Origin of the sequence: Nitrospira sp. (genome assembly GCA_005116745.1) — a bacterium.
In the GTDB taxonomy this organism is placed as follows: Bacteria; Nitrospirota; Nitrospiria; order Nitrospirales; family Nitrospiraceae; genus Nitrospira_D.
This window is the reverse complement of record SWDS01000006.1, coordinates 947930-993946: the sequence shown is the minus strand read 5'-3', so window position 1 is coordinate 993946 and position 46017 is coordinate 947930. Positions and strand designations below refer to the sequence as shown.

The 46017-nt window shown below is 54.6% G+C and carries 43 protein-coding genes and 1 pseudogene (1 of these 44 running past the window's edge); 22 read left to right on the top strand and 22 right to left on the bottom strand.

The features are described from left to right. Window positions 1-17: 17 nt before the first annotated feature. Window positions 18-659, bottom strand: coding sequence for an IS1595 family transposase (locus tag E8D52_10550; GenBank protein TKB69384.1), 642 nt, complete (start codon window positions 657-659; stop codon window positions 18-20). 762 nt (window positions 660-1421) lie between these two features. Between E8D52_10550 and E8D52_10545 the strand changes: the two genes are divergently transcribed. Beyond that, window positions 1422-2144 carry a hypothetical protein gene (locus E8D52_10545; protein TKB69383.1) on the top strand — a complete coding sequence of 241 codons (723 nt, stop codon included), beginning with the start codon at window positions 1422-1424 and terminating at the stop codon, window positions 2142-2144. Window positions 2145-2398: 254 nt separating this feature from the next. On the opposite strand, the gene E8D52_10540 is transcribed toward E8D52_10545, so the two are convergent. The 3 genes from E8D52_10540 to E8D52_10530 form a co-directional block, all read right to left on the bottom strand. Continuing rightward, window positions 2399-3538 (bottom strand): alpha/beta hydrolase, encoded by a 1140-nt coding sequence (locus tag E8D52_10540; GenBank protein ID TKB69382.1) that lies wholly within the window; start codon window positions 3536-3538, stop codon window positions 2399-2401. Window positions 3539-3658: 120 nt separating this feature from the next. Further along, window positions 3659-4603 carry a hypothetical protein gene (locus tag E8D52_10535; GenBank protein TKB69381.1) on the bottom strand — a complete coding sequence of 315 codons (945 nt, stop codon included), beginning with the start codon at window positions 4601-4603 and terminating at the stop codon, window positions 3659-3661. A gap of 241 nt (window positions 4604-4844) precedes the next feature. Further along, complete coding sequence (locus E8D52_10530) at window positions 4845-6212, bottom strand: sigma-70 family RNA polymerase sigma factor (GenBank protein ID TKB69380.1); 1368 nt, start codon at window positions 6210-6212, stop codon at window positions 4845-4847. Window positions 6213-6335: 123 nt separating this feature from the next. Between E8D52_10530 and E8D52_10525 the strand changes: the two genes are divergently transcribed. From E8D52_10525 to recN, 11 genes and pseudogenes are all read left to right on the top strand, one after another. Next, window positions 6336-6605 carry a hypothetical protein gene (locus E8D52_10525; protein TKB69379.1) on the top strand — a complete coding sequence of 90 codons (270 nt, stop codon included), beginning with the start codon at window positions 6336-6338 and terminating at the stop codon, window positions 6603-6605. Continuing rightward, window positions 6580-6783 (top strand): annotated as a pseudogene (locus E8D52_10520) (IS3 family transposase). The gene E8D52_10525 and the pseudogene E8D52_10520 overlap by 26 nt, the downstream one beginning before the upstream one ends. Before the next feature lie 165 nt (window positions 6784-6948). Then, window positions 6949-7443, top strand: a complete 495-nt coding sequence (gene moaC / locus E8D52_10515; protein ID TKB69378.1) for a cyclic pyranopterin monophosphate synthase MoaC — start codon at window positions 6949-6951, stop codon at window positions 7441-7443. Between the two features lie 18 nt (window positions 7444-7461). Then, entirely contained in the window at window positions 7462-8157 is a 696-nt protein-coding gene (locus E8D52_10510) for a hypothetical protein (protein TKB69377.1), read from the top strand. Window positions 8158-8226: 69 nt separating this feature from the next. Beyond that, window positions 8227-9291 carry a GTP 3',8-cyclase MoaA gene (moaA, locus tag E8D52_10505; protein ID TKB69376.1) on the top strand — a complete coding sequence of 355 codons (1065 nt, stop codon included), beginning with the start codon at window positions 8227-8229 and terminating at the stop codon, window positions 9289-9291. Window positions 9292-9398: 107 nt separating this feature from the next. After that, window positions 9399-10106: an urease accessory protein gene (locus E8D52_10500; GenBank protein ID TKB69375.1), complete on the top strand. Its 708-nt coding sequence runs from the start codon at window positions 9399-9401 to the stop codon at window positions 10104-10106. A gap of 122 nt (window positions 10107-10228) precedes the next feature. After that, window positions 10229-11065: an acetyl-CoA carboxylase carboxyltransferase subunit beta gene (locus E8D52_10495; GenBank protein ID TKB69374.1), complete on the top strand. Its 837-nt coding sequence runs from the start codon at window positions 10229-10231 to the stop codon at window positions 11063-11065. A 25-nt stretch (window positions 11066-11090) separates the two neighbouring features. Beyond that, window positions 11091-12389 (top strand): bifunctional folylpolyglutamate synthase/dihydrofolate synthase, encoded by a 1299-nt coding sequence (locus E8D52_10490; GenBank protein TKB69373.1) that lies wholly within the window; start codon window positions 11091-11093, stop codon window positions 12387-12389. Between the two features lies 1 nt (window position 12390). Continuing rightward, complete coding sequence (locus tag E8D52_10485) at window positions 12391-14859, top strand: LPS-assembly protein LptD (GenBank protein TKB69372.1); 2469 nt, start codon at window positions 12391-12393, stop codon at window positions 14857-14859. A gap of 87 nt (window positions 14860-14946) precedes the next feature. Next, window positions 14947-15294 carry a thioredoxin gene (gene trxA / locus E8D52_10480; protein TKB69371.1) on the top strand — a complete coding sequence of 116 codons (348 nt, stop codon included), beginning with the start codon at window positions 14947-14949 and terminating at the stop codon, window positions 15292-15294. Window positions 15295-15466: 172 nt separating this feature from the next. Further along, window positions 15467-17143 (top strand): DNA repair protein RecN, encoded by a 1677-nt coding sequence (gene recN / locus E8D52_10475; protein ID TKB69370.1) that lies wholly within the window; start codon window positions 15467-15469, stop codon window positions 17141-17143. A 5-nt stretch (window positions 17144-17148) separates the two neighbouring features. On the opposite strand, the gene E8D52_10470 is transcribed toward recN, so the two are convergent. The 8 genes from E8D52_10470 to E8D52_10435 form a co-directional block, all read right to left on the bottom strand. Beyond that, window positions 17149-18276 (bottom strand): response regulator, encoded by a 1128-nt coding sequence (locus E8D52_10470; GenBank protein TKB69369.1) that lies wholly within the window; start codon window positions 18274-18276, stop codon window positions 17149-17151. A gap of 180 nt (window positions 18277-18456) precedes the next feature. After that, window positions 18457-19815 carry a sigma-54-dependent Fis family transcriptional regulator gene (locus E8D52_10465; protein ID TKB69476.1) on the bottom strand — a complete coding sequence of 453 codons (1359 nt, stop codon included), beginning with the start codon at window positions 19813-19815 and terminating at the stop codon, window positions 18457-18459. Between the two features lie 88 nt (window positions 19816-19903). Beyond that, entirely contained in the window at window positions 19904-21181 is a 1278-nt protein-coding gene (locus E8D52_10460; GenBank protein ID TKB69368.1) for a hypothetical protein, read from the bottom strand. Window positions 21182-21282: 101 nt separating this feature from the next. Then, window positions 21283-25494: a PAS domain S-box protein gene (locus E8D52_10455; protein TKB69367.1), complete on the bottom strand. Its 4212-nt coding sequence runs from the start codon at window positions 25492-25494 to the stop codon at window positions 21283-21285. Between the two features lie 300 nt (window positions 25495-25794). Beyond that, a complete protein-coding gene (locus E8D52_10450; protein TKB69366.1) occupies window positions 25795-26799 on the bottom strand; it encodes a hypothetical protein in 1005 nt (334 codons plus the stop codon). An 80-nt stretch (window positions 26800-26879) separates the two neighbouring features. Next, complete coding sequence (locus E8D52_10445) at window positions 26880-27758, bottom strand: DUF4440 domain-containing protein (GenBank protein TKB69365.1); 879 nt, start codon at window positions 27756-27758, stop codon at window positions 26880-26882. A gap of 78 nt (window positions 27759-27836) precedes the next feature. After that, complete coding sequence (locus E8D52_10440; protein TKB69364.1) at window positions 27837-28592, bottom strand: Stp1/IreP family PP2C-type Ser/Thr phosphatase; 756 nt, start codon at window positions 28590-28592, stop codon at window positions 27837-27839. Beyond that, window positions 28589-29380, bottom strand: a complete 792-nt coding sequence (locus tag E8D52_10435; protein ID TKB69363.1) for an exonuclease — start codon at window positions 29378-29380, stop codon at window positions 28589-28591. Before E8D52_10435 ends, E8D52_10440 begins: the two co-directional genes overlap by 4 nt. Window positions 29381-29476: 96 nt before the next feature. Here E8D52_10435 and E8D52_10430 point away from each other — a divergent pair, with 96 nt between their 5' ends. The 7 genes from E8D52_10430 to E8D52_10400 all read left to right on the top strand — a co-directional run bounded on the left by E8D52_10430 (window position 29477) and on the right by E8D52_10400 (window position 33734). Beyond that, window positions 29477-29860 (top strand): hypothetical protein, encoded by a 384-nt coding sequence (locus E8D52_10430; GenBank protein TKB69362.1) that lies wholly within the window; start codon window positions 29477-29479, stop codon window positions 29858-29860. Window positions 29861-29865: 5 nt separating this feature from the next. Beyond that, window positions 29866-30147, top strand: coding sequence for a DUF507 family protein (locus E8D52_10425; GenBank protein TKB69361.1), 282 nt, complete (start codon window positions 29866-29868; stop codon window positions 30145-30147). Window positions 30148-30246: 99 nt separating this feature from the next. Next, a complete protein-coding gene (locus tag E8D52_10420) occupies window positions 30247-30522 on the top strand; it encodes a DUF507 family protein (GenBank protein ID TKB69360.1) in 276 nt (91 codons plus the stop codon). Beyond that, entirely contained in the window at window positions 30431-30991 is a 561-nt protein-coding gene (locus E8D52_10415; GenBank protein TKB69359.1) for a tetratricopeptide repeat protein, read from the top strand. The genes E8D52_10420 and E8D52_10415 overlap by 92 nt, the downstream gene beginning before the upstream one ends. Window positions 30992-31004: 13 nt before the next feature. Then, the gene (locus tag E8D52_10410; GenBank protein TKB69358.1) at window positions 31005-31472 is read left to right on the top strand and encodes a thioredoxin-dependent thiol peroxidase; all 468 of its coding nucleotides are present in this window, start codon (window positions 31005-31007) and stop codon (window positions 31470-31472) included. Window positions 31473-31528: 56 nt separating this feature from the next. Next, window positions 31529-32386, top strand: a complete 858-nt coding sequence (locus E8D52_10405; protein ID TKB69357.1) for a hypothetical protein — start codon at window positions 31529-31531, stop codon at window positions 32384-32386. A gap of 244 nt (window positions 32387-32630) precedes the next feature. Continuing rightward, window positions 32631-33734, top strand: a complete 1104-nt coding sequence (locus tag E8D52_10400; GenBank protein ID TKB69356.1) for a hypothetical protein — start codon at window positions 32631-32633, stop codon at window positions 33732-33734. 882 nt (window positions 33735-34616) lie between these two features. Here E8D52_10400 and E8D52_10395 read toward each other — a convergent pair. The 6 genes from E8D52_10395 to queG all read right to left on the bottom strand — a co-directional run bounded on the left by E8D52_10395 (window position 34617) and on the right by queG (window position 41509). After that, window positions 34617-35837: an HD-GYP domain-containing protein gene (locus E8D52_10395; protein TKB69355.1), complete on the bottom strand. Its 1221-nt coding sequence runs from the start codon at window positions 35835-35837 to the stop codon at window positions 34617-34619. 153 nt (window positions 35838-35990) lie between these two features. Next, window positions 35991-37328, bottom strand: coding sequence for a sigma-54-dependent Fis family transcriptional regulator (locus E8D52_10390; protein ID TKB69354.1), 1338 nt, complete (start codon window positions 37326-37328; stop codon window positions 35991-35993). 310 nt (window positions 37329-37638) lie between these two features. Beyond that, window positions 37639-38097 carry a cytochrome c gene (locus tag E8D52_10385; protein ID TKB69353.1) on the bottom strand — a complete coding sequence of 153 codons (459 nt, stop codon included), beginning with the start codon at window positions 38095-38097 and terminating at the stop codon, window positions 37639-37641. A gap of 255 nt (window positions 38098-38352) precedes the next feature. Continuing rightward, the gene (locus E8D52_10380) at window positions 38353-38769 is read right to left on the bottom strand and encodes a group 1 truncated hemoglobin (GenBank protein ID TKB69475.1); all 417 of its coding nucleotides are present in this window, start codon (window positions 38767-38769) and stop codon (window positions 38353-38355) included. 90 nt (window positions 38770-38859) lie between these two features. Then, a complete protein-coding gene (locus E8D52_10375) occupies window positions 38860-39813 on the bottom strand; it encodes a nitrite reductase (protein TKB69352.1) in 954 nt (317 codons plus the stop codon). A gap of 439 nt (window positions 39814-40252) precedes the next feature. Further along, window positions 40253-41509: a tRNA epoxyqueuosine(34) reductase QueG gene (gene queG, locus E8D52_10370; protein ID TKB69351.1), complete on the bottom strand. Its 1257-nt coding sequence runs from the start codon at window positions 41507-41509 to the stop codon at window positions 40253-40255. A 402-nt stretch (window positions 41510-41911) separates the two neighbouring features. Here queG and E8D52_10365 point away from each other — a divergent pair, with 402 nt between their 5' ends. Further along, window positions 41912-42583, top strand: a complete 672-nt coding sequence (locus tag E8D52_10365) for a hypothetical protein (GenBank protein ID TKB69350.1) — start codon at window positions 41912-41914, stop codon at window positions 42581-42583. A gap of 65 nt (window positions 42584-42648) precedes the next feature. Beyond that, entirely contained in the window at window positions 42649-43263 is a 615-nt protein-coding gene (gene thiE / locus E8D52_10360) for a thiamine phosphate synthase (protein ID TKB69474.1), read from the top strand. On the opposite strand, the gene bioD is transcribed toward thiE, so the two are convergent. The 4 genes from bioD to E8D52_10340 form a co-directional block, all read right to left on the bottom strand. After that, window positions 43214-44068 carry a dethiobiotin synthase gene (bioD, locus tag E8D52_10355; GenBank protein ID TKB69349.1) on the bottom strand — a complete coding sequence of 285 codons (855 nt, stop codon included), beginning with the start codon at window positions 44066-44068 and terminating at the stop codon, window positions 43214-43216. The two genes, thiE and bioD, sit on opposite strands and share 50 nt — an antisense overlap. Continuing rightward, on the bottom strand, window positions 43956-44693 hold the full coding sequence (locus tag E8D52_10350; protein ID TKB69348.1) for an SDR family oxidoreductase: 738 nt from the start codon (window positions 44691-44693) through the stop codon (window positions 43956-43958). Before E8D52_10350 ends, bioD begins: the two co-directional genes overlap by 113 nt. A 119-nt stretch (window positions 44694-44812) precedes the next feature. Continuing rightward, window positions 44813-45139, bottom strand: a complete 327-nt coding sequence (locus tag E8D52_10345) for a type II toxin-antitoxin system PemK/MazF family toxin (protein ID TKB69347.1) — start codon at window positions 45137-45139, stop codon at window positions 44813-44815. After that, window positions 45139-45402, bottom strand: coding sequence for an AbrB/MazE/SpoVT family DNA-binding domain-containing protein (locus tag E8D52_10340; GenBank protein ID TKB69346.1), 264 nt, complete (start codon window positions 45400-45402; stop codon window positions 45139-45141). Before E8D52_10340 ends, E8D52_10345 begins: the two co-directional genes overlap by 1 nt. A gap of 392 nt (window positions 45403-45794) precedes the next feature. On the opposite strand from E8D52_10340, the gene E8D52_10335 reads away from it, so the two are divergent. After that, window positions 45795-46017, top strand: the start of a protein-coding gene (locus tag E8D52_10335) for a DUF1353 domain-containing protein (protein ID TKB69473.1). 233 nt of this gene lie beyond the right edge of the window; 223 of the gene's 456 nt are visible here — the first part of the coding sequence; it begins with the start codon at window positions 45795-45797; the stop codon falls past the right edge of the window.

Here is a 46017-nt window from a genome sequence, read left to right as displayed (position 1 = left end):
AGATGGGGCTGATGTAGCTACGACTTGTTAATTTCGGATTGATACCAGGATTTCAGCTGATTTAACAGCGCGCGATGACCGGATCCGTTGAAGCGCCACTCGCATTCTTTCAAGAACCAATAGAAGCTGTTTTTCGGGATGCCGTTGAAGCGTCGCAAATGCCGCTTCGCTTGGTTCCAAAAGTTCTCAATGCCATTGATCTGGTGACCACGTTTTGACACGAAGGTCTTGCTGTGATTGACACGCTTGTGATGGAACTCCGAGACAGCCAGCACGTCGTACACCCGAAAGCTATCGGTGTAGACGATGCTGTCCGGTGTCACGTTCTCTCGAATGATGGGGATCAATGTCTTGGCGTTGGCATCCGGGATGATCGCCGTGTACACCGTGCCGCCTCGTGTTAACAACCCAAAGACAGGCACTTTTCCTGCCGCACCCCGCCCGCGCCGTCCTTTCCGCACCCCACCCAAATAGCTTTCATCGGCTTCGATCTCACCGGACAGAAGAAAGCTCTCTTGTGTAGTGGCAATTACCTGACGGAGCCGCTGGAAAAATACGACGACCCTCCGTCCCTGCACCCCGACCAACTGGGCAGTGGCTCGTGCCGTGGTGCCCGCGACAAAATGTTCCAGCAACCGCTGCCGTACCCGGACGGGCATCCGGCTCTTTCTTGGGAAGATCAGTCGCTAAACGTAACCCTCTCTGGGCTCGCTTAGCTACATCAGCCCCTTAATCAGACGTTCCCTAAGAATGTGCTGGGTCTGCAGTCACTCAGATTCAGTTCCAATGCTCTGCCAATTTCTTCTAAACGGATAGAGATTGGTATGTCTGCGTGTTGCGACGCCACCCGCGGCGGCCGTGGTCTGGTACCGCTCAACAGCGAGACCAGTGAAGCCCTCAGGCTGCCTGAACATGGCCGGTCGCAACACGTTCACAGTACGTACGTCCTTACAGCAAACTCGATCCCGAGCTGGGTCCAGCACACCGAAGACATCGGGCGGTGTTCCGATTGTACGTACTTTCAACAAGATAAGATCTGACCATCGAGTTGTACGTAGACCAACACTCGTGCTAATCACCGATGGGTGTATCTGAATAGATTCAGTGGAGAGAGTTCGTGGAGGCATCCCATTCACGAGGCAGGCCATCCTATTCGTCGTCTGGTGGTACAACGAACGCGAGGTCGAACAGAGTCTGTATTTACCGAGATTGCAGCCTCCTCCATTTTTGTCGTGGGCCATAAGTCCACATGGTGTGTAGGAGCTTTCGGTGACGCAGACAGGCCATGCACGGTAGCGCGGGCGAGGAAGGGGAGCGGTCTCGGGAGGTGTGTGAAATCACTATTCGCATCTGCCTCTGTATTGAACTCTAGGTATTGACAGGACTCACTTCTGTACGTAGCCTCGCGTCAACGAGGCGTTGTGAGCATCTTTCTTCAGATCGTTGTCGGGCTGATGCTTGGGTATGCCGTGGTGTCACTCCTGGAATCTCTCATTCACCGAGTGATCTACCATGCGGGACCTCGAACCCGTCGGCTCTGGGCACACCATCCACGGATCAGTGGACCCTTCCGGCACGCTTACTTCTCCCATGGCATCGTCCATCATCGATGGACCTTTCGCCGAGATTTCGTGACGCAATTTACTAGTGCACACGAGAGAGAACGGCTTGATCAGAGCTTGCAGGGTCCTCGGGGCTTATTGATTCGGCGAGAGCACTACGGCATGTCGCTGCGTGGCGTGGGGATTGTCTGGTTCAATCTGCCGATGGTCCCCGTTCTGCTGCTGATCGGATTGGTGTGTGGCCCATGGGTGCTGGTGGGGGCGCTTCCGGCCTTGGCGGGCTATTCCTGCTTGGCCATGTTCGTGCATCCCTATTTACATCGACCGCATGATGCGGTTGTTGGGGCGTCCCCTGTCTTACGGTGGATGCTCACGACAGGCTATATCCGGTTTCTGAGGCAACATCACTATCTTCACCATCGATACGTGGACTGCAATTTCAATTTACTGTTGGGCGGTGATTTCATACTTGGTCGATGTCGAGCGCCGACTGCACAGGATTGGGAAGAGATGCGCGGGCTTGGGCTGGTCGTGAATGAAAGTGGGAAACCAGCGTACTCTCACCCTAGTCATAGCGCATGAGAAGTCCAAGAGCTAACAGACTCTTAAAATTCCCGCTGAGCATGGACGTCACGAGCGAAGAGGGGAGTCGTATTCTGGCCGTATGGTGAGTTTCTGAGCGATGCGAGAACGCCGCTGGATAGCCTTTTTGCGTGTCCTGTCAGGTAGGCGCGAGGAACGATCATGCTGACAGGCGTCGGGAATGGTGGATCGCAAGATACAACAACTCTACGTTTTGAAGTGCCACGCCACACACGAACTCGATTCCCTGTCCCTTATGTGGATCGCATTTCCCACTGATTGCCCATCATGCCGAGCCGGTTGCGGTGTCGGCTTGGGTCGTCATGGGGAACCCCATCGATACTCATGCGGATGTCGGCATTGACGTGTCCCACGAGATAGTAACTGTGTTCGACCAGACCCTTGACGATCGGGGTGCAGTCGACCTGGTGTACCTTGTTATGCACGTGAGCTGGTCGCGCCGGGCCGTTTGACCCCAGTCGATCCGGATTGCCTTTCGTGAAATCAGATATGACGAGGGCGGCATCGCCGCGATTGTGGTAGACGCTCACGCTTCTGGCCAATTCGTGTACTCTGGCCAACGGGTGCCCCTGTTCTAGTGCAGTATCGTCCACGTCGGGTGAACAGAGAAAGATGTGTTCGAAGATGCGGGGTAGCGCATTACCAGGGGTGAAGGCATCGCACCGTTCGAGGGCGTTCTCTAAGAGGTAGTTGCCCATCGAGTGACAGAGGAGATGGAGATCTTGTTTGCAGAGCGCTTCTTCTGCTCGACGCAGGCTGGCGAGAAAGTCCCGTACCTTTAGAATGCCACGGCCGATGGCGTTGCCGGACCCGGCCGCTTCCGACCGATCTGATTTGTAGGAGACGAAGGGGAGTGCCATTCCGTCGGAGGGCCAGGTGAAGAGTACGACCTGCACCTGCTGTTCCGGGTCTCTCTCCGGACTGGAATTCAGCATGGTCTGCAGCGAGAGAGCCGTGCCGACGGCGTCGGTCCAGGAGACGTTGTAGCCATGGATAAGCAGCAGCACGTCCGAATTCTTCCGCATGATGGTTTGCAGATCTGAGAACGCTGCCTGCGAGCCTAGCTTAATATTCTCTTGTTGGTCTTCGGCGACTGACCGGTTGATCTTTTCCCGATAGGCGACGATGTCGGCGGACTCGGCGCATTTGGCCAGGTACTTGATGAGCCCCTCGCCGTCACCCTGTCCCATGTTGCCACAGTCCTTCTCGAGAAATTTGGCCATCTTGGATTCATCAACCTTGACGAGGAGTCGGCCGAAACGAAGATTCTCGACACCGTCGTCGCTGAATTTTTTGCCATAGCCATCCGGGTGCCAGCGATCGTTGCCGAGGTGGTTGCGGTTGGTCGCGTAGAAGAGTTGTAAGTCAGTCATGGTCAGACTCCTTCTGTCACGAACGTGAGGTCCTGTGGCGGTGTCGGGCAGTGGATGCGTAGATCTGCTTATCGGCTTCGATGAGGAAAGTCAAGGATGGGTAGACGGTCCATGGGCGAATCAACGGGCTTGAAGACTCTCGAGTAATTCCGTCAGGAGAAACCGCCGAACTCGTGCGCGCGCGTCTCGGGAAGATTGTCCAGCCTCGTCCTGCTTCTTCCACGAACCAATCAAGGTGCTGTGGGCGTTGGTCGGTTTTCCCTCATGCTGGTATTCGTCAGCGGGGATTTCGCCGCTGAGAAACCGTTCGCCAAACTCTTTGCGTAGTGTGTGTTGTTTCGCGGGATCTGACATACAGTCTGCTTCAAATCTCAGTCCATAAATCTTCGCAGCACTCCCACGTGCGCCCTGAAGGTCGTCAGCGGAGAGACCGAGTGATTGTTTGTCCGCATCAGTGGACCACCAAAAGGACAGAGGCAACGCCGGTTGGGCGACCACCGCAGCGCCAACGTGCGGATTGTCCAGCAGTGCTACAGGGAGGGGGCCGGTCATGCAGTTCCCGATAACGCCCAGTCGCTGCGCTTGGTGGCGCTCTCCAGTCTTCCGCACGACACCGCGTAGCCATTCAACAAGGGGAGTGCTTCCATGAGAGGGAATGCCCCATTCGCCACCAGGAAAGAAATCAACCACACCTCGAAACCAATAGGCCAACAATCCGCTGGTAAGGGAGAACTTTCCTTTCTCGCCGAACAACAGTGGCACGTAGACGGTGAAATCTTTGGAGAGTTCTTCCGCATAGGCGAGTGTTCCTGGCGTCAGCCCCGTCAGCTCGTGGAGCAGGAGTACAGGCGGTTTCGAAGTGCCGTCATTGAGACAGAACACCGAATGCATTATTCCAGCATGTGTGAAGGGAGCCTCGAAGCATTCGGTCCAATTCAGTGTCGGAGTGCCTTCTTCTTTTGTATGTGGCGCACATGTTCCCAACTGCGCGGCTCCACAGCCGGCCTGCAGTAAGAGCAAGACTGCTGCAATTGCGCGAAAGAGAGAACGGCGAGGTGTTTTCATAGTTGTTGTACGCCACCAGGGATTACGATGTGTGCGGTCACAAGTCGCAGGTGACCCTGCCGAAGCTTGCCAGCCTTGACGCGCCAAGACAAGCCCGATGTTGGTGGGGCGTATGCAACAAGAGAGACTCGATGGCTCTCATAACTGCCAAGTAGGACGCACGTCAGTTGTACAGTGGCCCACAATAGGAACCGTGATGTAATCATCAGCAGCGAGGGCCTGTCGGCCAACGCACTGACTCTTACTGAATCGACCTCAGTACTTCTCGTGCGGCTGGCGTCTGTAGTTTGCGAAGTGCGTGAGCCTCGATCTGGCGAACCCGTTCCCGGCTTAAGTCCAACTGTTCGCCGACCTCGACCAAAGTCATCATCTTGTCGTACCCCAGGCCGAAGCGCATGCGAATCACGGCGTTTTCTCTCGGGCTGAGCGGTCTCAGGAGGCGTTCGAGTTCCTTTTCTCGTTCGAGCCGATGGATAGAGCTGTCCGGCGGGGCTGTCTGATGATCGGGGAGAAGGTCGCCTAAGACCGTCTGACCCTCACCGACCGGTGTCTCCAGTCCGAGTGGTTGTTGAATGGCGGCCAACGTGGTGCGTACTCGTTCTGGACGGAGTCCAAGGGTTCGAGCGATGTCCTCTATCCGAGGCGCTTCTCCGAGTTGCAGCTCCAATCGTCGCGTGGCGCGGGCGATGCGACTGGCGGCCTCGCATTGGTGAACGGGCACACGGATCACTCGGGATTGCTCGGCGAGCGCCCGCGTGATGCCTTGACGGATCCACCAGGTTGCGTAAGTGCTGAACTTGAATCCCTTGCGGTATTGAAAGCGTTCCGCCGCCTTCATCAAGCCAATATTTCCTTCCTGGACCAGATCGAGCAGCGTGAGGCCGTGTGTGATGTACCGTTTTGCGACATCGACTACCAGGCGCAAGTTGCGCCGGACGAGCTCCTCTTTCGCGTCTTCCAGCTGGCGGCCTGCCGTTCGTATCTCCGTCAGCATCGTGAGGAGTTGCTGACGGACCTGCGGTTCCACGAGGCTGCCATCTGCGGGTGATCCAGCCCACGCACTGAGAAGGGTGTCGGCTCGATCCAGGGCAATGGCAGAGAGACCGCTCAGACGCCGGATGGCACTGAGCTCTTGAATCGTCTCTTTACGGGAGGTTGGGGAGACAGCGTGAGCCAGTATGGCCGTGGCGTTCTTCAGGGACATCCTGATGCGGCGGGTTCCTTCGTCGATTCGTTTGGCAAGGTGGAGTTCCTCCTTCTTGGTCAACAGGGCTGTACCACGGAAGGAACGGAAATAGAGAGATTCGAGTAGAAAGGGATTCTGTTGGCTTCGACCCTCTGTGTCAGGCCTGACGGGTGGGTCAGAGTCTCCGTCGGGCTCTTGGTCCCATGCGATCTGGTTGATGAGTACTCCGGAAGTGGCCTCGTCTTGATCGATAACCTCCAGCTCAATTTTTTCCTCGAAGTGAATACTTTCAGAGATTCCTCTTAATCCGTCATCCTTCATCGCGAACCTCCCTTCAGCCATCAGACCTAAAGCGAAGGTCTGATGGCTCACCTGCATAGTGGTGGTGGGCAAAGGCTGATTGATGTGTATCATGATGTCCATTGTTTGTCAAATGAATTAGAGCTAAACAATAGACGAACTGAATAAGATGAAGTATCGAAAATTAAAATTAAGTATCATTAATTTAGCAAATAACGCTCTTGTATAAACATTCATAAATGTCCAATGTTATTGCTGATTGTTTCTGAATTGATACTGATGGTGTTTTGTCTCAGCAACGGGTCAAGCGGAGAAATATTCGCCAGCGAGAAACAGGTGCGTGCACGATCGCTGTCACCACTCGACAGCTTTCGTCTCCCCGATATTGATGGTCGTCCTGTTAATCTCAAGGCGTTCAACGCTAAGGAGTTGTTGATTGTAAACACGCCGAGTATGCCAGTCTTCGGGAAATGTACGGGCGATATCGTGACCGTCAGGCTTGCTCCACTACTCTGACCGTGGGGCCCAATATTGTGCCCAGGCCTATCAAGATCAGCTGCAGCAGTTCGGCATGACTGCGTCTATGCGTCGGAAGGGCAACTGCTATGACAACGCACCGATGGAGAGTGTCTGGGGAAGCCTGAAGAATGAGCTGGGGCACCACCAGCGTTACGGCACGCGCAAGCAGGCTCGGTGTGAGGCTGCTACTCATGGCGTCCACTACTGACAACCGAGGTCAGTGTACTTCGAGGCAGTATTCGGCAACAGACTGCCATCTCTCATCGGCTTGACCTTCGTTTCCATCGGCACCTATAATCCCGCAGCGTGCTGGTTATAAGTTGCTGATTCAAAGGGCAAAATGGACGAATTTACGCATTTCAATGAATCAGGTCGAGCTCGGATGGTCGACATCAGTGCCAAGGGCTCGACGGAGCGTCTCGCAACTGCGCAGGCCAAGGTCTTTCTACTTCCTGAAACCCTTCAAAAGATTCAACGAGGTAAGATCGCGAAGGGGGACGTGCTGGCTGTTGCTCAGATTGCAGGCGTGATGGGTGCGAAGAAGACACCGGACCTCATTCCCATGTGCCATCCGATTCTCCTGACGAGTGTCGATATCTCTTTCAAGGAGGAGTCTCAGCCGAGTTCAGAAGGCCGCTGCTCCATCACCATTACAGCGACTGCCAAGACAACAGGACCAACGGGGGTCGAAATGGAAGCCATGACGGCAGCGTCGGTCGCGGCGTTGACCATTTACGATATGTGCAAAGCTGTGGATCGTGGGATGAGTTTTGGCGAGGTCTGTCTGCTTTCCAAATCGGGCGGGAAGTCAGGGTTGTATACCAAGAATGGTTAAGGGTAGGGGCTAGGGACGATGATTACGGTGAAATTGTTCGGTATGACGAAGATGCTGGCTGGAAATCAGGGGTTCCTGTCGTTGAATGTGGCGAATGGCCGGCAGGTCAAGGATCTTGTCGGCGCAATCGTGGCTAGCCATCCCGCAATCGGGGAACTGATTCAGAAAAGGAAGGTGCTCGTGTCCGTGAATCAGGACGTTGCGCACGAAGAGACGATCATCAATGACGGTGATGAGATTGCGCTGTTACCTCCCTTCGCCGGAGGATCAGGGCAGGAACCGATAGACCTGGGGCAGTTCGCCCGTATCCAGCGAGAGAACTTCTCTCTCGATCTGGAGCTTGATCGGGTACGCAGTCGATCGAAACGGATCGGTGGAATCGCAACATTTTTGGGCATTGCACGTGACCGATCACGCGGGCGAGATGTGGATGGGATTACGTTCGAGCATTACGAAGGGATGGCAGAGAAGAAGCTGCGGGAGATTCGAGAACGGGCGTTGAAAGATTTCGCTATCCTAGAGTTGCTCATCATCCACCGGTATGGCGACATCACGATCGGTGAAAATATTGTGTTGATCATCGCCGGTGCAGAGCACCGAGCCGACGCGTTCAATGCCTGTCGGTGGGCGATTGATGAGCTGAAACAGATCACTCCGATTTGGAAGCTGGAACATACTCCTGAAGGGGAAGTCTGGGTGGAGGAGCATCCCTAAATTCGTGAAGCGTGAAACGTAAGAGAACCTGAGTGTTGAAGCATTGAAAGTAATGGTCGGCTGCAAGTGATGGATGAATTCACGGAAAATATAGCGCCTGTGGCAGCACAGGACATGTTCGGGCGGTCGTTGAAGAGTGTGCGGCTGTCCGTGACCGATCGCTGCAATCTTCGTTGCCGGTACTGCATGCCCGAGCCGGAGTATGTCTGGCTGCCGCGAGAAGACCTCCTGAGCTTCGAAGAAATGTCGACGCTCGTCGGCTATTTTGCCGACTTGGGGGTGGATAAGGTCAGGCTGACAGGGGGAGAGCCCCTGTTGCGTCGGGATCTGGCGCGGCTGGTTCGGCTGCTTCGACAGGACCGACGCATTACCGAAGTGGCCCTGACGACGAATGGTGTGCTACTGGCCGAGTCTGTCCAGGACCTCTACTATGCTGGACTCGACCGCATCACCGTCAGTCTCGATACCCTGAAGCCTGAGCGGTTTCGTCAACTGACGGGGCGTGATGAATTTTCGCGCGTTCTAGAGGGCATTGAATCGGTCGGGAAGGCGGGCTTTACCAATCTGAAGCTCGACACGGTCGCGATTCGAGGGTTCAATGATGATGAACTGAACGAGTTGATCGAATGGGGCAAGCGTTATCAGGCCGAGGTGCGTTTTATCGAATACATGGATGTTGGTGGGGCCAACGAGTGGAAGATGGACAAGGTCCTGTCTCAGGACATGATCCTCGATACCCTCGCGCGACGGTACGGTCGAATCACGGCGCTTCCAGAACGGGGAGCCGCTCCCGCCCAACGATTTTGCTTGCCGGACGGCACGATCTTTGGGATTATCCCCTCGACGACCACACCATTTTGCGCGCAGTGTGATCGCAGTCGTGTCACCGCTGATGGGATGTGGTACCTGTGCTTGTACGCGGGATCTGGAGTTGACCTCCGCAAGCCTCTCCGCATGAACATGCATCCAGCGCACATGCGGGAAATCCTTCGGTCGGGATGGGCGGCTCGTCGCGATCGTGGTGCTGAGGAGCGGAAGGCGCTGGAACGGGTAGGGCTTCGAGACGGAGGGTTGATCGAGATCGATCGTCTCCGGGAAGATCCCCATCTGGAAATGCATGCCCGTGGTGGGTGAGCAAGGCATCTGCTCTCATCGAGTCCGTGTTGGCCTCTTTCCATAGCTCGTGTTGGTACGGAGTGTGATGGACGCAGTCACCCCACTAGTGGATTTCTGGATGCACGATGCCTGATACCGATTTATTGACGTTGCTCGGGATTGGTTTTGTGCTGGGACTGCGGCACGCTCTGGATACAGACCATCTTGCAGCGGTCTCGACTGTTCTTGCTGAGCGGCCCTCATTTTTGGCGTCCGGCGCTATCGGATTGTGGTGGGGGACCGGCCACACGCTGACGCTGTTGCTGGTTGGATCGATCGTGCTTGCCTGGGGATTCCATATTCCTGCTGAATTTGAGGTCTTGGCCGAGTCCGGAGTCGGACTGCTCCTGATTGTACTTGGAGGGAGTCTTGCGCTGAAACTGTACCGTGAGCGTTGGCATGTCCATCGCCACGACCACGACGGTCAGCCGCATGTCCACCTGCACAGCCACCAGCAACAACGCGATCATTGCCATCGGCATTGGATGACGGACGCAATTCGTCCGTTGTGTATTGGCATGGCGCATGGGCTTGCCGGATCAGCTGCGTTGATGTTGATGATTTTGGCGGCAACGACCACCATGGTCAGCGGGCTTGTGGCGATCCTTGTCTTTGGCGTTGGATCGATCATTGGGATGATGGCGATCGGTTTGACCTTAAGTGTGCCGGTCATCTATTCGCGTTCGATGAGTCAGCGACTCTTTGTGGGGGTTCAGGGATTTGCCAGCCTTGCCAGTATCGTGGTTGGGGTATGGATGTTGGTGGAGTTGACCCCCTCAGTTCTCGGGCATTGATGCGGTCTGGTGTATCAGGTGCGATACGCAGGAAGGTGCATCAAGAGTAGCCCTGTGCTATTCTCTGCGAATTGATGGAGCGTAATGGGTCGAGAGGGTAGGACTGCATTAAGGCAACAATCATGACGTGGTTCAAGAAAGAAAAACCTGCAGAATCCGCCCCGCCGCCACGGTCAAAAGGCAGCGAGGGGATGTGGCTTAAGTGTAATCATTGCCGGGAGATCGTCTACCGCAAGGAGGTTGACCGGAACAACAAGGTGTGCCCAAAATGCGAGTATCATTTCCCGATCTCGGTCACTGAGCGGATTGGTTTGCTCCTTGATCTCGGTACCTTCAAAGAATGGGATGCGGGTTTAGAAGCGCAGGATCCGTTGAGGTTCCACGATACCAAGCCGTATCAAGATCGGGTCAAGGCTCACCAAGAAAAGACGGGCCGGAAGGATGCGCTTGTTATCGGTGAAGGCCTGCTCAACGGGCGTCGGGTGGTGTTCTGTGTCTTCGATTTCAGTTTTATGGGCGGGAGTATGGGGTCTGTGGTCGGGGAAAAGCTCTGCCGCGCGATTGATCGGGCGTTGGAGCTCAAGCTGCCGGTCATCCTCGTCACCACTTCTGGGGGTGCGCGGATGCAGGAAGGCATCCTTTCGTTGATGCAGATGGCCAAGACCTCGACTGCGGTCGCGAAGCTGGGTGAGGCCAAATTGCCGTTTATCTCGATTCTTGCCGATCCGACGTTCGGCGGCGTCACCGCCAGTGTGGCGATGTTGGGAGATGTCATCATTGCTGAGCCGAAAGCGTTGATTGGGTTTGCGGGACCTCGTGTCATCGAACAAACGATCAAGCAGCAGTTGCCGGATCAGTTCCAACGAGCCGAGTTTCTTCTCGAACACGGCATGATCGATATGATTGTCGAGCGCAAGCGTCTCAAGGAGACGGTTGGCACCCTCGTGAATCATTTTTAGCCTTCTGCGTCCTCCCGGCTTGTCGATGAGCTACTCCTCCATGATTGAGTACCTGTACGCGCTTCAGAAGCACGGCATTAAGCTGGGCCTGGAGACCATGCAGATTCTGTTGGACCGGGTCGGTAATCCTCATCGCTCACTTCGCGTCCTTCATATTGGAGGAACCAACGGCAAGGGTTCAACGGCGGCGATGGTTGCGGCCGTCCTTCAGCATGCAGGCCGACGGGTTGGGCTCTATACCTCTCCTCACCTCATCGAATTTCGGGAGAGGATTCGTGTCAACGGATGCATGATCCCGGAGCCTCACGCTGAGGCATTGATCGCGCGTTCGCGGGCCGTGCTCGAAGACAATCTGGAACCGACGTTTTTTGAGATGACGACGGCGCTGGCATTCCTCTATTTCGCAGAGTCGGAAGTCGATGTCGCTGTATTGGAAGTTGGGTTAGGAGGGCGCTTCGATGCAACCAACGTGGTAGAGCAACCACTGGCCAGTGTGATCACAACGATCGGCTTGGATCATCAAGAATATTTGGGGCACACAGAGGAGGCGATCGCATTTGAAAAGGGTGGAATCATTAAGCCATTTGTCCCGGTTGTGATCGGACGGATGGGAGAGGAGGCTGAACAGGTTCTACGCCGGATCGCGCAGGATCGTGCAGCTCCCCTGTGGCAGCTTGGCCGCGACTTTGCTATTGATCAAAATCGTTTCGAGCGATTGACGTATCGGGGTGTGACTCGTGTGTGGGAGGATCTCACTTGTGGTTTGGCAGGGCGTCACCAGTGGGACAATGCCGCGTGTGCATTGGCACTACTTGAATCGGCGGAGCGAGCTGGGATGGCTGTGGATGCGGCAGCCGTTCGCAATGGCTTGCGTACGGTCTCATGGGAAGGTCGGTTAGAGGCGATCAGCGAGTATCCCACGGTCGTGCTCGACGGCGCCCATAACCCTGCTGCTGCGCATGTGCTCGCGGAGTATCTCAAGGACTTTGCCGGCAGTCACCCCACATCTCGGATTATCCTCGTCTGGGGCATGATGCGAGATAAAGATCGGCGGGGATTTATTGATCCGCTGTTACCGTGTGTGTCAGAAGTCGTGCTGACGCAGGCAACCCTCGCACGGTCTGCTACAGTCCAAGAACTTCGTGCAACTCTGGGTGAATGGCAAGGGCCGGTGTTCGAAGCCGTCCTTCCCATGGACGCATTGGCAGTCGCTAGGAACCGAGCCATGCCCCATGATCTCATCTGTATTGCCGGATCGTTGATGCTCCTGGGGGATATCAAAGCGGCAGTGCGTGGCTGCGGGTTGTCACCGATTCGTGGCTAGCATGGCGGGTCCTCTCGCGTGGGTCCGCTGGCAGCGCATTCTCATCGTCGCCATCCTCACGCTCATTCCCTTTCCTGGATCAGCGGCAGACACCCACGTGGGTGCTGGAGCGTCGCCCGCTGGATCCGCGCCTCTCGATATCACGGCAGAGCGGATCGACTATCGACAAGATCAAGACGTCTACGAGGCAAACGGATCGGTGGTGATTCAACAGGGGGCGATTACGCTCACAGCGGACCACGCTACCATTCAAGTCTTGTCGGGTATTCTCACTGCCGTCGGCCATGTTCACTTAACGGACCCGCAGGCCGATGTGACGGCTGAGCGGATGGAGATCAATGTCAATACAGAGGCTGGCGTGGCAACACATGCCCAGCTCTATGCTCCGACAACCAACTCATCGATATCCGGCCGCCTCCTGCGGAGATTTTCTGAATATCACTATCGAGTGAAAGATGGCAGTTTCACGAACTGTGATGCGCAAGACGGAGAAGTACCGGCGTGGCGCTTTCGGTTTAAGGATCTGGATCTGACTATGGGAGACACATTGGGATCCAAAGGCGGGTGGTTCTGTGTCTTGGACGTGCCCACGATTCCACTACCCACCTTCTCCTTTCCTATGACCAAGCGACAAACCGGTTTTCTGATTCCTAGCCCGAGTTATGACAATCGATTTGGATTCCACCTGAAGCAGAGCTTTTTTTGGGCGATTAATCCAAGTCAAGACTTGACGGTCACACCCTCCTATTACAGTGACCTCGGATATGGGTCTGATTTTGAGTATCGGTATGTCTTGGACCGGCGATCGCGGGGCAAGTGGTACGTGAGCTATCTGCAACAGACACAGCTCCCCAACGTCTCCGGCATCACTGACAACGGGGAAGATGTCAAGCAGGCACGCGCCGCACTCATCGGAACCCATACGCAATATCTCACCGATACGTTGCTGCTCCGCGCCAACGCCAATTTGGTCACCGACCCGAACTATTTCCAACAACTGAGCAATTCAGGGATACTCCGTGCTTCGCCGAGCAGCGAATCAAACCTCTTGCTGACCCAGCGCTTGCCCTACGGCAATCTGTACCTTCTTGGCCTCTATTTGCAACCGTTACAAGCCGGAGGAAAGGATACATTTCAACGGCTTCCAGAGGCCGGTTATAGCCTGCCCCACACCTCACTATTCAATTCTCCTATCTTGTTGGGCATGGAAGGGAACTATGTCAACTTCTATCGCGATCAAGGATTTACGCTGAATCGGATCAATGTCGTTCCTAGTATTTCGACAGATGTACTGCAGCTCGGGCATGTGATCGGGATTCGACCTCAAGCGAAGTTCCGGGAGGTGTATTATACCAGAGGAGCCGCAACCGATGATGGACAACATCGAGAGACGTTTTGGTTGGGGGTGGATGCTACGTCAAAAGTGACGCGCCGATTCGCCCTTGCTGACGGGAATAGTCTGTTACATACCCTCGAGCCCACGGTCACCTACGAATATGTGCCATCAACTGATCAATCGAAGTTGACGCAAATCGACCAAGTTGATGATCTTCCGAAGAAGAATTTGCTGACGTATATGCTGCGTAGTCGGGTGTTGGAATCAGGGAAGACCAATGCCTTCAACTGGCTCGATCTCACGTTGGCGCAGAGTTATCATGTCGGCGATGTACAAACGCTGGCGCGTGAGTTTACGCCAGGAGTTGCCCCTTTCCTCGGATCATTCACCCAACCGCTCCAGCCGGCCACGGTGCCCATCCAAGGCAAGAAGTTTTCTGATATCTGGATGCGGGCTGTGATCGGTAATAACCTACCGACGCTGCTGTCGACGGCGTGGTTGGATACCCCAGTAATTGGGCGTGCGGCACAGGCGTGGGCTCTTCGGCCACCGATCAACCGGTACCTGACGGTCGACGCGTTCCTCGATCCCTATCAACCAGGGGTGAGTCAATTCAACGCGGATCTTCGATTTCAAGAGGGAACCAACTGGTATTTCGAAGTGGGACAACGGTACACGAGAGATGGGAATCGGGTTAGGCGAGGCGACGTCTGGAACCCGATCTCATTTAATGAGGTGTTTGCTCCGACAAAGGACATTCAGTTTGTGACGATGGGCGGGGCCTTCCGCACTCCGTGGGGGTGGACAGTCGGAGCCAAGGCCTACTACGATGTCAAAAATGGACGAAGTCCAGAATTGGACGCGGTCGCGTTGTATCAGAATCCATGCAGATGTTGGTCGGTGGGGCTGTATTACTTGAAGTTTCCGGACCGTGAGCAATACAGCTTTATGTTGAGCCTCACTGGAATTGGTTGGACTGAAAGTGCCGGAACTGCCGTCATGCGGACGCTTCTGAGCCCGCTGCTGTGGGGTGAACGGGGCCTCCCGTGGGCGACGCTGGGCGGGCCCTATGGTATTTCTCCGCAGACCTCCGAGACAGGTACTCCAGTGTCCGGAGTTCACACGGGACGGTGATCCCTGTTTGACACTAAAAACAGCGGTGGGGTACGATGCCTACGCAATCACGTATCAATGATCTCAACCCTAAAGGAGGGCGCAGACGTGGCTGGTGACGCCTTGAAAGTCGAAGATTCTACTTGGGATGCCGAAGTGATGAAGGCCTCCGAACTCGTCATGGTCGATTTTTGGGCGGTGTGGTGCGGCCCATGTCAAATGGTGGCTCCCATCGTGGAGGAATTGGCAAATGAATACGTCGGGAAGCTGAAGGTTCGAAAACTGAACACTGACGAGAATCCTGAGGTGGCGGGTCGTTATCAGGTGATGAGTATCCCCACGATTCTATTCTTTAAGAACGGCCAGCCCGTCGAAAAGCTGGTGGGTGCTAGACCAAAGCGACAGTTTAAAGAACTGATCGACTCACTGCTGGCTCAGCATGCCGGGACTGCCTAGCGTGATGCTAAAATAAGGGCCTTGGGTCTCGTCCAGGTGGCGCTCGGTGGCGTTCAGCGTACCAAGTGTAGGCTCACTCGCTGTTTCAGCAATGCGTTCTAGTCGGCGGGAGGGATATTCAGTGCCCCTAGGTGTTTTCTGCCGGTAGTTAGGCTTTCCCACTGTTGCAGCTATGCTCACTGAGCTGCGTATTACGAATTTCGCTGTGATTGAACGACTGAGTCTGAACATGGACTCAGGGTTTGCCGTGTTGACTGGAGAGACAGGGACCGGTAAGTCGTTATTAATCGATGCAGTGGCGCTTCTTGTCGGTGGGCGAGCCTCAAGCGAGCAAATTCGTTTTGGTGAAGACGAAGCCCAACTTGAAGCGTCGTTTGAGATTCCGCTCGCGCATCCTCTTCTTCAACGGCTGCGGGCCAAAGAAGTCCTTGGCCCACACGATTCTCAACTCATCATTCGACGCATCATTGCACGCTCAGGAAGAAACCGGGTGTATCTGAACGGAATCCTCAGCCCTGTCCATGTGCTGGAGGAGTTCGCCGGTACGCTTGTCGATATCCATGGCCAGCATGACCAGCAATCGCTTCTATCCAGCTCCGCTCAGCTTGAGGTTCTGGATGCCTTTGGTCGTCTGCTGGAACTGCGGTCCCAATATCAATCACTCCATCGTGAGTTAGTGAGTTTCCGTGAGCAACGTACTGCGCTTGCCATCTCGCTCCAACAGCGAGCCCAGCAAGAAGACCTGTTGAGTTTTCAGCAGGAGGAATTGGATGAGGCTGCCTGCCGTCTGGGGGAGGAAGAGCTGCTACAGGCTGAACGTCATCGGTTGGGGGCGTCTCGGCGTCTGACTGAATTGGCATCGGAAGCTCAGGAACAAATTCAGGGCGATGCGGCTGGTATCTTGACGAATCTGGTGTCGATGGAGCGTGTGTTAGGAGAACTCACTCAGATCGACCCTGCGATGGGGGGGACGGGTCGGCTCGCGTCCGAGGCCAAAGTGCTTCTAAAAGAGGTCGCCGATTCCCTTCGCGGCTATGCCGAGGGGCTAGACGCAGATCCTCAGCGACTCAGTACGATCGAAGATCGTTTGGCTGTCATCCAGAAGATGAAAAAGAAATACGGGGGGACGATTGAAGCCGTTCTCGAGACTCAGAGGCGAGTGAAAGAAGAACTAGGCCAACTTCGCGGGGTGGACAGCGAGATCAATCGATATGATCGTCTTATTGCGGAGCAACAACAGAACGTCTCGGTACTGGCCAGATCGCTCTCAGGGAAGCGAACGGAAGCAGCCAAGCGGTTGACGAAATTGGTGGACAAAGAACTTAGTGCGTTGAAAATGGGATCGGTACGGTTTCTGGTCCAAGTTATGCCTTCGTGGCCTGACGAAATGTACGGTTCTGATGGTGCCGATCGTGTCGAATTTCACCTGTCGACCAATGCAGGCGAGCCGTTGAAACCGATATCTCGTGTGGCATCGGGAGGTGAACTCTCGCGGGTGATGCTGGCGTTGAAATCCGTCCTTGCTGAGGTCGATCATGTGCCGGTCTTGATCTTCGATGAGATCGATACAGGGGTGGGAGGAGCGGTCGCAGCCACGATTGGGAAACGGCTACGGGAGTTGGGCCGCTACCATCAAGTGCTGTGCATCACGCATCTTCCGCAGGTCGCCTCTCAAGCCCAGCATCATTTCTCTGTCGAAAAATTGGAGGTCAAGGGGCGAACGGTAGCGACGGTGCGTTTGTTGACTGGCATAAGTCGCGAGGGTGAAATTGCGCGCATGCTTGGTGGAGAGCGAATCACTGCCAAGACTCGATCTGCAGCGGCAGAGTTGATTGATGGAACGCAATGAATAGATCAAGCGGCGGGAGCGATCTCCATGGCACGAGGAGAGACGGGGGAGTCCTTTACGACCTGAACGAAGAGTTCAAGTAACTGCGGGTCAAAATGCGTATCAGATTGAAGCGAGATCTGACGGATTGCGGCCTCCAGAGGAAGGGTGACGCGTCCAGGTGCGTCGGCGGTTAGATGATCAAATGTTTGGGCAATACCGACAATGCGGGCTAGTAAGGGAATATCCGTGCCTTGGAGTCCATGAGGGTAGCCCTGTCCATCCCATCGTTCGTGGTGGGATGTGATGATTTCTCTCGTCTCAATCGAGAAACCCAACGGGGCAATCATTCGTGCACCTCTGTCGATGTGTTCCCTACAGAGGGATGCTTCACCCGACGGGAGGATCTGGTCCTCTGAAAACTTATATGATGGCAGACTTGTTTTTCCTACATCATGCAGAAAGGCTCCCAAGGCCAACGCTTTTTGTTCCGATACGGTAAGGTTGAGTTGGCTAGCCATCAGCGTAACATAGAAACTGACTCGGCTCGAATGATTGAGTAATTGGCGGTCTGTGGCTTCCAAAAAATCGGATAGGAGGGGAAGTAAGGTCATCTCGTCTTGCTGCAAAACATCATGGTTCTGCGGGTGAATGGAAAGCAACGCATATTCCGTCTTAACTGTGTCCCATGCACGTCCACTCTCTTCCTCCGATCCCCACAGGTCTGGTAGCGTCCGAAGGCAGTAGCGAAGAAAGTCGAGTCGGCGCTTCTTGTCCATCGTCTGTTGAATGAGGGTGGTCAGTTCGTTCACGTTGAAAGGCTTCAGTAAGTAACCCGCAGCGCCCTGACGGATACCCTCCATGGCAGACGTCAGGCTCCCGTATCCCGTGACGATAATGACTTCCACGTCGGGGTGATGGTGCTTGATGTCTCTGAGAAGCTCGAGTCCATGACGATCCGGAAGCTTTTGATCGAGTGTGATCAGGTCAATGGGTCCCTGGCTGAGGACCTCGAGGGCCATCTTGGCGTTCTCTGCAGAACGAACGTTGCAGAAAGTACGAAGTATGATTTTAAGAGCATCGCGGGGCCCCGCTTCATCATCAACTACGAGGACTGTCGGTTGTGTTCCTGACTGACGAGAGGCCGTGATCATGTGCGACACCTACTCCAGGAGTAGGTTAACGATAAGCAATTCCCGTTCATTTTTATGAGGTTGCGAGAGATTTCAATATAGAGTGGTGGTGGCATAGTGGGCAACTATACGTAGATATCATCAATGCTAGGATACCTATGTTGATAACAGGGATGTGGGGATAATGTGTGTATAAGTGTGTCATTCTTGTATGGGCAGGTCGGGCTCTTGGGTCGAGGAATTGTCCGGACGACCGATGCTGAGGGTGTCCATTCGATATTTCAGCATCCGTCGGCTAATTCCAAGTAGGTTCGCGGCGTGGGTTTGTACGTAATTGGTCCGTTTCAACGCATCAAGGATAATCTCCCGTTCAAACTCCATCACGGCTTTTTCAAGCGACATGCGACCGGCGAGGGTATCGTCTCGAAGCGATGTTGAACGAGAGTCATTCTTGATTAGAGTCGGCAAATGCTCTGGAGTGATTTGTGTCGCATTTTGGGACCAGATGAACGCCTGCTCGACGAAGTTTTCCAACTCGCGAACATTGCCAGGCCAAGAATATCGAGTCAGAAGCTCCAATGCTTCTTTTCCGAATTCGATACGAGGTCGTCGTTCCTCGTCCAGCCGTTTCTCGAGGAAATGCTTGGCCAGGAGGGGAATATCCTCGCCGCGTTCACGGAGTGGGGGGAGAACGAGCGCAATGACATTGATGCGGTAGTAGAGGTCTTCTCGAAACTGCGATTTTCGAACAAGGTCATCAAGATTCTTGTTCGTCGCTGTCACGATGCGGACATCGACCTTGATTGGCTGAACTCCCCCGATTCTCGTAAATTCGCGCTCTTGGATGACACGCAGGAGCTTCGCTTGCGTGATCGGACTCAAGTCACCGATTTCGTCAAGGAACAGCGTTCCGGTGTTCGCCAATTCAAACTGTCCGACGCGTCGGGCTGTGGCATCCGTGAACGACCCTTTTTCATGGCCAAAGAGTTCGCTTTCTATGAGCGTTTCAGGCAACGCGGCGCAGTTCAGGGCAATGAAGGGGCGCTCGCGTCGGGAACTGTTGTAGTGCAAGGCTTTTGCGACTAATTCCTTTCCTGTGCCACTTTCTCCAGTAATGAGTACCGTGGTGCGGCTATCGGCGACCTGCTCGATTTTTGAGTAGATCTCCTGCATGACCTGGCTTTTGCCGATCAGATTATGGAAGGCATAGCGCTGGACGACTTGAGCCCGCAACTGCTTCACTTCTCGCTCTAATTCAGAAGAGTTCAGGACGCGATCGATGATGATACGGAGTTCATCGACGTCGAATGGTTTTGAGAGATAGTCAGCAGCGCCGAACTTCATGGCATCGACGGCTGTTTTGACAGATTTGGTACCTGTGAGCATGATGACAGGAGTCATCTTGCTCTCCATGCGGAGCGTTTGAAGCACTGTGAGGCCGTCGGTTCCCGGGAGAATGACATCAAGGAGGATGAGGTTGGGTTCATCTTTTCGAAACACATCGAGACCCTCTTGAGCATCACCGGCCTGGAGAATGTCATAGATTGGTTCGAGAACCATTTTGAGGGAGGCACGGACTCGGGGATCGTCATCGATCAGCAGAACCCGTTTCCTAACAGCCAAACTTTCCACATGCACTCCTTACGTTCTAACCTTGATGGGAGGGAAGATTGATGAGGAAGGTTGTTCCACTTCCTTCCGTACTCTGCACTTGAATCTCTCCTCGATGCTCCCGAACGATCTGATGAGCAATGGTCAGTCCCAAACCAGTTCCTTCGTTTAGGGTACTCGCATATTTCGTGGTAAAGAAAGGATCGAAGATGTGGTCAAGGTTTTCAGCGGAGATGCCGTGCCCTGTATCCTCGATCTGTATCTGCATCCACATCTCACCGCCCACTTTTGCGAGTCGAGTGGTTCGTACTCGAAGAGTTCCACTTTTGTCGCCGATGGCATCCATCGCATTCAAGAGCAGGTTTAAGAGAACCTGTTTGATTTGCTGCCGATCTAACATGCCACGAGGAAGCTCCGATGCCAAATCTTTTTCAATCTTGATCCCGCGGCTGTCTGCCTTCACTTGGATGAAGTACAGGCACGACGAGACGATTTCATTCAGATCTTCATCGGTCAACTGAGGTTCCATATATCGAGCGTAGTCGAGAATCTCCTGAATCAACCGCTCAATCCGATTGACGTCCTCGAGCACAATGCGGCTGAATTCTCCGATGAACTGACTGTCATCCTTCCGTTCTGGAGCCAGTTGGATGAACGTCTTGATCGACGTCAAGGGGTTTCTGATTTCATGCGCGAAGCCCCCTGCAATGGTTTCTAAAGAACGCAGTCGATCAGTTCGCCGCATGAGGACCTGAGATTGCCGAAGGTCTTCGTACAATAGGAAAGAGTCGAGCGCATTGGCGGCGCTCTGGGCCATCGCGGTCAGTAGTTCAAGGGTATCGGAAGGGATGATCGTGGATTCTTTTTGAGATTGGAGGACGACGAAAGCGATCAACCGACCTTGATTCAGCAGCGGGATGGCCAGATTAATGGGAGGTGTGGCGAACTGGGCATCTGCTGTGTTATCCAGCAATGTCGTGCGTAGGGAGTCGGCCAGCAGGGACGAGTTGAGGATGTCCTTGCGATCAGCCAGTTGTTGAACGAGGGGGTGCTTGAGAGGAACGACGAGAGGCGCGGCTATTAAAGAGGTCGGCGTGGGTACATTCACCAGGCGAAAACATTCTCGCTCACGATCAAGCAGATACAGTAGCCCTAGAGGGTGCCGGGATGCGTCAGAGAGGCCAGAAAGAATCCGTTCTGCGATGATGGGAAGGCTTGTCGGGTGCCCTATGTCCCGTGCGAACTTCGTAAGTCGTTGCAGTGAAGCTGTGCCTGGCTGATTAGGGTTCGATTGAGGAGCGGCATGATCTGTCATGAGTGTGGTGCGCGAAGTTGTATCCGTCCGCGTAGTTCGTTGTGGTGGAAACGAGTCTACGTATCATCACTAGGTTTGAAGTATACACCCGAAAGACTGTTTTACCCAGCAGATTTGGTCTTCCGTACAACGGCGAGTAGAAGTTGGTTGTCGAGGACAGTGAAAAACTGGACTGGGCCCGCACCTGCATGAGCCAGTAGACGGGACAACTCATCCCGCTCATAGACATGCAATAAGCCATGGCAAATGGCTTCACGCAGACGGCCGAGATAGTGAAGGACGATCTGAGCCGGAGACCCAAATTCATCGTGGTCTTTGGCGAGCAGGTGGCGGCGAAACAGTGTCGAGAGGTCAGTGTGCGGTTGAAGACAGGTCACGACGACCGTTCCGTCCAGATGCAAGACGCGGAGCATCTGTTTGAGGCAATGAAGGGGTGAGGACGTGAAGGAGAGCGAGAGATGGCAGAGAATGCGCTCAATCGATCCGTTGGTGAAAGGAAGCGGTGCATTCCAGTCTGTGCGCATCCAGCTTGTTGTTACCAATTGAGCAGTTGGGACGGCAGCCCTGAGCGTGCCGGGCAGTTCCTTAGCGAATGTATGGAACTGCTGTTCTGCAAGTCTAAGCGATTCATGCGATTGCTCCAACCCGACGTAGCGGAGAGGGACGGTCGTCCGTTTGCTGTGATGCGCCAACCGATAGGCCTGATTGGTCAACATGAGACGGGCGAAGTGTCGTTGGCCGCAGCCGATATCGAGGACAGTCTTGCCTGGTTCAAGGGGAAGAAGCTGTCGATACAGGTCATTCGTCATGCCCTCATAGTTCGGCAAGCGTTCGAGTTCAGGCAGGTGGGCCAAATGAGCCCCCCACAGGGCGCTACGTGTGGCCTGCGAGACGTGGTATCGAAGGCGGATGCGCTCATGCTCCAACTGCCGTTGCTGATGCACCTCGCGGTGGTTCGATTCCTGGCTCTGAGCCAAGGGAAGACTGTCGATCAGGGGAGTTGAGATCAACTGCAAGATTATCTCGAAGGCTTCGGTACGACGATCGTCGTCGCAGGATTCTCCAGACAGGTCGGCCGGCAGCGATACAACGGGTGGGGCGGCTTCCATGGCACGAACAGGCTCATGTTGAGGGCCGAAGATGTCTTCAATGGGACGGTTCTTTCGGGGAGAGGCGAGAATAATTGGCGGAGTCACGAGTTGAGCGAGGTTTGTCGGTAACGAGGATAAGTCGATATACCCTCCAGTGATTGCATCGCCGACAAACTTGTCGAAGTCGACATTGAGGCCCCAGAGATTGACCACGCCCCGACGATGGCCTTGTCGGTAGGTTTCAATGACATTGGTGCCAGTGATGGTAGACAGAGCGGTTTCTAGATCGAGGACAGGATTCAACAAGAAAAGCCGATCAGCCGCTGTGCTTTGTGCCGTAACTTTGATTGCCACTCGCGCAGTAATATCCTCGGCGAGGAGCGTGACTGGAGCGGCGGGCCATGTGGTGTGGACAAGGTCCAGAACGCTCTGGAGATCAGTCTGTAAGCTGCTTAGAGTGATGTGTAGGACACTGCCCTCGCTGTGGCCGACATGGTTCGAGTGGTCATAGCGAAGCACGCGCAGATAGTTGGCAGCGAGGTGAAACGAGAGTGGGACGTAATCAGTTTGGGTCGATCCGAATCCCGGAATCACGATCACGATCGGGGTGTCGGGTGATATGTGATGGCGAGCATGGTCGGCCGTCACTGCAATAGCTTGACCGTGTGTATTCCGGCATTCCCATCTGTCGCTGACGATCACTGGTTGGCTGTCCAGATTGGCAACGTCTAGGGAAGAGCCGATGTGTTGTGCAATCACGCGGTTGATTTCCCGTTCTGCAAACGGCGTCAGTTGGGAAAAACGGATGCCGATGCGCTGTCTCGGCTGTGATAGACCTGGTGTTAGCTCGGATGGAGCGGTCGCATCAGGCGCCAGATGGACAATGCGGCCGATCAGAATCGCGTCTGGTGTTTCTGGCTTCTGTTGCGTTGGTTGAGTACGAGTGCTGATCGAAGGAAAGTGAAGTGCAACTACCTCGTCAGTCATTTTCAGGAACGGCTCTGTGAGCAGGCATACACCACCTCTGCTAAAGTTGGTGACGAGGCCCAACAGACGTCCGGCTGCAACGTTAGAAGTTTCAATGTGGACCCGCAGCGCGACTTGAACTCTCACGGTCTCACGAGCTTCCGTGCCTGGTAGTCCCGTCACGGTAAAGGGTGCTGCAAGGTCACCAGCCCTATCCATTGATGGCAGCTGAGCTTCGACCGTTATGGTCAGTGCGCGTACATGCGCTGCGTCAATAAACGACGCGAGGATCTTTCGGTGGTTCTCATCGACTGCCTTGAACTCGAGTGCAAGACGGGACGCTTGCCGCTCGATGCCGGCTTGTCTGGGTGGGGCTCCTCGGTTATACGCGGTGGCATCTAGTTCCACCATGCTCACGACTGTTTTCAGGAGCAGGTAGACGGGCTGTTGCTCGAATGATGGAAGTGCACCGTTGACCTCCAACGAGGCTCCGCTTGGGCTCAGATCGACCATGATACCTTCATGTAGCCTATTACCAATGGTAACGCGTGCTGGCAGGGTGACGACCGTCCGAATGTATTTGCGGCGCTCAGGCAAAGGCTTCGTTGATTGGGTGAAGGAGAGGGGTGTGGGCGGCAAGGTGTGTGCTGCAGTCTGAAAAATCGCCTCGACATTCCGTTCGACTGCGCCGCCTGCCGAAGAAAACACGGAGGGTACAGGGACAGTGGGACTGTCCAGTAAGGGAGGTGGTTCCACCGGAATCCACACCTTGATCGACAAGAAACCGTTGATCGGGGCCTGAAAATCCAAACGGCCTCCGAGCTGTCTGATTACTGCATAGGCCGCAAAGAGATCACCGGTTGTTGCTTGCAGGGTCGGTTCCTCAACCTCAACCATGATGTCAGTTTCTTGGATGTGAATTTCGAATTCGGTGGCCGTCGCTTGTCGAATCGGGTCTGTTTCTTGATCTATAGGGGATCCGGATGGGCTGATCCTGGTACTGACTCGTAGTCGATGTGGGTTTCCCATAGCCGCCATATAGCGGTGGGCATGTGAGAGGAGCATGCCCACGAGATCCACTATGGAGTCGAGGCTTCCGGCGTAAGGCGGAAGATTCTGTCCATATGCCCGTTCAATCCAATCGGTGTTTGTGAGGGGAGGTTGAGCGGAGGTCAGGACGGCTTCGATGATGTCGTTGATGGTGTCTCGGCGGATAACGATGTCCGTCGCGGTCTGGATGAGTTCGCTTCCTAGATGAATGGCTTCAGCAGCGTACGTCGCAAGCGAATCGACTTGTTCTATCAGATGCGCATCACGGATGGTTTTGAGCAGGAGTTGAGATTGGGCTTGAATCGCACGGTGGGGGGCATGCAGAGTTTTTGATAAGGTTGACACGCGCAGTGCAATAGCGAGAAGTTGATCGGACTCACGAAGTTGATGCTCAAGCTGGTGGATGGTCTTGGTCTGCCGGTGGTGTTGTGAGATATCGCGCATCAGACCCAGCGTTCCAAGATACCGGTGATTCACATCGTACAGTCCCCTCGCGCTGATCTCGGCTCTGACTCGGGTGTGGGCTGGTGTGTCAGCGGAGGTCTTGCGGAGGAGGTCGATTTCCATGCGCTGGGCTGCTCGCGGCCCTGTTCTACGGTCATTGAAACGATGATGCGCGAGAGCTTGTTGATCAGACGGTACGACGGCGGTGTAGAGAATGCCGAGTAACTCGTCCTGCCTGTAGCCCAGCATGTCGGTGACGAGCGGGCTTAGAGATACGAATCGTCCATCCACATCGAGTTCGTATAATCCATCGCTGAGGATATCGATGAGACGGTCGTGACGTTCCTGTGTCTGTTTGAGCGTCATGCGGATGGCACGTGTTTCGAGCGCACCTCTTATGGACAAGACCAGTTCCTCGAGAAAACCTGGTGATTTCTTGTAGAGGATAATATCTGCACCCGACTGAAGCGCATTCAAGGCGGTGGTAGAGTCGCTATGATCCGTTTGCAGCACGAGCGTGGTATAGGGAACAAGCCGCTTCAGTTCCGAGAAAATGGGCCCAACGTGCTGGGCGATCACATCCTCATCGATTACGATGAGCTGCCATGATGCCCGAGGTCCCCACTGAAGCGCTTCCTCCACGGTGTAGACTGCGTCGACGCGGCAGTTTGGGAAGAATCTTCTGAGGGTGCGCGTGGCCAGTTTGATTTCCTCGGCGATCGCATTGACGAGGAGGATGGTAACAGGCTCACTCTGCGGCATGGCCGATTCCTGTGTTTGTGGGCAAGTCTGCGGTCAGGGAGGTCATCCAACGGGGCTGCTGCATGTTGCTGCCGCGTGCCAATCAAGCAACTCAGCTACAAAATACTGCTTGCTACGTTAGTACAGACAGAGTGATTGTGATATCACAAGTGGTGACGAGAAACCCAGGCTGGTGGCCGGTTCTTTCGTAGGGGAAGGGTGGTTACGGGCTGTTTGAATGGACAATTTTGGACGGTAGGGAAACTGCGGACCGCTTGCAGGCCTGCCGAATGTTCTTGTCGGCAGGCCTGCAAGGGGAGATCAATGCGCCGCGGCAGTCTTGCCCTTTTCCGAGCAGGCACCTGGCGTCATATACAGCAGATAATTGCCCATCCCATGTTGGGCTTCAGTTTTTTCTAGAGCATGGTGGTAGACCATCACCATCTCATAGTCCTCGTCTTTGGAGATGGGGAATCCCTGGCCGTCTTTATAGACTTGATGGGGTAGGAATTCCCGAAGTGTTCCATCGCGCTCGGCATCCGGAATAGTCCGGAGAAGGGTCTGTTTCTTGGTCTTATTTTCCAAAGCGATCAGGAGCAATTCATCGTGGCCGTGCGGATACGCGTATTTGACGCAGCCGTCCATGCTGAACTTCAGTGGAGCCGTGCGGACTTGGACACCCGGACCGATTTCAATTCCTTCGTCTGTCTGATCGGCAGGGCGATCACCGAACTTGGTAAAACAGACGATGTTGACGCCAACTTGATAGACATCCATTGCTTTGACCGGTTTGGCCTTCGGGGCGAAATACATCGTAAACGTTGCGATGACGTCCTTGGTGACTGGGGCGCCGTGATAGAACGCGACCACCGTCATGAGCTTATCGGTTGCCGAAAGTTGGACGCCGTATCCATCAGGGAATTGTGTCTCCGACATTTCGAGTCCAGCTCCACCGTAGAAGAGCGGCTCACCAGGGCAGGACACGCTAGGCTTGGTGTTGTTGATCATCAAAATATGGTGCAGATAGTTTCTCGGCAATTCTTTCCCATCGACTGTAGAAAGAGCCGACTTGAATCCGATCAAATACTTGTCTTCGGGCAACTGGAAGTTGAATCGCGGCATGGAATCGCCCATATCGCCTTCGCCGTGGCCTGTAGGAAGATCGATGGGGCCAAAGGTCAGGGTCGCCGTGTTTTCCCCGTAGGTAATCTTTGAGCCCACCTGCTTTTTGAGGGTGGGAATGGCGTGATGCTCATGGCCCCCATCAGCGTAGGCTGATGAGATCATGAAGAAGAGAGAGATAAAAAGAACGAGGGACCTGCGCATAAGACCTCCCAGAGGAAGTGAAGCGGTGATGATAAACCGGACTCCGATGTCTTGGTATGGCTCAGAGAAAATAAACGGGCTCATTGGGCGCTGGCCGGCGATGATGTTGCCTTTTTCCAGTGGTATGTGCCACCGTGTTCCTTTGGCGGTATATTCTTTCTCGTGTCGACTCGTGTGTACCACCAGATTCCTTTGGCTTGTGTGCCGTCTTCTGAAAGCAGAACCTCAAACCCGCCTTCGCGGTCGTTGCCGGGTTGGTGCCAGGTGCCGTGCCACAGTCGGTTCTCAATTTTTGTTGTGACGAACCGTCCACCCTGTTGTGTGTAGGGTCCGTTCCCATTCTTGTCTAACGTCGCTTTGTAGCGTTTATCATCCTCGACTTCGAGGATATCCCATTCCCCGCTCACATCAGGCAAGGCAGCAGCCGTCGTGCTGACGAGCTTTTGTGAGCCTGCTGCCGCTGACGGCGACGCAAGTGGGCCTCCAGGCTGAGCGGATCGGAAGGACTCGTGCCAGGACAGCAATTGCCAACGCCCGGCACGACGTTCCAGGACGCCGGTCTCACGGAGGGGAAGAACCATCCGTTTCACAGCAGACCCCTCGCCGGTATAGCGAGTGTAATCCATCTCCATGGTAAACCAGGCGAGATCGCCTTTCGTCCAGACCTTGAGTTCCGTAATGGGGGTTTCTATTTTCTGCGTGTTGGCAAACTCCTCGCGCATTTCCCGTTCGAACTCCGGCCAGCCGACATACTTGCGGCCACCTACGGTATAACTCACGATGTCGGCATCGTGGGCCATCAAGCGGGAAAGGGTTGGCAAGTCCTTCTCAGCGTTTGCGCGAACCAGTTGGCGAATGGTCGACTCCGGGTCAGAAGGTTCGGCTGCCAGTGCAGTCGTAGCCATACCTGCAGCGAGGAGGAGACTCCAGCACACTGCAGACCTCGATCGAATTATCATAGGACTCCGTACAAGTAATGGGTGAGATGTCGAGAAAAACTACACGGGCTGGTGAGCCTTGTCAATAACGAAGTAGAGTCAGGAGTAATGAGGCGCGACCACTACCACAGTGACGTTATCTTCACCTCCCCGATCGAGTGCTGCGGTGACGAGGCGGTTGCAGACATGAGTTGGGTCGAGCTCGCCCGCAGCGACCACGGTACGGATCTCTTCGTCCTCTAACATCTTGGTCAGCCCATCCGAGCAAAGCAGGACCAGGTCCTCAGGGAGTAGGGGAAGGGCCGTGACGGTAGGTTTCATCGTCGAGCCGACCCCCAAGGCACGTGTTAACACATGTCGTTCTGGATGAGTCTTCGCCGTTTCTACCGTGAGGATACCGCGTTCCAGGTATTTTTCGATCAACGTATGGTCTTTGGTTAGAGGGGTCAACGTGCCGGATCGAAACCGATAGGCACGACTGTCGCCGACATGGGCGAGATAGGCAAGCGGGGCGGGGCCGGAGACGATCGCCAGTAGCACGATGGTCGTGCCCATCCCTTTCAGCTTGGATTTTGATCGAACCTGATTGAGAATCGCGTCATGCGCTTGGCTGATTAGGTCTGTTAACACCTCCACAGCGGATGCTTGATCGTTATAAAGCAGAGTGCTTGTTGTTCGTGCTTCGGCTTGTACGGTTGCAATGGCCGTTTGAGCGGCGACTTCGCCGCCAACATGACCACCCATTCCATCCGCGACGGCCCAGACACCCACCTCATCGAGGACGGCGAACGCATCCTGGTTCAGGGTGCGCACGTGTCCGATCTCGCTCCGACCGACGCCGATCCAGCTGCTCATTGGGAATAGGCCGGTTGAAGGGTGATCGACAATGAGGAAGGGCCAAACCGTGACATCATGTCCTCATAGAAGCGATCGGCAAGGAGTACGAGGTTTTCGGTATCCGCCCGATTGTAGGTCAAGAGCGTATCACGAGCGATCATGTCCCCTCCTCGCCACAGGAACCATAGGCGGACCGCATCCAATCCGTCGAGACCGCTGATGGTCCGGTTGCGCTCGATGCCCAGTTCTTGTTCGATGTGTTTCAGTCCTCCACGTAACGCAAGCCGACGGGCGGCAAAACAGAGGTCGAAGTGCAGTGTGGGAAACCGGAGATCAGGAAACTTAGCACGGAGATAGGGGACATCAAAGACGGATCCGAAAAATGTCACAAGGAGGTCACAGTGATCAAGCTCCGTCTGCAACCGCTCGGTCGTCAGAGTTTCGCCACGAACCAAGCTTGTCGTGTTTCCTCCGTGATGAAGCCCAACGACAGTCACCTCTCCTGATTCCGGCGATGCGCCGGTTGTTTCGATGTCGAGAAAGCTTGTCCGAGGTCGGCAGGCTTTGTAGAGTCGCCAATGTTCTCGCCGTGGAAGGCGTGAGCCAAACAAATGAATCTGTCCCATTTCTGTCAGCGATTGCGCCTCTCGAAGCTCTTCATCGTACCAGGTCTTGCGCTGCTCGGAGAGACCGGCTACGGACGGACGATCCAGGAAACTTTGCCAATCGAGCAGGCCCTCTTGCCACCAACGCCTTTCCGTGACTGGTCCGACACCGGGGAGAAAGATGAAGCTAGAGGTCAGCATCCCGTGGATTGTAGCCTTGATTTCGTATAGGAGACAAGCTAGAGTTCTCAGTATCACGAAGAATGCAGTGAAAGAACGGGTGGAGCCATTGATCGTATGACTGCGCCAGCGAAGAGAATTCGTATTACCGTGGGCGGAGTTCAGCTGGAGGCAGAACTCAGAAAAACGAAGACGGCTGACGAAGTCTATGCTGCGCTTCCCGTCACGGCTGCCATGACCACGTGGGGAGAAGAATTCTACTTTCCAATTTCCGGAGTCCGCGACTATCGAGAAACCGCGACGACTCAGGTGAAAGTCGGAGACATCGCTTTCTGGGGAGCAGGGAAAGTCCTGGCAATCTTTTTTGGAAGAACCCCCATGAGTGTGGGGGCGGATCCCGTCCCGGCTGATCGCGTGAATATCATCGGGGCGATTATAGGGGATGCGACCCGACTTCGACAGGTGATGGAAGTCCCGACAATACATCTTGAACCGGGGTGAGGGCCATGCGGCTGTCCAAAGAGCGTGTACGACACATGGCTGAGAGCCTGACCGGTCGTCTCCAAGAGGAAGGCCACATTGAACTCATCGGAGAGCGGAAGGGATTTGTCGAGGGATTAGAGCAGGCCATCACCTCTGAGTTATCTGTTGAGGATTGTGTAAATGCGGAAGTGCGACAGTTGCTGAAGGCCTATGAAGAGCAAATTGATCGAGGGCAGGTGGATTACCAAAAGATGTTCCTGATGGTGAAGCAGAAGTTGGTCCGTGAACGAGGTATCATCCTATAGGACGTGATAACGTGAAGTGCAAAAGGTGAAAGAACAGCTGGGTGTTAGCCCGGCCTCTTCACCGCGCACTGCTCATGTTTCACGTAGTTCGTATTTCGTATGTTGAGCGAAGACAAGGCGAATCATCTGGCTCATGTCATTCTCACGGCTGTCAAGACATATACGGGAGTGAAAGTGACGGGCAATGATGGGCAGGTCTTAAAAGCGATTAAGCAGGTGGTGGCCGCTGAGTTGATGCAGGAACAGGGGATTGATCAAAGGGTGAAAGCCAAGTTGGCATCGTATGCTCGGGGGATTGTTGAAGGAAGCACGGAGTGGGATGTCTTGTATCGCAAGACGTTCGAAGAAGAGACGCGCAAACAGACGAGGGTCTGAAGACCGAGGTTGCAGTGCTATGAGAAAAACCATACACCAATTGGCCATCTTGGGTATCGTGCTGGTACTTGTCGGCATAACGGCGTGTTCGCAGAAACGTAAACCGCTTGTCCCGCTTGGCCTTGAAAATGAGGTAAAGGCTCAGGCCACGGCGCTGACAGAAGAGGGTACGCAAGCGTATCAGGCGAAACAGTACGAGGAGGCCAAACGGTATTTCGAACAAGCCATGGCAGCGGCTCCGCAATCCGGACCGGCCCATTACAACTATGCCTTGGCCTTGAATGCACTTGGCGATTCAGAAGTCGCCAGGCAGCATTTTTTGGAAGCGGCCAACCTGTCTCCTGGAGACAAGACCATCTGGGACTCACCGGCGCTTTCAGCGTACGGGAATCCTGAGAACAAGGGCCGCACGAAGGATCGTCCCTATGGGACCCACCGACCGAACTTCGGCGGGATGCCGAGATATTGAAAGGGATGAATCTATGAGCAAAGAACTCGCGGTAGGGGATCAGGCACCGGAACTCTCAATTCCGGACCAGCATGGGAAATCCATGACCTTGAAGAGTTTCAAGGGTAAACAAATCGTCCTCTATTTCTATCCGAAAGACGATACCCCTGGCTGCACGAAAGAGTCCTGTGATTTTCGTGATGTGGAGTCGCAGATCCTCCGAGCGGGAGGCGCCATCGTGGGAGTGAGTTTGGATGGAAAGGAATCACACCAGAAGTTCATCAAGAAATTCGGACTGCCGTTCCCCCTCCTCAGCGATGAAGATGCGGCGATCTCCAAGGCCTACGGCGTGTACAAAGAGAAGAATATGTACGGGAGAAAGTATTGGGGGATCGAGCGCAGCACGTTCGTTATCGATCTCGAAGGCAAGCTCAAGGCCATCTTTCGGAAGGTGAGCGTCGACGGTCACGCGGACGAGGTGCTGAAAGCGCTCAAGGCCTAGCGTTCACTCAGGATTTTGTGATCCGTCCTTTCTTGTCCAGTAAGGCGATGCGGCAGATGATGAGCCACACCCGCAGAGCCTGTTTCTCTCTCTTCCTTCTCATTGTTGCCTCGCCGGGTCTGCTGTTCGCTGCGGAGAAAAGTTCCGCCGCGATTCTCGTCAGAGACGCGCTGACTGCTCCGGGCCAGCCAGCTACCGTAGAGGCGAAACTCATCTCGAAACGGCTCATGCTCATTGCTGCATTGGGCGGGGAACCACTTGAACTCGTCGTGGATGGGAAGGTGGTCGCCACGGCGCTGACCGGCGGTGATGGCAGGGCGTTCTTCACCTATACTCCCAAGGCGCAAGGGCTCGCACCAGTCCACGTCCGCATTGGCAACAGTCCACGAGTCGACCAGGCAGAAGGTCAGGCCAATCTCGCGGTGTGGGAGAAACGGCAGGCAATCCTTGTGGTCGAACTGTCGTCCCTGATCGAGGATCCACTACCAAGTCGAGTCCCTCCCATCGGAATCGGGTTTGAATCGGAACGGAAACCGATAGCCGAGGCCGTGTATGAGCTTGGGAAGCTCACCCAGTTTTATTACAAGGTCGTTTATGTGATGCATGTCCCTGTGGGGATAGACGGATTTCAGCGGAGCGCAGAGGTCAGGGATTGGTTGAAGAGACACAAGTTTCCACCCGGCTATGTCTTGGTGCTGCCAGCTGACACCAACGCCTTGGGGGCAAAGATTGACGAGTTCCATGCAGCCGGTTGGAGGACGGTGAAGGTCGGCGTTGGCCGATCGAAAGCCTTCGTTGAGTCTTTTGTCCAGCGCCGCCTCGACGTGATCATGGTGCCGGAACCATCAAAAGGGGAGGTGCCGCGCAAGGCGAAGGTGGCGAAGGATTGGAAGGATGTGAGGAAGAAACTGTAGCAGGCAAGCCTGAGCCTTCCTCGGTCATATCTAAACCTCACGCTCGCAATAGTTGTATACCACTATGTAGGGCGCGACACGGTTCATGAATCTACTGAAAAGGCACCACGGTTCTTTCGATTTGTTGTCGACATTATATTTGTATTGTAAGCGGTGATGGTACGATGGCGTGGTATGCAATAGAAATCACGTCCCATTAAGCGCTTATCTGGGCAGCTGAAACATAACCAGAATAGTTCGAATTATGAAGACAGTTTTTATCCTTGGAGCTGGGGCGTCGGCGGAATCGGGTGCTCCGCTCATGTCGGACTTTGTTAAGCGAGCCAAGCAGCTTCAGGCAAAGGGCGCGTATGGCGATGAGGGCCACCATGTCCAGGCTGTTTTGGATGCGGCATACAAGGAGCTCCGATCCATACACTCTAAATCGACAATAGATTACGAGAATGTTGAGGAGCTGTTCAGTGCGATCGACATCGCTCAGGTGATACGACGGTTCGGATCGCGCCCTCCAGAGAGTATTGAAGCTCTCCGAAACTCAATAGTGATCTTCATCTATCGCACCATCGAGGAATCCATACGAATACCTTTTGACGGGACGATGATCAGAGCAACGAAAGGGTATGACAATCTTGCTCAACATGTCTACGAGAAGGTGAGTCGTAGTGCCCGTCTCGGCTTGAAAGATGTTTCCTTTATCACTTTCAATTATGACACCTGTCTAGAGTTGGCATTGGATAAGTATGGACTTGGGGTAGACTATGGTCTAAGTGAACCGTTCATTGACAGCTTCGCGAACCAGTTCCAAGTAAAGGTTCCGGTTCTTAAGCTTCATGGGTCCATCAACTGGACGACGTGTCAAAAATGCAATACCATAGTGGCGACTGAAATCAATCCATGGAAGCGCTCAGGGGTTTTCTCGATGATTGACCAGGGACGAGAACTACAACTACGCTTGGGAAGCCGCATTGCCGGTCAAAGCCACGCTTGTGGCTCCCCCTTACATCCCCTGCCGGTGATTGTGCCACCAACCTGGAATAAATCCTCGGGCTTGGACAGTCTTCGTAATGTTTGGAGGCAGGCTGCGTCGGAGCTTGCGACTGCTGACAACATTATGGTGATTGGTTATTCGTTCCCAGCAACAGATATGTTCTTCAAGTATCTGTTCGCTCTAGGTAGTGACAGCGACATCCATCTCGAAAAGTTTGTTGTTGTAAATGGGCCTGGTAGTGAAACAACACGCGAGAGGTTTGAGAATTTACTGGGACCGATGAGTGAAAAGGGATTCGTTTTTCATCCATTTGTATTCTCGGGAGTTAGCCACATTATTAAAGAGATGCTCCAACTTTAGAGCCTGGAAACAGATGGCCGAGGAGCTAAATCTAGGTATCCGTTCGTTTCAGCGATGCGGGGTTTTATGCGGCTTTCTTGTCGCGGTAGAGAGTCGGGTCAAGGCATGCTTGTTCAGAGGCTAGGACGGCTGTGATGCTTCGACGCGATGTCTCCGTTTGCCCGGAGAGATTTGCTCATGAAGACTTGAAAGTAGGGTATCTCCCGCGCTCTTGACCAGCAGTAGCACCGGCATCAGCGGCACGTGATGAAGGATCTATTTGACAATCCCTATCTCGTCTGTATTGAGCGCCACAACTAACCCAACCGTACAGATGGCTAGGACTTGGGGATACTCTAGCAAAGAATCCTTGTAATCAGCCTTGGCTGCCACTCGGTCCTTGCGGGCTCGGAATCCGAGCCCGTGCGGCAGAAACCTAACGCGTCGCAACGGCCTGAGGCTCTCGGGCCGCCAGACTCTTTCTTCGATTGTTGGAAATGGTGCGGTCGATAATCGCTCCACAGTTCATGCATTTCCATGCGTAGAACACGAGAAAGAAATCCGAGAATCGCTCCAACATCAGCATCCCTTTGCACTTCGGACATTCCATTGACCCCTCCTCGGGTGGTTAGGTTCACAGCTACTATCGAAGTACAGCAAGAGCTGTACCAAGGTGTCATATGTCAGTATTGCAAGGATTCATGAGTTACGTATTTGACTTGAGTAATAGTTGTCACATCATTGACGCTTTCAAGGAGCTAAATGTGTCAATGGTTTGTCGGTTGCATGATGCATAAATGGGGTCGGGAGTCTTTAATAGATGGTGTTCTCTCACGAGTGATCGAGAGAGGTGCTAGTGGCTGCCTGACGATAGCGGTGCATGTATTCCTGCGATGAGGGTGCTTATGCCGCTTTCTTGTCGAGGTAATTGGCGGGATCGATCCCTGTTTGGTGAGGATGCAAAACGGATGTGACGTTCCGGCGGGGCGTCGTGTCCTGCCGGGAGAGATCGTGCTCCTGTGGGTGAGAAAGTAGGGTATTCCCCGCACTCTTCACGAGGAGCACGACCGGCGCCAATGGCGCCTCATGGTTGACCTGTTGGACGATGCCTGTCTCGCCTGTGTTCAGCTCCACGACCGAGCCGACGGGGTAGACTCCCACGACCTGGATGAATTGCTGGACTAATGTCGGGTCAAGGTGGCCTTCGAGCGAGAGGCGATAGAGCAACTGAAGGGTTTGATGCGCAGGTTGCCCCTTGTGGTAGCACCGATCGCTCGTCATCGCGTCATAGATATCGACGATGGCTGTGATGAGGCCGAATTGGCTGATGTCTTTCTGCGCGCGCTGATGCGGATATCCGGCCCCGTTCACTCGCTCATGATGCTCAAGCGCTGGCTGGACGTACGACTCTCCTAAGTCGGTTGTGCTGGCCAAGACCTCAACTCCCCTGAGAACATGTTGCTTCATGATTTCCATCTCATGCGCTTCAAACCGGCCAGGTTTGTTCAGGATTTCAAGAGGCACTTTTGTTTTGCCGATGTCATGCAGCAGCGTGCCGACTCCGGCTAAATGCAACATTGACCGGTCGAACCCGAGGCTCTTGCCCAAGGACATGGCCAGCAGTGAGGTGTTCACGGAGTGGTAAAACGTGTATTCATCGAATCGCTTGAGTCTCGACAGGCTAGATAAGGCGTCTGGATTCCGAAAGACGCTGTCGGTCATGTCCGTTACGACCGCCCTCACGGCATCGACGTTGATCGCCCGTCCCAGCCGCGTGTCATCCATGGCCTCTTGAATGACGGTCTTTGCAGCCTGGTATACCTCCCTGGCAACAGCCAGCTCTTCTTCGAAGGGGACCACCGGCGGCGCTGACACCAATTCCTCCACAACTGGGACACTGGAATCATCGGCAAGACTCTGCTTCGGTGCCGACGCTTCCTGGACTGGTTCTGCATCAATGCGGACGACCAGTGTCTGGACTCCGCAGGCCTTCAGCTGTGCGATTTGCTGATGCGACGTAATCGTCATCTTGTGGGAGAAAAATGGCGTACTCAACCAGGACCGATCGAGCTGTTCGACCAGCATGCCCGGTTGCAATTCGTCGATTCCAATCCGCTTTGTCATGGGAACATCTGGTTGAAGCGCTCCTTCTCCAGAGCATTATCGGTCCGCGTCAGCAAATCTTAAGGCTCGAGTGACTGCAACACAGCCGTGCGCATATGAAGGCGCCAACGCTACCGGAAGATGGATGTGGTATCTGAAACTAGCGCTGTTTCTTCAAGACAAGTGATACTTGGCCATGCGGTAGCGGAGCGTATTGCGGGTCATTTTCAGGAGACGGCTGGCTTCCGAGATATTGCCGAATGTCTTTCGCAGCGCTTCTTCGAGCATCCGTTTTTCCATGTCCTGAAACGATAGGCCGAAGGCTAGGAACGACGGCGTGGGGCCCTGGCTTAGGCTAATGCTCGAGGAGACGGTTTTCACGGAGGCTGGTAAATGAGCAGGTTGAATGATTTCTGCTTTGCAGGTGATGGTCAGCCATTCGACAACATTGTGGAGCTCGCGGACGTTTCCAGGCCAGTCGTGGTTGTGAAGGACGGCAAGGGCTGCCGGGTCGATAGCCCTAATACGACACCCGCGCTCCTGTTTGGCTCGTTCCAAGAAAATCAAGAGAATCGGCTCGATGTCTTCGAGCCGTTCGCGCAACGGAGGAATCCGGAGCTGGTACACATTCAGCCGATAGTAAAGATCGAGGCGGAACCGACCGGCCTTGATGTGGGCCAGCAGATCTTCATTTGTGGCGGCAATGATGCGGATGTTGACCTTGTGGCTGCGGGTATCGCCCAAGGGATCAATCGTATGGTTTTCCAGCACACGGAGGAGCTTGGCTTGCGCAGACAAACTCATTTCTCCAATCTCATCGAGAAACAACGTTCCCCCCTCCGCCAGTTGGAATCGTCCAGGCTTTGCTCGCTTGGCATCGGTAAAGGCGCCCGATTCATATCCGAATAACTCTGACTCCAAGAGATTCTCCGGGATGCCGGCACAATTCAGCGCAATCAGCGGACCCTTGGCTCGTGGACTATAGTGATGAATCGCCTCGGCAAACAGTTCCTTGCCGGTTCCGCTTTCACCGGTGATGAGGACGGTTGCGTCCGTCAATGCCACTTCTTTGGCCAGTTGCTTCATGAGATTCATTTGTGGCGAGACACTGATGATGGATGCGAACGGATCGTGTGGTGATGAGGAGGCTGCCGGACCAGGATGGTGAAGCGTACGGGTGATGGCGGTCTTCAAGTCATCAAGAAGAATCGGTTTGGCCAGGTAATCCGCGGCACCGGCACGCATGATCTCCACCGCATCTCTGATGGAGTGGCGGTCTCCGATCACAAGGAGGGGTGGAGAGTGGGGCGCCTGATGAGCATATTCAAAGAGGGGAGCCAGGGTATGGGCATTCCCCTCGGCAATGACCACGGTGGGTGAAATATCAGACCAGAGCGCGAGCCCTTCAGATATCGTACTGGCTGCGTGAATACTGGTGTGAGGCGAAGCTGCGTGGAGGAGCTGCTTGAGCTCGGAGTCTTTAGAAAAGAGGAGAAATGTCTGAAGGTTCATCGGAGGACTCCTTTATGCAGAGCTCCTGTAGAACCAGGTGAATTGGCACTAGCCTACACCTCTGTGCACAGAGAAAGAAAGGGGTGAGGGGAACAGAGGGAGAGAGCACGCGTCATGCCTGAAAGGCACGGTCGGTTACGGTCATACCAGTGATTGAATGAGGATCATATTGGTCCATACGGAGGGGTCGCTGAAAGGGGTTGTGAACTTCTGGCTGGAGATCGATGATGAAGGGGAACGCGAACCGTCAGCCAATGGCCTTGACTGACAGTTCGCCGTCAATAGTGCTCTGCAAGATTCTCTTTAGCCGCTACTCCTTATCCACACAAAATGCTCGTTCGTAGGCGATGATCGTCCAGGCTTCTTCTTCAGTGAGCATGCCGCCCTTTACGAGGCCCGGCATACCAGTGCCGGGACTTCCATTCTTCACAACCCAGAACAGCTCCCCGTCATTCCGCTTCTTATGGAACTTACAGTTCGTAAGATTTCGTGGACCCGGTGTGAGCAGCATTCCGCCCGCCCCATCGCCCTCGCCACCCTGACCATGACAGTTTACGCAGGTACCCTTGCCCTCATAGAGCTCCTTGCCCTTGGCGATGGTGTCAGGAGTGACGGTGATCGGGCTCTTCATTTTTCGTGCTTCCCCACGTTCAGCGTCTGGAACACGCGGCTTCAGTGGGTCGGACTCGGGGCCAGACCAACCAGCCGTACTCCACAAGGCAACGGCGACGAAACTACACAACGTCACAATCAAACGCGTCCCTCTCATGGTTCCTCCTTGGTGATGGCAACTGGGCTCCTACCAGATGGCTGCTCTCGCTGCGCATCTAGAGGCACAGATTCGAAGCTTATGTTAACACGATATTCTTCTACGTGGCAGTGCCTCTATCTCATGGAATGTGGCTTGATTGGGGTGGAGGGGGGCTGATCTAGCAGTAGAAATGATCTCGCCGGTCCGAACTCATTGGCCCGGACCGGCGAGAGACTCACGAGGAGCTACTGCAGTGTTTACCACTGCACGTCATTAGGGAATTTCGACGATATCTTTATTCATCGGTCCGAGCACGGAGAGCAACTCGCCCTTTTCTTTCGCTGGGACGTTGAAGGTATCCAATGCGCTGACCAGGTCTTCCACGAGTGCGTTGAAGGCAGCTCCCGTAACCTTCATGCCCTTGTGTGTCGTCTTCATATCACGGCCCGAGTAGGTGCAGGGGCCACCGCTCGCTGCACACACCTGTTCGACCAGGAGCTTGTTGAGCTTCTTGAGGTCGGTGGTCGCGAAATAGCTATTAATGCGCTTGTCTCCGCCCACGTTAGCAATGAACTTGGTTACAACGGCTTGAATCGCGCCCTGTCCGCCGAGCCGATCATAGAGCGACGCATCTGCGGCAAAGGATGTCGCGCTGCTCAGTGTCCAGGCGGCTGCCACGGCAACCACCATACTCATCATTTTCTTGCTCAACGACATATTATCTACTCCTTTATGTATGCGAATGAATTGACTGTTAAATCTCCGTAGCCCGCTCATTCATTACGGGTTCCAGGGAGTGTTGGGCATCAACTGACCTTTATAGTCCTTGGGATTCTGGTTGGCGATCACAACCGCAATCGCACCACGCAAGGCGCCCGTCAAGGAGTGGGTCACGACTGGATACGCCCCTGGGTTGTCCGCGATCAGGTCAAAGGTGGCGGCGCTCCCTGGACCGACCACATAGGTCTGGACCCCGACGAACTTGTTGGCCGGATTGCCGCTTTCATAGACATTGTCCCAGATTTCGGCGATCGGATGGAGCGAGGAGAACTCGTTCGGGCCGGCATTGACGAAATAGATGCGTACCCGTTCACCAACCTTGACTTCCAACGGCTCTCCCCCCGGGAAGAACGGATGGTACTTGAAGATCCCGCCGTTGAAAACCGTATTGTCCCACTTCCGATCAAACATTGCCTGCACGTTGTCTGGGTTCTTCCAGAACTCGGACTGCACCAAGACAAATTCACGATCCGCCTTTGGCCACACACTGGCGTCCTTCGGATCCACGATGATCGCACCGAACATACCACGCGCGACGTGCTGGATCATGGGGCCCGCGCCGCAGTGGTAGAAAAACACGCCAGGCTTCTTCGCGACGAAGGAGTACTGGTGTGTCTCGCCCGCTGAAACTGTCTTGTGGTAGTTCTTCAGGAAGTCGAGCTCGGCCGCATGAAAGTCCATTGAATGCGGGAAGGAGTTATTCTTGTCGCCGATCAGGGTGAAGTTCACCGTATCGCCTTCAGTGACCCGAACGACCGGGCCCGGCATCTGACCGTTAAAGGTCCACGCCTTGTATTTCGTCCCGTTCCCGTCGATGACGATTTCTGTTTCCATCGCCGTAAACGTGACATCGTGAACCTTCGCCCCTGCGGACCCCGGCATAGTGATACAGCCGCTGGCCCCCACGAGGACGGCAAGCCCTAATGTAGCTGTGAGCACACGAAACCTCTGCATAGTTGCCTCCCTTATGACTGTATTTTATGGAAAAAAGACGCTGCCCCCGAATAAGCGTGGCGAATTGATCCCCCTCCCACCCTTTATCGACAAACGTCCAGTGGACTATCTACCAAATTTAGAAGAAAAAATACAAAGAAAAAATTTTCGGTTGTGCATTCATTTGAGTCCAAATGGCCCTGTTTCGCCAAGACTGAGACCCCTAGGATTTTGCGATGCAGCACAATACATGCCGCGCGTGTGGTTCTTGAGTGAAGTAGCTATAATTTCCGTGCAAAATTAATAATTTCTTAGGTTGTTGGTAGAGATTGAATGGTTCCGTTGTAAAGAAGTTGATGTTGTGGATTAAGTGGTCAGGCTAAGATAGAAGAATCGAATACGATACAGCCTGTATCTGATTCGATTCAGGCTAGAGCGCGGTGAGAAGCTTTGGTGGAGTTTACATGGGCTTCAGGTTGCGTTGGGCGATGGCGACGTTCCGGAGAAGCCCTTGGTGTTTTGCGCGCCGAATCGGGCTGTGTTGAAATATTGTGGTGAAGGTCTGCTCATCGAGCTGAGCCAGTTCGTTGAGGTGCGGTGCAAGGCTCCAGCGTGACGGTTGAAACGCAGGTTCCTGAGTCGGTTCGGCTCGGAGATTAAAGGGGCACACGTCAAGGCAATCGTCGCATCCAAAGATCTTGTTCCCCATACCCCCTTGTAACTCCTGAGAAATAGCGGCCTCATCACCGCGCAGTTCGATGGTCAAGTAGGAAATACAACGAGTGGCATCAACCACGTAGGGCTCGGTGATCGCTCCCGTGGGGCAGGCTTGAATGCAGAGCGTGCAGCTACCACAGAGATCAGTCGCCGGCTCATCAGCTTCTAGTTCCAACGTGGTCAGAACTTCTCCCAGCAGCAGCCATGAACCATGCTCAGCTGACACGAGATTGGAATGTTTCCCGATCCAGCCTAGGCCCGCCTGTTCCGCCCAGGCTTTCTCCATGATTGGGCCGGTGTCGGAGTACGAACGGGTTTGAGCGTCAGGTGCGAGGCTGGAGATGCGTTGCTCCAGCTGCTTCAGCCGTTTGGTTAGGGTCTTGTGATAGTCCTTCCCCCAAGCATATCGCGCAATGCGGCCGTAGCCAGGTTGTTCGTTGGCACGATGGTCGGTGAGGTAGTTGGTTCCCAAGGAGATGATTGACCGGCAGCCGGGAAGCACCTGGCAAGGATCGGCACGTTTATCCGGAGCCCGCTCCATCCAGGCCATGGTGCCGTGATAGCCTCGCCGGAGCCATTCGGTGAGACGATCAAAGAGGCGCTGGGGTACCGCAGCTTCGGAATTGAAGGGGGAGCTGTTTCCCTGGTCGCCGGCAGCTGACTGTGTATGGTCACCCGACACGTGTGTAATCCCAACTGCATCGAACCCCAGCGCATGGGCTTCTTGTTTGATGGCGACCGTGATGGACATGGGATAGCTGGGAGAGTTAGTGCTGAGCGGAACAATCAAAGCGAACACTGAAGTGGGCCGAACATCGGACCGATTGGCATCGGTCGCAGGTGCCGACAATGTTTGTTTTCCAATCCGTCTTCGCTTCGTCAAACCGGCACTGCAAGCGACCGCCTTTCGAGATCGTAGTCCAGGGGTGCTTGGTTCCGGGAATGGAGGCGACCAGGCAGCCTTGTGGAAATGGTACGTGGCAAGGTCGTCCGGTTTCACCTTTTTCCATCATGAAGCTGCAGGATAGTTCCGTCGTGGCACCTGAGTCTTCCTGGTCCTGTGCGCTGGTGTTGGAGGACATCGCGAGTCCTGGTACCAGGAGTGCTATGAACAGGGTAAACTTGCCGCAGTGTGAGATCATCGGTGGAGAATCGTAGCACAGGAGCTTGTCTTGCGGCCATGGAGAGGGCCGCGTAGAATCCTCGCGCCGGCTTCTATTCAAACTAAGGGATGAAGCCTGATCGCTGCTACGCCCTGGTGCGCGACCACCTAAGGCGTTGATTCGCGTATTGGATGATCTGGTCGTAGATCGCAATCTCATCAATGACTGGGATGAACAGCGTTCACACAAACCGTTTGCTGCAATCGTCAAGCCCTGGGCACCGCTGACGAAGGAGTGCCGTGCCGAGGGTTTCTACGAACGGTTTCCAGCTAAAGGACAGTTTGAACGGGTACGGAAGATTCACCAGCGGCTACTGGATGCGATTGTTGGATAAACGAGCAGCCTCATCACAAGGCCTTGTCCTGTTATTGGCCCTCCATATGCTGCTGCTCGTTCCCCTATGGGAGGCGGATGCTCTGGCGGTGGCTGATACAGATGGATTAGAGGTGACGGTAGAACCTGGTGGAGGAATCCGTGCAACGGCCCATCCGCTTTTTCCAGCCAAGCCAGAAGTGATACAAGCATTGTTGGCCGATTACTCCCATTGGCCGGATCTCTTTGAAGTTCGGATGCGGGTCGCCGAGTTGACTATCCGTGAAGGGGTGGCCACCATCGATCTTCGTATCGAGCATCCTCTGATGCCAGGAGAACATCGGTTGGTGACGGAATCGAGGCGCTTGCCGAACGGCGGCTTGGTGACTGATCTGAAGGGTGGGGACTTCAAACGTTATCATCGAGTGTGGATGTTCGAACCGGCTGGAGCGGGGAATCAGACGCGTGCGGCATTCGAACTCGTGATTGAAATCGAATCCATGGTGCCGGATTGGCTGGTGGCGATCGCCATGCGGCAGGAACTGGAAGCCCACTTTCGTATTATCAAACAAAAGGCGTTGGAACAGTCCAAACGGTAATTGATATGGGTCACGTTTCGAGAGAGAAGAATCCTGGTGCATCAGCCCTAGCCGGCCTCTATATCATTCTGGATCCGTCGGTCTGTACTGATCGTCCACTAGTAGATGTCCTGAGACTTTCTGCGACGGCTGGTGCCAAGATTGTTCAGTATCGGAACAAGACGGCATCAATGAAGGTCGCGTATGAAGAGGCCTTGCAGCTGAGGAAAGTGGCGCATGAGCTCGGCGTATTGTTCATCGTCAATGATCGATGCGATTTAGCGTTGGCCGTGGATGCGGACGGCGTACATCTTGGTCAGGGAGACGTACCACTCAACCTCGCGCGAAAAATCATGGGGTCTGACAAGCTGATCGGCATTTCGACGCACAATCGAGAGCAAGTGATAGCGGCGACTGCCGGTAGACCGGACTATCTCGGCTTTGGCCCGATTTTCACGCCTGGCTCAAAGCTGGACCATGATCCGGTTGTGGGGATTGTCGGACTGAAGACGATTCGCCAACTGACGCCGCTTCCGATCTTTGCGATTGGTGGGATTATGCTCGATAATGCCGAAGACGTGATACGAGCTGGAGCCAACGGAGTCGCGGTCATCTCTGCAGTGTTGAAGGCCTCAGATGTTGCACAAGCAGTTAACGACTTCGTTGCGAGGCTCTCGATACCAGCTGCGCCAACTTCTTAATGGCCGCGGATCGGGCAAGATGAAGGACGGCTGGTCGGAATCGTCCTGGCAGGCCTGGTTCGAAAGGTAGGGGCCCGAGTACTGGTACACCGGCCTGTTTGTGGAGAATCTCCAGAGTCGTCCGCTCTTGCAGACGAGCTACCGCCGACCGAGCGGACTGTGTTTGGTTGAGGACTAAGGCAACGATGGAGATGTTGTTGCGTCGAAGTGCTTCAATCGTCAGCAACGCATGATTGATCCCTCCGAGCCCAGACCGGCCAACCACGACAACCGGAAGACGCAGGGATTTGATCAGCTCAGTCACACTGATCTTTGGGGTAATCGGCACTCGTACCCCACCAACCCCTTCGACGACCATGCACTCGTAACGGCTGGACAGAAGACGATAGACTTTCTTAATCGTATCTGGATTGATGGAGTGGCCTTGAGCCTGTGCTGCGGCAAGCGGAGCGACCGGTTGAGCAAACGAGTAGGGGCGGATCGCCCCTAAGGGTTCTTCACTTTCAATAATTGCTCGGAGTCTGCCAGCATCGGATTCCATCTCTCGTGTAGGCGACACGCCCGTCTCGATCGGTTTCATCACACCGACCAGGACACCACGCTTTTTGAGATAAAGGGCGAGCGCGGCCGCGACCAATGTCTTCCCAACGCCCGTATCGGTACCGGTGATGAAGATGCCGTCGTTCATATCGCTATAGATGCCTGCTGTCGCAATTCCACACTTGGCCTGATACATCCTTGAGTTGAGCCAAGTGTATGACCGTCCCAACGACTTCTTCAATCGCCGGTGAACGGTGGAGGGCATGATCGAGCCATCCTTTATCTGAGGGGAATATGCCCTCCGTCAAGTCAGTTTTCTGCCATCCAGGCAGCAGGAGATTCACGCGAATATTGTGCGGACCCCATTCTAGCGCGGCTGTTCTGACGAGCCCGATTAGTCCGGCCTTCGATGTCGCATACGCACTCTGGCCGGTCGCCCCGTGGAATCCTGTGTGGGAACCAATCACAATGATGGAGCCTCCTCCACGAGCGAGTAAGACTGGTGCACAGGCTCGCAAACAGTGAAACGTACCGGTGAGATTCGTGGCGATGACGTTATCCCAGATCTCGTCTGCATGGCGCACGAGCAATTCGCTCTGTCCGATGCCAGCGTTGCAGACCAATACTAATGGGCCGGAGGCGCAGGAGGAGAAGCTGTCGACCATGCGTCGAACAGACTCAGACTCCCGAACGTCTGCAGGATAGAGATCGCCATTCCCGCCGGCTTTGACAACCAGTTCCAAGGTTGCGTGCGCTGCCGGTTGGCCTTGATAGTAATGCACGCCAACGTACCACCCGATCTTCCCAAAGGCCTGACTGATCGCGCGACCAATTCCGCCAGAGGCTCCAGTGACGAGGACGGATGGTGTTGGTTTAATCGGGGACGGCATGCCATCGAATTATGCGAGGAGCGATGCACGAAGGCAAGTGGTGGCGAGAACGGAGCGGGGGATACTGGTCGACCTATTTTACAGGGGCGATGGGCTACTGAAGTGTGTCGATACGGCGCTCACGCAAAGAGCGTCGCAACCGTTGCCAGCACTTCGTCCATGATCGATGCCGGCAAGGTATCCACCTTGTGTCCACCGCGTGTGGCGAGATCCAGCGCACGAGGTTGGTCGCAGCGCACAACACCTGTTGTCTTGATGCCGCTAATGGGAACAGCAAAACCGACCCGGCGAGCAAAGTCACCGCCGCGGGTAATGGGCACAATCACAGGATAGGCCGTGAGGCGATTGAATGCCTCTGGGGTCAGGATCAGCACTGGCCGTTGGCCGCGTTGCTCATGCCCCGTTGTCGGCTCAAGATCAACCATGTAAATATCGCCGCGCTTCATCAGATTAGCTCTTTTCCGACAGCCGGTGCGTCGATCCATTCGCGTTCTTCCGCCGGCAGTGGATACACGCCCGCCGCTTCTGCTTCGGCCAGCAGTTCGGCCATTGTGTAACGCGGTCGTGCCGCAGGCTCGACAACGAGGCGGCCGTTATCGATCACGAGGCCGACCGTCGCACCAGCTTGCAGGTGTAGTTGATCAAGGAAGGCAGGTGGCACGGTCAACATAATCGAGCCGCCGACCTTGCGTAGACTGGTTGTGTGCATGAGGCGCCTCTCTTTGTTTAAGTTATATCAAAATATAACCTAAATCGCTTTGATCTGCACGTCATGTTTTGGAAGAATGATGATAGGTCACAGGGTGCCATCTGTGCCATATCCAGCTTCTAGACAGGTTGAACTACGTACGCTACACTCCTCGGCCACCGGTGAACCATGGTCCAGTGTGAAGGAGAGGGGACGGCATGATGCTCAGCAGACGGACGCTACTGCGGTGGTCCGTAGGAGTCGCGGCTGTTCTGGCGGCAGACCTAGAATCGATGACACGAGGACGTCTTTTCCGAACAAGCGACGCCCAAGAACCCAGGCAGCCAGCTCAGAATATGTCGATGGAGACCTGGATGAATGAGTGGATGAGTGTCTCCAAAGCGCCGGGTGGAATGCTCAGGATCTCCAGGTTCCGCGAGCCCATTTATTTTCTCACGGCACCGATCTCTTGGACGCCCAACCCAGGGCAGGAGCGCTATGCAGCGGTGACGGTTCCGAAGGGCTTCGTGACCGACTTTGCCAGCATTCCTAGAATCTTCTGGTCCGCATTGCGTCCCGATGGGGAATATGCCTACGCCGCCGTCGTCCACGACTATCTCTACTGGACTCAGACCC

Bases quoted from the DNA above. Each gene is read 5' to 3' on its own strand.
- E8D52_10455 (TKB69367.1), bottom strand. From the start codon at position 25,494: ATGCCGCAGAGTGAGCCTGTTACCATCCTCCTCGTCAATGCGATCGCC.
- E8D52_10390 (TKB69354.1), bottom strand. From the start codon at position 37,328: ATGAACCTTCAGACATTTCTCCTCTTTTCTAAAGACTCCGAGCTCAAG.
- E8D52_10350 (TKB69348.1), bottom strand. From the start codon at position 44,693: ATGCCGTCCCCGATTAAACCAACACCATCCGTCCTCGTCACTGGAGCC.
- E8D52_10445 (TKB69365.1), bottom strand. From the start codon at position 27,758: ATGATAATTCGATCGAGGTCTGCAGTGTGCTGGAGTCTCCTCCTCGCT.
- E8D52_10375 (TKB69352.1), bottom strand. From the start codon at position 39,813: ATGCAGAGGTTTCGTGTGCTCACAGCTACATTAGGGCTTGCCGTCCTC.
- E8D52_10420 (TKB69360.1), top strand. From the start codon at position 30,247: ATGTTGAGCGAAGACAAGGCGAATCATCTGGCTCATGTCATTCTCACG.
- E8D52_10345 (TKB69347.1), bottom strand. From the start codon at position 45,139: ATGAAGCGCGGCGATATTTACATGGTTGATCTTGAGCCGACAACGGGG.
- E8D52_10395 (TKB69355.1), bottom strand. From the start codon at position 35,837: ATGACAAAGCGGATTGGAATCGACGAATTGCAACCGGGCATGCTGGTC.
- E8D52_10450 (TKB69366.1), bottom strand. From the start codon at position 26,799: ATGCGCAGGTCCCTCGTTCTTTTTATCTCTCTCTTCTTCATGATCTCA.
- E8D52_10400 (TKB69356.1), top strand. From the start codon at position 32,631: ATGAAGACAGTTTTTATCCTTGGAGCTGGGGCGTCGGCGGAATCGGGT.
- E8D52_10385 (TKB69353.1), bottom strand. From the start codon at position 38,097: ATGAGAGGGACGCGTTTGATTGTGACGTTGTGTAGTTTCGTCGCCGTT.
- E8D52_10540 (TKB69382.1), bottom strand. From the start codon at position 3,538: ATGACTGACTTACAACTCTTCTACGCGACCAACCGCAACCACCTCGGC.
- E8D52_10425 (TKB69361.1), top strand. From the start codon at position 29,866: ATGCGGCTGTCCAAAGAGCGTGTACGACACATGGCTGAGAGCCTGACC.
- E8D52_10340 (TKB69346.1), bottom strand. From the start codon at position 45,402: ATGCACACAACCAGTCTACGCAAGGTCGGCGGCTCGATTATGTTGACC.
- E8D52_10470 (TKB69369.1), bottom strand. From the start codon at position 18,276: ATGATCACGGCCTCTCGTCAGTCAGGAACACAACCGACAGTCCTCGTA.
- E8D52_10380 (TKB69475.1), bottom strand. From the start codon at position 38,769: ATGGTGGTTGCCGTGGCAGCCGCCTGGACACTGAGCAGCGCGACATCC.
- E8D52_10485 (TKB69372.1), top strand. From the start codon at position 12,391: ATGGCGGGTCCTCTCGCGTGGGTCCGCTGGCAGCGCATTCTCATCGTC.
- E8D52_10440 (TKB69364.1), bottom strand. From the start codon at position 28,592: ATGAGCAGCTGGATCGGCGTCGGTCGGAGCGAGATCGGACACGTGCGC.
- E8D52_10530 (TKB69380.1), bottom strand. From the start codon at position 6,212: ATGGACATCATGATACACATCAATCAGCCTTTGCCCACCACCACTATG.
- E8D52_10460 (TKB69368.1), bottom strand. From the start codon at position 21,181: ATGACAGATCATGCCGCTCCTCAATCGAACCCTAATCAGCCAGGCACA.
- E8D52_10430 (TKB69362.1), top strand. From the start codon at position 29,477: ATGACTGCGCCAGCGAAGAGAATTCGTATTACCGTGGGCGGAGTTCAG.
- E8D52_10435 (TKB69363.1), bottom strand. From the start codon at position 29,380: ATGCTGACCTCTAGCTTCATCTTTCTCCCCGGTGTCGGACCAGTCACG.
- E8D52_10535 (TKB69381.1), bottom strand. From the start codon at position 4,603: ATGAAAACACCTCGCCGTTCTCTCTTTCGCGCAATTGCAGCAGTCTTG.
- E8D52_10410 (TKB69358.1), top strand. From the start codon at position 31,005: ATGAGCAAAGAACTCGCGGTAGGGGATCAGGCACCGGAACTCTCAATT.
- E8D52_10465 (TKB69476.1), bottom strand. From the start codon at position 19,815: ATGGTTCTCGAACCAATCTATGACATTCTCCAGGCCGGTGATGCTCAA.
- E8D52_10500 (TKB69375.1), top strand. From the start codon at position 9,399: ATGCCTGATACCGATTTATTGACGTTGCTCGGGATTGGTTTTGTGCTG.
- E8D52_10525 (TKB69379.1), top strand. From the start codon at position 6,336: ATGTTATTGCTGATTGTTTCTGAATTGATACTGATGGTGTTTTGTCTC.
- E8D52_10405 (TKB69357.1), top strand. From the start codon at position 31,529: ATGATGAGCCACACCCGCAGAGCCTGTTTCTCTCTCTTCCTTCTCATT.
- bioD (TKB69349.1), bottom strand. From the start codon at position 44,068: ATGCCCTCCACCGTTCACCGGCGATTGAAGAAGTCGTTGGGACGGTCA.
- moaC (TKB69378.1), top strand. From the start codon at position 6,949: ATGGACGAATTTACGCATTTCAATGAATCAGGTCGAGCTCGGATGGTC.
- E8D52_10510 (TKB69377.1), top strand. From the start codon at position 7,462: ATGATTACGGTGAAATTGTTCGGTATGACGAAGATGCTGGCTGGAAAT.
- moaA (TKB69376.1), top strand. From the start codon at position 8,227: ATGGATGAATTCACGGAAAATATAGCGCCTGTGGCAGCACAGGACATG.
- E8D52_10415 (TKB69359.1), top strand. From the start codon at position 30,431: ATGCTCGGGGGATTGTTGAAGGAAGCACGGAGTGGGATGTCTTGTATC.
- recN (TKB69370.1), top strand. From the start codon at position 15,467: ATGCTCACTGAGCTGCGTATTACGAATTTCGCTGTGATTGAACGACTG.
- E8D52_10550 (TKB69384.1), bottom strand. From the start codon at position 659: ATGCCCGTCCGGGTACGGCAGCGGTTGCTGGAACATTTTGTCGCGGGC.
- E8D52_10495 (TKB69374.1), top strand. From the start codon at position 10,229: ATGACGTGGTTCAAGAAAGAAAAACCTGCAGAATCCGCCCCGCCGCCA.
- E8D52_10490 (TKB69373.1), top strand. From the start codon at position 11,091: ATGAGCTACTCCTCCATGATTGAGTACCTGTACGCGCTTCAGAAGCAC.